The sequence below is a fragment of the Mesorhizobium sp. M1406 genome (genome assembly GCF_040317555.1).
GTDB lineage: Bacteria > Pseudomonadota > Alphaproteobacteria > Rhizobiales > Rhizobiaceae > Mesorhizobium.
This window is the reverse complement of record NZ_JAMYKW010000008.1, coordinates 1-55,984: the sequence shown is the minus strand read 5'-3', so window position 1 is coordinate 55,984 and position 55,984 is coordinate 1. Positions and strand designations below refer to the sequence as shown.

Sequence of the window (55,984 nt, the reverse complement as noted above, 5' to 3'; positions counted from 1 at the left end):
GATGCGCGGCCGGAAATGCGGGTCAGCACCAGGCTTTGCGCGACCTCGGGAATGGTCAGCTCACGGCGAAGTGCGGCGGCGGCGGCGGCGAAGGACGGCACACCCGGCGTCAGCGTGTAGGGAATACCATGCTTTTCCAGCCGGCGGATCTGCTCGGCCACGGCGCTCCATACCGACAGGTCGCCGGAATGCAGGCGGGCGACATCATGGCCGGCGTTATGAGCGTCCAGAAATGCGGCCTCGATCTCGTCGAGCGACATCGGCGCGGTGTCGATCAGTTTTGTCCCCGGCGCGCAGTGCTGCAAAAGCTCGGGCGCGACGATCGAACCGGCATGAAGGCAGACCGGGCAGCTTGCCAGCAGCCTTGCGCCGCGCAGCGTGATGAGGTCGGCGGCGCCAGGACCGGCGCCTATGAAATGGACGGTCATGGCGCGTCTCCGCTGATGGCGATGGCGCAAGTGACCGGGCCGAGCACCGTGCGGGGGCCGAGCAGTTTTGCACCGGCGCCGGCGACGGCAAGGGCTGATGCCTCGGAAACCGATGGCGTGCCGGCCAGATCCTGCGAGAGGTCGGAATGGCTGAGCGTGTCCGGCGAGGCGGCCTGGAGCGCTGAGTCATCGACGACGATGACCGGAAGACGCAGCGCGCGGCCAGCGGAAGGGATGGCTTCTTCATCCTTCTTCAGCGCGGCAGTCGCCAGCGCCGAAAGCGCCGTCATCGCCAGCCCATGCGCTTCCAGAGCGGTTTCTATCGCCGCAAGCACGTCCTCGACACTCACGCCCTTTCGGCTGCCGATGCCCGCGACCATCATGGCTTCAGCCAGCTCCATTGGGTGACAGGCATGGCCGGCCGCCAGGCCTGCATCGAGCCGACGGGCGAAGCGCGGGATATGGCGATCCGGGTAAGGTCACCGCCGAGCGAGACATGGCGGGCGAGAAGCAGGGTTTCCATCTCCAGCGTCACCGCATTGGCCACAAGACGGCCACCGGCGCGCAGGGCCTTGATGGCGGCGTTCAACACGCCGGCATCGCTGCCGCCGCCGCCGATGAAGATCGCGTCAGGCATGTCGAGCCTGGCAAGCGCCTTGGGCGCGCTGCCTACCACCACGACAAGGCCGGGAACGCCACAGGCGGTGGCGTTGCGGCCAATGCGGGCGGCGCGGATCGGATCGGCCTCAATGGCGATTGCGCGCATCAAGGGGTGGGCCAGCATCCATTCGATGCCGATGGAACCGGAGCCGGCGCCGATGTCCCACAGCAATTCGCCACGCCTCGGCGCCAGAGCCGACAGGGTGACGGCACGGATTTCGCGCTTAGTGATCTGGCCGTCATGGTCGAACAGATGATCGGCAAGGCCTGATGTGAGTGGCAGCACGCGCGCTTGCGGGCTAGAATCAATCTCGATGGCCAGCACGTTGAGTGGATTGATGTTTTCGAGGTCGAAGGCGTCGGCGCGGGCCGTGCGCCGATTCTCGTTTGGCCCGCCCAGCGCCTCGAGGACAGTCAGCCGCGACGCGCCGAAGTCGAGTTCGGTGAGCAGGCGAGCGATTGCCGCGGGTGCTTCGGCATCCGAGGTCAGCGCCAGGATGCGCGCGTTCGGCTGCAACAGCGGGCGGATCAGGTCGAGCGGCCGGCCATGCAGCGAGACGGTATCGATATCCTGCAGCGCCCAGCCAAGCCGCGCGGCCGCCAGCGAAACGGCCGATGGCGCCGGGATGACATGCATCTCCCGGGGCTTGACCTTGCGGGCGAGGGTGGCGCCGACGCCATGGAAGAAAGGGTCGCCGGAGGCGAGCACGCAGACGTTCTTGCCGGCAAGCGCCAGCACGTCGGCCATCTCGGCATCGAATGGAACCGGCCAAGGGCGCGCCTCGCCCTTGGCGAAGGAAGCGACAAGCGCCAGGTGCCGCTTGCCGCCGAAGATGACTTCCGCTTGGGCAATCCGCTGCTTGGCCTCGTCGCCGAGACCGGCTAAACCGTCCTCGCCGATACCGACGATGGTGAGCCATTTGGGTGTTTGCTGCTCGTTTTTTGACATGCCGCGCCGCCCCTCATCCGCCTGCCGGCACCTTCTCCCCGTATAGTGACGGGGAGAAGGGGGAAGCTCCGACGCTGACGCCTCCCTCTCCCCGTTCTTCACGGGGAGAGGATAAGGGTGAGGGGCAGCGCCGACGCGATTCAATGTGGTGCCTATGAAGAAAGTTCTGATCCTTGGCGGCACCACCGAAGCCCGGCAGTTGGCCGGAAAACTGGCCGCGCGCGCCGATTGCTCGGTCACGCTGTCGCTGGCTGGGCGCACCGAGAGCCCGGTTGCGCAGGGCGTGCCTGTACGAAGCGGAGGCTTTGGCGGTGCCGATGGGCTGGCCGCCTATCTCCGGGAGACGGGCGTCGACCTGATGATCGACGCCACGCATCCCTATGCGGCGCAAATCTCCGCCAATGCCGCGCAAGCCGCGCGCGCGGCCGGGGTGCCGATCCTTGCCCTGCGGCGCCCGGGCTGGGAGATTGTCGAGGGCGACCGCTGGACGCAGGTCGATACGGTCGGCGACGCCGTGCAAGCGCTGGGTCCCGCGCCGCGCCGCGTTTTCCTGGCGCTCGGCCGGCAAGAGGTCGCCGCCTTCGAAGCAGCGTCCCAGCACCACTATCTCGTTCGCAGCGTCGACCCGGTCGAGCCGAGGCTGGCGGTGCCGGATGCGCGCTATCTTCTGGCCCGAGGGCCGTTTCGCGAGCCCGACGAACGCGCTCTGCTCGAAGAGCATCGCATCGATGTCATCGTGTCCAAGAACAGCGGCGGTGAGGCGACCTATGGCAAGATCGCCGCGGCGCGGGCGCTTGGCATCGAGGTGATCATGATCCGACGACCTGATCTGCCGGATGTGCCTTCGGCTCAAACCGTCGAAGCGCTGGCCGCCATTGTTGATCAATTTGGGGTCGATCATTTTGTCGAGCCCGCTGCCGAACGGGGCGTGTAGACCAGCGCCGGTTTCTCCGCGCGCTTGATGATCCTGGTTTCCGGCGAGCCGATGATGATGCAGGTGGCCATGTCGGCCTTTTGCGCGTCGACGTCCGCCAGCAGATAGACCTCGATGCGCTCGTCCGGGCGGCCGGCGGCGCGGCCGAAAATCACCGGCGTGGTGCCAGGCAGGATCGCGGTCAGGCATTCAAAGGCGCGGCCGAGCTGCCAGGGGCGCGCCTTGCTGATCGGATTGTAGAGCGCGATGACGAAGCCGGCGCCGGCCGCCGCCAGCAGGCGCAGCTCGATCAGTTCCCACGGCTTCAGATTATCGGACAGCGAGATGGCACAGAAATCATGGCCGAGCGGCGCCCCGATGCGGGCGGCAACGGCAAGCATGGCGGTGATGCCGGGCACGACGGCGACATCGACCGTGCGCCATTCGGCCGGGCCGGCCTCGATCGCCTCGCAGACGGCTGCCGCCATGGCGAACACGCCGGGATCGCCGCCGGAAACTACGGCTACATCATGGCCCTCGGCCGCTTTCATCAGCGCGTCCTTGGAGCGGGCAAGTTCCTCGCGATTGTCGGAAGCGACGCGGGTCTGGTCCTGGCGCAGTTCCAGCCGATCGAGATAGGGTTTGTAGCCATAAAAGAATTTGGCCTCGGCGACGGCACGGCTGGCTTCCGGCGTGACCTGATCGGCATTGCCAGGCCCGAGGCCGATGACGGTGAGACGGCCGCTCATGCCTGGGCTCCCAGGACGCCGGGCCGGCCGGACCAGCCGGCGACCAGCACGATGGCGAAATAGGGGGCCTTGTCGTCCTGTTTGTCGGCAAGCTTCATCGAGACGCTGCCGGCCATGGTGCCACGCTCGATATAGACGGCGCGCGCCAGCTTGCCGGTGGCTTCCAGCGCCCGCCTGATCTTGGGCAGGTTGCGGCCGACCTTCATGATGACGGCGGCATCGGTGTCGGCCAGCCGGCGCGTCAGCTCGAACTCGCTCATCGTGCCCGGCAGCACGGTCAGAACGTCATCGCCCTGGACGATCGGAACACCAGTCTGCGACCAGCAGCCGGACATCGCGGTGATTCCGGGAATGACTTCTGTGGGGAATCGATGGGCGAGCCGCACATGCAGATGCATGTAGGAGCCATAGAACAGCGGGTCGCCTTCCGACAGTACCGCAACCATCCTGCCTGCGTGGAGATGTTCGGCGACCCTCTCGGCGGACTCCTCGTAGAAGGCCGTGATCTGCGACCGGTAGTCGTCGTGATCCTTGTCGATTTCGGTGGTGACAGGGTAGAGCAACGGCAGTTCCGTCATTTCAGGCCGGAACTGGGCCTCGACGATGGCGCGCGCGTTGCTGTTGTTGCCGCGCTTGGCGAAATACGCCACGACATCGGCCTCGGCCAGAGCCCGCGCGGCCTTCAGCGTCAGGAGCTCGGGGTCACCGGGACCGGTGCCGACGCCAACAAGACGACCTTTGACAAGTGCGTTCACAGGCCAGGCCTCGCCAACGAATTGAGCGCGGCGGCGGTCATGGCGCTGCCGCCAAGCCGGCCGCGCACGATGGCATAGGGAACGCCGTAGGAATTCTCTGCCAGCGCGTCCTTGGATTCGGCCGCGCCAACGAAGCCGACCGGCATGCCGATGATGGCCGCCGGCTTCGGCGCGCCGTCGCGCAACTTCTCCAGCAGATAGAACAGCGCGGTCGGCGCATTGCCGATGGCGACCACCGAACCGGCCATGCGCTCGCCCCACAAATCGATCGCGGCGGCCGAACGGGTGTTGCCGATCGCTTTGGCGATGCCGTGCGTGCGCGGGTCGCGCAAGGTGCAGATCACCTCGTTGCCGGCCGGCAGCCTGGCGCGGGTGACGCCATGCGAGACCATTTCCGCGTCGCAGAAAATTGGCGCGCCGGCCGAAAGCGCCGCACGCGCGGCGGCAACGAAATCGGTGGAGAACACGAAATGACTTGATGCTTCGACCTGGCCGCAGGCATGGATCATGCGGATGGCGACATCGGCCTCGGCTTCGGAGAAGCGCGAGAGATCTGCCTCGGCGCGGATGATCGCAAACGAGCGCTCGTAGATCGCCGTGCCGTCATGGATGTAGTCGTAGGCGGCCATGCTCATTCCTGTTGGTAAGTTCGGGCCTGTCGGTAAGCCTCGGCGATACCGTCTGGCCCGAGCCTTGTCAGGCAAGCGGCGGCGGTTTCGCCTTGATATCGTTCGCTGCGGATCATTGCCGCGACGCGGCCGATGCCACGCGCGGCGTCATAGCCCGGCCTGTAGCCGGCAGGAAGAGCCTTTGCCGTCGCGTTCACGACAAGTCCGGCTCCGTTTTCGCCCCCGATAAGGGTGAGGGCTGCTTTGCCTGGGTGGGCACAGCCCTTGGCACAGCCTGAAATGTGCAGCGTGAAGTCGAGAATGTCGGCGTTCTCGGCGGCGATCGTCTCGGCAATGTCGCGCGTGGCGATCCGGCCGGAACCGCAGGCCGGCGTGCCGGGACAAGCGGCAATGCGCGTGCGCGGGTCGGTGGGAGAGGTGACGAAGCCGAGGGTGGCGGCTGTCTGCTGGAGAGATTGGCTGGCGGCCGCCGGTTGGCCCAGGAGAAGCAAGGCGCGGCCGGGGGCGAGGCGGATTTCGGTTGTGCCGAGGGTGAGGGCGCTTCGTGCGAGGCCGATGATCTTGTCCGCCGGCATGCTGCCGTAGGGGAGGCCGATACCGAGGGCGATGGCATGGCCGCTCAAAGGGAAAAGCCCGATGGGTCGGAGATCCTTCACACCCCCCTCTGTCCTGCCGGACATCTCCCCCGCAAGGGGGGAGATCGGCAGTTCCAGCGCCGGCACTCCTTTTGCAGCCTCAGCGATTCGCACAACGTTGGTGATTGGCGAAATCATTGACGACAGCGCAATCTCCCCCCTTGCGGGGGAGATGTCCGGCAGGACAGAGGGGGGTGTGAAGGAATGCCAACCTGCGAGAGAAGCCAACTGCCTCTCCGACAAATCCCTCCCATGAGCCTCACGGCCTTTCTCGGCAACCATCCTCAGCGTAGCCACAGCGATATCGCGCGCAGCATCGTCTTCTACGATGACGAGCGGCTTCGCGTTCTGCCCATCACCCGCGACAGACACCCGCCACCGAACTCCGGCATCGATGCGCACCGCCTTCAGCCTGATATCGGCGGTCACCGAATCCAGCCCAAGCTGCCCAGCGCCATCCACGACAACCGAAACCTTCGGGCCGAGCCGTTCCGTCAGCCCGGCCTCTTCGACCGCTGCCCTGATCCGTTCCGCCAAAGGCCGCGGATCGGCGATCTCCTGCGGATCTATACCGGCAAGTGGTCCGGTCTCGACCGGCATGCCAGTGCGCACCGCAATGCCCAGCGCATCGACCTCCGCCGCCAGCACGGTCGCGCTTTCCGCCGTCAGCCCGCGTATCTGCAGGCTGCCGCGCGCTGTCACTTCCATGATGCCGTTGCCATGACGCAAAGCGGATTGGGCAAGTCCGATCAAAAGCTTCGGCGACAACCCTCCAGAAGATGGGCCTCCAGCGACCGGGTTGAGCCGCACCAGCAGGCCATCGCCGGTCTGCATGGGTGCTGCCAGAGCCGGGCAGGCGCCGCGACGCGAGAAGGCGTTCATGCCGCCACCCCAAGCGCTTCCGCCTCGGCAATCAGGGCCGTGAGATCGTCGTCGATCGAATTGCGCAAGGGATGCCAGAGGCCCCGCCGGCGCGCTGACAGGAAGCGCTCGGCGATGACTTTTGCGGCGGCGGGATTCTCGCGCAGGATGAAGGCGCGAACGGCCGGATCGCCGACATACGCATCATGAACGGCCTCGATCAGCGTTCCCGATATGGCATGCGTGGTTTCGGCAAAGCCGACCAGCCGGTCGACCGTTTCGGCGAATTCGGATGCGCCGCGCGGGCCGTGGCGCATCTGCCCTGCAATGAAGCGTGGATTGACGGCGCGGGCGCGAACCACCCGCGATACGGCCTCGCTGACCGAGCGCGGCTTCGGCTTCTGCGGATCCGTGGTGTCGAGGACGATGACATCGGCGTTCCTGCCGAGCGCCGCAAGGGCGGCCGAAAACCCGCCGATGAAGGCGACATCGGCGGAGCCTTCGAGAATGTCGCGGCCGGGGTCGTCGCCGGTGTGGACGAGAAGATCGGCCTCGGCGATGCGGCCCTCGAAGGCGCCGGGCGCCGAGATGCCTTCGCCCTCGGCGCCGCCATAGGCATGCGATGTGGCGAGGAGATAGGCGCGGCCGATCTCCTCGCGTGCCGCCCAGTCACCGGAGGACAAAAGGTCCTCGACGCCGGCGCCGTACGTGCCGGGCGAGGTGCCGAAGATACGCGGACTGATCTTGCCGTCAGCGCGGGTTCTGGCCGCGAGCGGGTTTTCGGAATCCTCCTCGCCACGGACGGCAACGGCGTTGGCGGCGGCATCGATCAGCGCGATCTGGGTCGGGAACATGTCGCGGAACAGGCCGGAGATACGCCAGGTGACATCGACGCGCGGCCTGCCAAGCGTGGCCGGCGGCAGCACCTCGATGCCGGTAATGCGGCCGGTCGCCGAGTCCCATTGCGGCCGGCAGCCCATCAGTGCCAGGCCTTGCGCGATCTCTTCGCCGCCGGTGCGCAGCGATGCCGAGCCCCAGAGGTCGATGACCAGCGAGCGCGGCCAGTCGCCATGCGATTGCACATAGCCGCGCACCACCTCTTCCGCCGCCGCCTTGCCCAGATCATAGGCGGTCGGGGTCGGCATGGTGCGCGGATCCGACGTGAACAAATTACGGCCGGTGGGCAGCACATCGGAGCGCCCCCGCGCGGGCGCCCCGGCCGGACCGGCCTTGACGTGGCGGCCATCGAGCGCCGCTAGCAGCGCCATCTTCTCGGCTTGCGCACTTTGGCGGCGCATGGCGTCGGGCTCGTCCTCGGGGGCGCGGCCATAGATATGCAGCCCGTCCTTGATGGCGAAATCCTTGAGGTCGCAGAGCCAGGCGTCGATGCGGCGCAGCGCCTCGTCGGGCGCGTCGGTCCTGGCGACGCCGGCTTCGGAGGCGAGGCCGGTCTTTTGCGCGGTGTCGACGATCAGCTTGGCCAGACGGTCGCGGCGGCGACGGTCGAGCCCGTCGGCCTGGGCGTATTCGTCGACCAGCCGCTCGAGCTTGTGCTGATCCTCATCCAACCCGGCACCAGTCAGCGGCGGCGGCAAATGGCCAAGGGTGACGGCGGCGATGCGCCGCTTGGCCTGAGCCGCTTCGCCGGGGTTGGAGACGATGAACGGATAGATCACGGGCAGGGAACCGGTGACGATCTCGGGAAAACAGTTTTCCGAGAGCGCAACGGTTTTGCCCGGCAGCCATTCCAGCGTGCCATGGGCGCCGACATGGACCAGCGCATGAACGCCGAGCGATTTGCGCAGCCAAAGGCCAAAGGCGATCAGTGCATGGCGCGGCGGCAGTGTCGGGTCGTGGTAGTCGGCGCGGCGATCGGCGGCGCGGCCGCGGTCTGGGGCCAGCGCCACGGTGATGTTGCCGAAGGTGGCGGCGCGGAAGGGGAATTTGGCAGAGGTGTGCGCTTGAACACCCCCCTCTGTCCTGCCGGACATCTCCCCCGCAAGGGGGGAGATTGAGCTGTCATTGCTGCTTTCGCCAACTACGAACGTCGCAGAATGAGCGACGGCGGCGGAACTGCCAATCTCCCCCCTTGCGGGGGAGATGTCCGGCAGGACAGAGGGGGGTGCCTCGCGCAAACCTGTCTCGCCTTCAGCCTTGCCCCAAGCGGCTTCTACGGCTGTGATGGCCTCGGCGGGCAACTCTTTTGAGAACCCAACATAGTCTTCCAGCCCCAGCCCTTCGCCGCTCCGCGCCAGCAGCCCCAGCAACCCACGCGGCGTCTCCGGAATCCCCTCAACACCATAACCCTCCTCCCTCAGATCATGCAGCATGGCCAACACGCTGGACGGCACGTCGAGGCCAACGGCATAGCCGGTGCGGCCCGGGGCACTGGGATAGTCCGGAATCAGAATGGCCAGCTTGCGCGTCGCGCGGGGCGTCTCCCGTAGGCGGATAAAGGCCGCTACACGATCAGCCACCTGCGCCACGCGATCCGCTTCCGGCCGGTTGGCGAAGGCGCGGTGGCCGAGTGCCGGGTCGACCTCGCTCTCGCCCTTGAAGGAAATCGCGCCGGCGAGGATGCGGCCGTCGAGCTCGGGCAGCACGACATGCATGGCAAGGTCGGCGGGCGCCAGGCCGCGCTGGTTGTTCTGCCAGATGTCGCGGCGGGTGGTGGCGACGATGACCTGGAAGACAGGCACGCCGGCGCGGTCGAACAGGGTTTCGACGCCAGGTTCGGCACCGGAGGCGAAAGCGGTCGCGGTGATGATTGCCGCGGGCTTCAACGCGGCGAGCGCTGTTTCCACGAAGACAAGCGACGCCGGATCCTTCAGGCTGGAGACGAAGATGGGGACCGGTGCGATGCCGCGCTGGCGGAGCGCCTCAAACAGGGCATCGATGGGCGCGACATCAGCGGCGAGCAGCATCGAGCGGTAGAACAGGATCGGCACGACCTTTCCCTCCCCCTCGAGGGGAGGGTGGCCCGAAGGGCCGGGTGGGGTCGGTTCGACCGGACTCGACGCCTCTTTAAGTCGGCGCGCTGCGGAGAGGACACCACCCCCGGCCTGCGGCCGGACCCTCTCCTCGAGGGGAAGGGGGACGACGCCGCGTTCGGGGTCGTAGTAACCGGCTTTCGGCACTGCGACCGGCTCTGCTACGTCCGCATCGGATCCCGCCAACCTTGCCAGCCTCCGCACCAGCGCGCTCATATTCGCCGGGCCGCCCTCGCGGAAATAGTCGAGCAGGCCGTCGAGTTCTTCGCGCGGCAGCGTCGAGGCTTCGATCAGGCGCAGATCCTCGTCGCGGCATTCGCCGGGCAGCAGCGCCAGTTTTATGCCGCGCTCGCGGGCGGTCGAGGCAAGCTGGTCGCAGCCGTAGCGCCACCAGTCGTAGCCGCCGAGGATGCGGACGAGGATGATTTTGGCGTGGCGGGCGACGCTATCGACCCAGAGGTCGACGGACATGGGATGGCGCAGATCACGCAGGGCGGCCAGCCGCATCGAGGGCAGGCGGCCGGCATCGGCCTTCCACGCGGCCGCAAGGCCTGCGAGATCGCTGTCGGTGAAGGACAGGGCCACGATATCCGCCGGCATCTGCCGCAGATCGACCGGCTCGGCGAGGTCGTCGAGCGAGGCGGATGTCGTGGTTAGGATGTGCATCGCGACCCGTGTCCGAAATCAGCCGGCGAGTATACGCTCGATAGCCGGGCGGTTCAGCCCCTTGAGGCCGATGACGACGAGGCGCGAGCGGCGGTCGTCCGTGGCGGTCCAGGCGCGGTCATAGTAGTGGTTGACGCGCGGTCCGACGGCCTGCAGCAGCAGCCGCATCGGCTTGCCGCCGACCTCGACGAAGCCCTTTACGCGCAGCACGTTTTCTTCCTCGGCGGCGGTGGCGACGCGCTTTGCCAGTTCATCGGGATTGGCGATCGAGGCAATGTCGACGATGAACGTGTCGAAGTCGTCATGCTCATGGTCGAATGCGCCGTCATGATGGGACTTGCGGTTTTCGATGTCATCCTCGACGGCCAGACCCAGGCCGAGCAGCACCGAGGGATCGACCTTGCCGTGCGACGTCGGCACGATCTTCACCGCGCGAGCGGAGTGTTCGTTGATGATGGCATTGGCGCGGGCGGTGCCGGCTGCGTCCATCAGGTCGCTCTTCGACAGGATGATCAGGTCGGCGCAGGCGATCTGGTCCTCGAACACCTCCTCGACCGGATCGTCGTGATCGAGCGTCTCATCCTGGGTGCGCTGCGCCTGCAAGGCATCCATGTCGTTGGCGACGCGGCCGTCGGCCAGCGCCGGGCCGTCGACCACGGCGATCACACCATCGACGGTGACGCGGCTCTTCACGCTTGGCCACTGGAAAGCCTGGACCAGCGGCTTGGGCAGCGCCAGGCCCGAGGTCTCGATCAGGATATGGTCGACCCTCGGCGTCAACGCCAGGATCTGGTCGAGCGCCGGGACGAAGTCGTCGGCGACGGTGCAGCAGATGCAGCCATTGGCCAGTTCGACGATGTTTTCCTCCGGGCAGGTATCGATGCCGCAGCCTTTCAGGATCTCGCCATCGATGCCGATGTCGCCGAATTCATTGACGATGATGGCAATACGCTTGCCGCCGGCGTTTTCCAGGAGATGGCGGACCAGCGTCGTCTTGCCGGCGCCGAGAAAGCCGGTGACGACGGTGCACGGAACACGGGAGACGGAAACTGTCATTTCAAGTCCTTCAGCATGTCGAGGGGAGGGATGCGGGCAACGAGGCCGCGCTTCAGGCTGTCGGGACGGCCGCGCCACGGGATCAGGCCGTCGGTCGAGGTGGCGAAGAGCTTGGCGCCGGTAACGAGGTCGGCGCCGCTGGTCGCGGTCAGGTCACCGAAGACATAGCTCCAGCAGCCGTCGCGCAGGATGGCGGCGCTGAGACGTCGCTTGCAATTGCCGAGGCATTCAACGCCGCGGACACGAATGTTGTCGCCAGATGCGGCGCGGCGCGTGTCGTCCGCCAGCAGTTCGCCGGCGCGAGGATGGGCGTCGGAGCCGGTCTCGTCGCGACAGGAGGCGCAGACGATCACGGTGACGCCGGCCAACGCATCATCATGCCCGGACGAAACATCCGCTGTGCCAGCCGAAAAACTGCTGTCGTGGTCCAAAGATCGGCTCCTTGCCCGGAAACCCGCCGGGCGATCGGATTCTATAGTCGCGGACGGCAGGTCTCCTGGCTCGCGGGTCATCGCCTTGGTAGCCGCCTTCCCGGGACCATCCCAGTGGCTTTCGGCCTTGGCTCTTCGCTTACAGTTGCGGGGACAGCCGCGGATTTGGGACAGATATCCCTCACCGCATTCCCTCTTGGCTCCTCTCGTTGAAGAGAAGAGACCGTCTCGACCGGGATTTAGGCTTTTGCGGGTAGCGGTGTCAACGCGAGCTTACGACACGGTTAGGTCGGCCAACGCCGGACCCAAGTCACCGGCGGACGTCACTTCGATGTGTTCGAGGCCGAGCCAGCCCTGCATCTGCTTCAATTCCTCGAACAGTTCGACGGCGGTCCGCGGCGGCGCGTTGGGCTCGGCGTAGGCGGCGTGGACGCGCAGGACGCCGGCCGGCCGGTCGGCCTTGAGATCGACGCGCGCCACGATCCTGTCGCCGAGCAGGAACGGCAGGACGTAATAACCGTATTGCCGCTTGTCGGCCGGCGTGTAGATCTCGATGCGGTAGTGGAAGTCGAACAGGCGCTCGGTGCGCGACCGCTCGAAGACGACCGGATCGAACGGCGCCAGCAAGGCTCGGGCCTCGACCTTGCGCGGCAGGCGGGCGTCCCGGTGAAGATAAGCCGGCTTGTCCCAGCCTTCGACACGCACCGGCAAAAGCTCGCCTGTTTCGACCAGTTCCTCCAGCCGGCCCTTCATGTCCGCCGGCGACAGCCGAAAGTAGTCGCGCAAATCGCCTGATGTCGCGATGCCGTGGGCGCGGGCCGAAATGCGCAGCAATTCGCGGTGCGCGTCCTCGGCGGCCGGCACCGGCAGATCGAGGATCGCCTGCGGCAGCACACGCTCGGGCAGATCATAGAAGCGTTCGAAACCGCGACGGTGCGCAGTGGTGATGCGCCCGGCCCAGAACAGCCATTCGAAGGCATGCTTGGAGTGGCTCCAGCCCCACCAGCCGCCCGAGCCCTTCTGGCCTTCGAGCGCGGAAGCGGCGATCGGGCCGCGATCGGCGACATGGCGGTAGATCTCTTCGATATAGGCGGCGTGTTCGCGGCCCCATTTGGCGAGGCCCAGATACATCTCATCGCCGCGCTCGGCCCGTTCCATGCGCCAGCGCATCAGCGGGTATGTCTCGACCGGCAGGAAGGAAGCCTCGTGCGCCCAGTATTCGAACACCGTGCGCTTGCGCGTCACGGCCGCGTTGTCGAGCAGAGCGAGCGGGTAGGGGCCAAGGCGCGAATAGAGCGGCATATAATGGGCGCGCACCACCGCGCTGACGGAATCGATCTGCAGCAGGCCGGTGCGGGCCAGTACCCGGGCGAAGTGCCGGCGGTTCGGCGTGCCGATTGGGCGGGGATCGAGAAACCCTTGGGCGGCAAGCGCGATGCGCCGGGCCATGGGGAGCGAAATCTTTTCCTTCATGCAGGCGTCACTCTGAGGGCGATTTGAGGGGGTGATTCCGGCCGATGCTAGCAGGGTTTTGGCGGCAACCATGTCAGGAGAGAAAAGTGGAGTAAAAAGCGAAGGAAATCAAACAAGAGCGGATCGGACCAGTTTGCCGCGATATGCCGTCCAGGTCGGTCTTTTGAACAAGGTTTGACTTGCTTCGCTGGAAGTGCTGCGCTAACCCTCGCCGCGTTGCAGCATAGGCCCTTAAAACGGTTCAGCGGTTAAACTGTCACGCTTCCGCATTAGGGTCCGGTGCTGTAATCAACGTGGATTGGCGCCAACGGAAAGCCGAGCATGAACGCACTCTTGAGCTCATACCTGCCCATCGTCCTATTCATCGGCGTGGCGCTGGTTGTCGGCCTGGCGCTGCTGGCCGCGCCCTTCCTGGTGGCCTACCGCAATCCCGATCCCGAAAAGCTCTCCGCCTACGAGTGCGGTTTCAACTCGTTCGATGACGCCCGCATGAAATTCGACATCCGCTTCTACCTGGTGTCGATCCTGTTCATCATCTTCGACCTGGAAGTGGCCTTCCTGTTTCCGTGGGCTGTGTCGTTCTCGAAGATCGGCATGCTCGGCTTCTGGTCGATGATGGTGTTTTTGGCGGTGCTGACCATCGGCTTTGCCTATGAATGGAAAAAAGGAGCGCTGGAATGGGATTGAACGATAGTTCAGGCACCCTCGTCGCGCCGAAGCCCAAAGGTATCATCGATCCCAATACCGGCCAGCCGGTAGGGGCGGACGATCCCTTCTTCCTCGAGATCAACAATGAGCTGGCCGACAAGGGCTTTCTCGTCACCTCGACCGAGGCACTGATCACGTGGGCGCGCAGCGGTTCGCTGATGTTCATGACCTTCGGTCTTGCCTGCTGCGCGGTCGAGATGATCCACACTTCGATGCCGCGCTATGACAGCGAGCGCTTCGGTGTCGCGCCGCGCGCGTCTCCGCGCCAGTCCGACATCATGATCGTTGCCGGCACACTGACCAACAAGATGGCGCCGGCGCTGCGCAAGGTCTACGACCAGATGCCCGAGCCGCGCTACGTCATCTCGATGGGCTCCTGCGCCAATGGCGGCGGCTACTACCACTATTCCTATTCGGTGGTGCGCGGCTGCGACCGCATCGTGCCGGTCGACATTTATGTGCCCGGCTGCCCGCCGAGCGCCGAAGCGCTGCTTTACGGCATTCTTCTCTTGCAGAAGAAGATCCGCCGCACCGGCACGATCGAACGGTAAATCCATGACCGCATCCCTGAGTGAACTGTCGACCTATCTCGGCGAGAAGCTGATCGACCGCGTGAATGACGCTGATATCGCCTATGGCGAGCTTACCATTCACGTCGAGCCGCGCGATCTGGTCGAGGTGATAACCTTCCTGCGCGACGATGCGCGCTGCCAGTTCATCTCGATCATCGACGTCTGCGGCGCCGACTATCCGTCGCGGGCCAAGCGCTTCGACGTCGTCTACCATCTCCTGTCGCCGAAGCAGAACGTACGCATCCGCGTCAAGGTGCAGGCCGACGAGGAAACCATGGTGCCGTCGATCACCGGCGTGTTCCCCGGCGCCGACTGGTTCGAGCGCGAGGCCTACGATCTCTACGGCGTGCTATTCTCCGGCCATCCCGATCTGCGCCGCCTGTTGACCGATTATGGTTTCGAAGGCCATCCGCTGCGCAAGGATTTCCCGCTGACCGGCTTTGTCGAAGTGCGCTATGACGACGAAGCCAAGCGCGTCATCTACGAGCCTGTGGAACTGAAGCAGGAATTCCGCAATTTCGATTTTTTGTCCCCGTGGGAAGGTACTGATTACGTCCTGCCGGGTGACGAAAAAGCGAAGCAGTGAATGGTGAATAGTGAATGGTGAATGGACAAGACGCCGGAAGCTATACGCGATTATCGCGATCTCATCGTCTGGAAAGAAGCGATGGATATCGCCGAGGAAATCTATGTTTTGACGCGCGGGTTTCCGCGCGAGGAATTGTATGGAATCACATCCCAGATGCGACGTTGCGCAGTCTCAATCCCGGCGAATATAGCGGAAGGGTTTGGTCGCGCACAGCGACGAACGTTCATTCAGTTTCTTCGCATCGCACAAGGTTCCTTGAAGGAACTGGAAACACATACCATGCTTTGCATACGGATCGGGTTGTTGTCCCAGGAGCAGGCAGCGAAGCTGGAACCGAGCTACACAAAGCTCGGCAAGAGGCTGGTTTCGTTCGTTCGGTCGCTGGACCAGGATGGGGCACGCGCATGACCATTCACCATTCACCATTCACCATTCACTCATCGCCAAGGGCGATCCATGGCTGAGACCTCCGTCCGCAATTTTAACATCAACTTTGGACCTCAACACCCTGCAGCGCATGGTGTTTTGAGGTTGGTTCTCGAACTTGACGGCGAAGTCGTCGACCGCGTCGATCCGCATATCGGGCTCTTGCATCGCGGCACGGAAAAGCTGATCGAGGCCAAGACCTATCTGCAGGCGATCCCCTATCTGGACCGGCTCGACTATTGCGCGCCGATGAACCAGGAGCACGCCTTCGCGCTGGCCGCCGAGCGGCTGCTCGGCATCGACGTGCCGAAGCGCGGGCAGTTGATCCGCGTGCTCTACTGCGAAATCGGCCGCATCATGTCGCACATCCTCAATGTGACGACGCAGGCGATGGATGTCGGTGCGCTGACGCCGCCGCTGTGGGGCTTTGTCGAGCGCGAAAAGCTGATGGTGTTCTATGAGCGCGCCTCCGGCTCGCGCATGCATGCCGCCTATTTCCGTCCCGGCGGTGTCCACCAGGACCTGCCGCAAAAGCTGGTCGAGGATATCGGCAAGTGGATCGACCCGTTCCTGAAGTCGATCGACGACCTCGATCAGTTGCTGACCGGCAACCGCATCTTCAAGCAGCGCAATGTCGATATCGGCATCGTCACATTGGCCGACGCCTGGGCCTGGGGCTTTTCCGGCGTCATGGTGCGCGGCTCGGGCGCGCCCTGGGACCTGCGCAAGTCGCAACCCTATGAATGCTATTCGGAAATGGATTTCGACATTCCGATCGGCAAGAACGGCGACTGCTTCGACCGTTACCTCGTACGCATGGAAGAAATGCGTCAGTCGGCGAAGATCATGCGCCAGTGCGTCGACCTCTTGCTCGGCAAGGAAAGCACCGGCCCGGTGTCGAACCTCGACGGCAAGGTGGTGCCGCCCAAGCGCCAGGCGATGAAGCGCTCGATGGAAGCGCTGATCCATCACTTCAAGCTCTACACCGAGGGTTATCGCGTGCCGGCCGGCGAGGTCTATGCGGCGGTCGAGGCGCCGAAGGGCGAATTCGGCGTCTATCTGGTCTCCGACGGCTCCAACAAGCCCTACCGCTGCAAGCTGCGCGCGCCTGGTTTTGCGCATCTGCAAGCGATGGATTTCCTCTGTCGTGGCCACATGCTGGCCGACGTCACCGCCGTTCTCGGCTCCCTCGACATCGTGTTTGGTGAGGTCGATCGCTAATGTCAGTCCGCCGTCTCGCAGAAGCCAGCGTCCAGCCAGCCTCCTTCGCCTTCAACCGGGCGAACGCGGCAGCGGCGAAGCAATGGATCAAGAAGTACCCGAAGGGCCGCGAACAGTCGGCCATCATTCCATTGCTGATGATAGCACAGGAGCAGGAAGGCTGGGTGACCAAGGCGGCGATCGAGACGATTTCCGACATGCTCGGCATGCCCCGGATCCGCGGGCTCGAGGTCGCGACCTTCTACACGCAGTACCAGCTGAATCCGGTCGGTACGCGCGCGCATATCCAGGTCTGCGGCACAACGCCCTGCATGCTGCGCGGCTCGGAAGCGCTGATGGATGTCTGCCGGTCGAAGATCCACCACGACCAGTTCCACACCAACGACAAGGGCACCTTGTCGTGGGAAGAGGTCGAATGCCTCGGCGCCTGCGTCAACGCGCCGATGGTGATGATCTTCAAGGACACTTTCGAAGACCTCACTCCGGAACGGCTGGCCGAGATCATCGATCTCTACGGCGCCGGCAAGGGCGCCTCGGTGCCAACGGGGCCGCAGAACGGCCGCACCGGCTCGGAGCCGGCCTCCGGCCTCACAACCTTGAAGAGTGAAAAGGCGATCCTCAAGTCGACCCGCGACAGGGAAGCCAAGGCCGCGACCAAGGCCGCCCAGGCGGCGCCTGATGCGATCATCGCCACGGTCGCACCAATAGCGGCTGCCGCTCCGGTTGGGCCTTCGAAGGCCAGCAAGCCGAAAACCGATGCGCCGGAGACCAGCCCGGCGCTGAAATCGCCTTCGCCGGTCAAGGTGGCGCCGGCCGTTGAAAAGGCGGCGAGCGTTTCGGCACCGTTGCATTCGGCCGCCAATGCCAACAAGGCGGACCCCGAGGTCGAGCAGGTTTCCAAGCAGCGCAGTGGCCCCAAGAACAAGGCCGAGCCGGCTTCTGCCTTCAAATCGCCGGAGGTCAAGGTGCCAGCCGCGAAGGCGGCCAAGCCGGCCAAACCGTCGCTCGAGGACAAGAACCGTCCGGCCGGTATCGACAGGCCGGCGCTGGTCGATGACCTCAAGCTGATTTCCGGCGTCGGGCCGAAGATCGAAGGCATCCTGCATTCGCTGGGCATCTTCACCTTCGCCCAGGTCGCTTCGTGGAAGAAAGCGGAGCGCGAGTGGGTGGACGGCTATCTCTCCTTCCAGGGCCGCATCGACCGCGACGACTGGGTCAAGCAGGCCAAGGCGCTCGCCAAGGGCGGCGTCGCCGAATACATCCGCGTCTTCGGCAAGAAGCCGGTCTGAGGGACGAAAAATGCTTCAGGACAAAGACCGCATCTTCACCAACATCTACGGCCTGTTCGACAAGTCGCTGGCCGGCGCGATGGCGCGCGGCGCTTGGGACAACACGCCCGGCATCGTCGCCAAGGGACGCGACTGGATCGTCAACGAGATGAAGGCGTCGGGCCTGCGCGGCCGCGGCGGCGCCGGTTTCCCGACGGGCCTCAAATGGTCGTTCATGCCCAAGCAGAGCGACGGCCGGCCGAGCTATCTGGTCATCAACGCCGATGAATCCGAGCCCGGCACCTGCAAGGACCGCGACATCCTGCGCAATGACCCGCACACGCTGGTCGAGGGCGCATTCCTCGCCGGCTTCGCCATGGGCGCGATCGCCGCCTACATCTATGTACGCGGCGAGTTCGTCCGTGAGCGCGAGGCGCTGCAGCGGGCGATCGACGAGGCCTATGAGGCCAAGCTGATCGGCAAGAACAACACCTCCGGCTATGATTTCGAAATCTACATGCACCATGGCGCCGGCGCCTATATCTGCGGCGAGGAGACAGCACTCCTCGAAAGCCTCGAGGGCAAGAAGGGCCAGCCCAGGCTGAAGCCGCCATTCCCCGCCAATGTCGGCCTCTATGGCTGCCCGACCACTGTCAACAATGTCGAATCGATCGCCGTTGCGCCGACCATCCTGCGCCGCGGTGCAGCCTGGTTCTCGTCCTTCGGGCGGCCCAACAATGTCGGCACCAAGCTGTTTTGCATCTCCGGCCACGTCAACAATCCGTGCACGGTCGAAGAGGCGATGTCGATCCCGTTCCGCGAACTGATCGAGACGCATTGCGGCGGTATTCGCGGCGGCTGGGACAATCTTTTGGCGGTCATCCCGGGCGGTGCTTCGGTGCCGCTGGTGCCGGCAGCGCAGATCATCGACACACCGATGGACTTCGACGCATTGCGCGACCTTAAATCCGGCCTCGGCACGGCGGCTGTCATCGTCATGGACAAGTCGACCGATATCGTGAAGGCGATCGCGCGGCTTTCCTATTTCTACAAGCATGAGAGCTGCGGCCAGTGCACGCCGTGCCGCGAAGGCACCGGCTGGATGTGGCGGGTGATGGAGCGACTGGTGCGCGGCGAGGCGCAGAAGCGCGAGATCGACATGCTGCTCGACGTGACCAAGCAGGTCGAGGGCCACACGATCTGCGCGCTGGGCGACGCGGCGGCATGGCCGATCCAGGGCCTGATGCGGCATTTCCGCGGCGAGGTGGAGCGGCGCATCGACGAGTTTTCCCGCAACGCGCACCGGGCAGAACCTGTGATGGTAGCGGCCGAATAGAAGATTTTGAATGCGGGCGAAGGCCCGATTTGAGACAACCGGGGCGGGCGAACGAAAAACGACCAGGAGAACTCTATGGCGCCGTATTCGACACCCAATCCAATGCCCAATTTGGACCAGCTCGAGAAAATGAACCAGGATCTGACCAGGATGATGCCGAAAGAGATGGCCAGCGCCGTCAACCTTCTCGTGCATCCCGTGGCGGGTGCGGCGGCGATGTCGGCGCTTGGCCTCGGGTTCGCCAATCACGCGTTCGGCGTCTGGCTGGGCGCGCTTTCGGGAGCGGCCGAGGCGTCGCAACGGCTGCTGCAGCCGATCGTCGATGATTTCGAGGCGCGCGTCGCGCGGTTCGACGATCCGAGCCCGTCCTCCACCAAGGCGCGCGCGACGGCGAAAACCATGATCGCCGAGGCGCAGTCCTTTGCCCAGGAAGTCACCGACATTGCCGCGAAGGAAGCCGCCACCGCAGTGCCGGCGGCGAATGCCGTCCCGGCGGCCGGCGACGCCGCCGATGTGCTGATGCCAGAGGATTTCAGGCAGCCCAGGGCGATGGAAAAGCCGGCGAAACCGGCGGATCTCAAGGCCATATCGGGTATCGGTCCCAAGCTGGAAAAGGTTCTCAACGGCCTGGGCATCTGGACGTATGACCAGATCGCGGCATGGACGCCGCAAGAGGTTGCCTGGGTCGAGGACTATCTGTCGCTCGGCGGCCGTATCGGCCGCGACGACTGGACGGCCCAAGCGGCGGCGCTCGCCGTCAAGAATTGAATGAAATGCCCGGTGTGGTCTCGACCATGTCCGGAAAAAGAGATTGCGGGCACTCCGCAGAGGTTTGAGGCGAATGGCAAAGCTCAAGGTCGACGGGAAAGAGATCACTGTACCCGACCACTACACGCTGCTGCAGGCGGCGGAAGACGCTGGCGCGGAAGTGCCGCGCTTCTGCTTCCATGAGCGGCTGTCGATCGCTGGCAATTGCCGGATGTGCCTGATCGAGGTGAAGGGCGGACCGCCCAAGCCGCAGGCTTCCTGTGCCATGGGCGTGCGCGACCTGCGCCCCGGCCCGAATGGCGAGCCGCCGGAAATCTTCACCAACACGCCGATGGTCAAGAAGGCCAGGGAAGGCGTGATGGAGTTCCTGCTGATCAACCATCCGCTGGATTGCCCGATCTGCGACCAGGGAGGCGAATGCGACCTGCAGGACCAGGCGATGGCTTTCGGCGTCGATTCCTCGCGCTATCACGAGAACAAGCGCGCGGTCGAAGACAAGTATATCGGACCGCTGGTCAAGACGGTGATGAACCGCTGCATCCATTGCACGCGCTGCGTCCGCTTCACCACGGAAGTCGCCGGCATTTCCGAACTCGGCCTGATCGGCCGTGGCGAGGATGCCGAGATCACCACCTATCTCGAAAGCGCGATGACCTCCGAGCTGCAGGGCAATGTCATCGATCTTTGCCCGGTTGGCGCGCTGACCTCAAAACCCTTCGCCTTCCAGGCGCGGCCGTGGGAGCTGACCAAGACCGAATCCATCGACGTGATGGACGCGGTCGGCTCGGCGATCCGCGTCGACAGCCGGGGCCGCGAAGTGATGCGCATCCTGCCGCGCGTCAACGAAGCGGTGAACGAGGAGTGGATTTCCGACAAGACCCGCTTCATCTGGGACGGCCTGCGCACGCAGCGCCTCGACCGCCCCTATGTGCGCAAGGACGGCAAGCTGGTTACGGCAAGCTGGGCCGAGGCGTTCGCCGCGATCAAGGACGAGGTGTCGAAGACCGCTCCAGAGAAGATCGGCGCCATTTCAGGCGATCTCGCCGCGGTCGAGGAAATCTACGCACTGAAGCTGCTGATGGCCTCGCTCGGCTCAAAAAATGTCGATTGCCGCCAGGATGGTGCCGCACTCGATCCGGCGCTTGGCCGTGCGAGCTATATCTTCAACCCGACCATTGAAGGCATCGAGCAGGCGGATGCGGTGCTGATCATCGGCGCCAACCCGCGCTATGAAGCCTCGGTGCTCAACACCCGCATCCGCAAGCGCTGGCGGATCGGCAATCTGCCGGTCGGTGTCATCGGCGATGTCGGCGACACGCGCTACGATTACGAACAGCTGGGCGCCGGACCGGATTCGCTGAAGGATTTGGCGGACGGCAACGGCAAGTTCTTCCAGGTGCTGAAGAAGGCTACACATCCGCTTGTTATCGTCGGCCAGGGCGCGCTGGCGCGATCCGACGGCGCGGCCGTGCTCGGCCAGGCGGCAAAACTGGCCACCGCCGTGAACGCTGCTCGCGCGGACTGGAACGGCTTTGCCGTACTGCATAATGCGGCCGGACGCGTCGGCGGTCTCGATCTCGGATTCGTGCCGGGCGAGGGCGGCAAGAATGTCGCCGGCATGCTGGGCGACATGGAGCTGCTGTTCCTGCTCGGCGCCGACGAGATCGACATGGCCAAGACCGGCGGCGCCTTCGTCGTCTATATCGGCACGCATGGCGACCAGGGCGCGCACCGCGCCAATGTCATCCTTCCGGCGGCGGCCTACACGGAAAAGTCGGCCACCTATGTCAACACCGAAGGCCGCGTGCAGCAGACCAACCGCGCCGGCTTCGCGCCGGGCGATGCCCGCGAGGACTGGGCTATCCTGCGGGCACTATCGGATGTGCTGGGCAAGAAACTGCCGTTCGATTCGCTGCCGCAGCTGCGTGCCAAGCTCTATGGCGAATACCCGCATCTGGCCCGCATCGATCAGGTCGCGGCCGGCAATGCCGAGGACATCGGCAAACTGGCGAAGCTCGGCGGGCGCCTGAACAAGGGCACCTTCACCTCGCCGGTCAAGGATTTCTACCTGACCAACCCGATCGCGCGGGCATCGGCCGTGATGGCGGAATGCTCGGCGCTGGCCAAGAGCGGCTTCAAGCAGGCGGCGGAATAAGCATGGACACTTTTTTCTCCTTCTACGTGCTGCCGGCGCTGCTGATCCTCTTGAAGTCGGTCGTGCTGATCGTCGTGCTGTTGATCTTCGTCGCCTACATCCTCTACGCCGACCGCAAGATCTGGGCGGCGGTGCAACTGCGCCGCGGCCCGAATGTCGTCGGTCCCTGGGGCACGCTGCAGGCTTTCGCCGATCTGCTGAAATTCGTCTTCAAGGAACCGGTGATCCCGTCAGGCGCCAACAAGGGCGTCTTCCTGCTGGCGCCGCTGGTCTCGGCCGTGCTGGCGATCTCGGCCTGGGCGGTCATTCCGGTCAGCCAGGGCTGGGCGATCGCCAACGTCAATGTCGGCATCCTCTATGTCTTCGCCATTTCCTCGCTCGAGGTCTATGGCGTGATCATGGGCGGCTGGGCGTCGAACTCGAAATATCCGTTCCTCGGCGCGTTGCGCTCGGCTGCGCAGATGGTGTCCTACGAAGTCTCGATCGGCTTCGTCATCGTCACCGTGCTGCTCACCGCCGGCTCGCTCAACCTGTCCGAAATCGTGCTGTCGCAGCATGACGGGCTTGGTACGCGGCTTGGCCTGCCCAACACCTTCCTCGATTGGAACTGGCTGGCACTGTTCCCGATGTTCATCATCTTCTTCATCTCGGCACTGGCCGAGACGAATCGTCCGCCCTTCGATCTGGTGGAAGCCGAATCGGAGCTGGTCGCCGGCCACATGGTCGAGTACTCGTCGACGCCGTTCCTGCTGTTCTTCCTCGGCGAGTATGTCGCCATCGTGCTGATGTGCGCGTTGGCCACCATCCTGTTTCTCGGCGGCTGGCTGCCGCCCTTCGACTTCGCGCCGTTCACCTGGGTACCGGGCGTCATCTGGTTCGTGCTGAAGGTCTGCTTCGTGTTCTTCGGCATCTCCATGGTGAAGGCCTTCGTGCCGCGCTATCGCTACGACCAGCTGATGCGGCTTGGCTGGAAGGTGTTCCTGCCGATCTCGCTGTTCATGGTGGTCGCCACAGCCGCCTTCCTCAAGATCACGGGGTTTGCGTGATGTCCGCTCTTTCCCAAGCCGCAAAATCGCTGCTGCTGCAGGATTTCGTCAGCGCGTTCTTCCTGTCGATGCGCCAGTTCTTCGCGCCGAAGGAGACGATCAACTATCCGCACGAGAAGGGGCCGACCAGCCCGCGCTTCCGGGGCGAGCATGCGTTGCGCCGCTATCCCAATGGCGAGGAACGCTGCATCGCCTGTAAATTGTGCGAGGCGATCTGCCCGGCGCAGGCCATCACCATCGAGGCCGGTCCGCGCCGCAATGACGGCACACGCCGCACCGTGCGTTACGACATCGACATGGTGAAGTGCATCTATTGCGGCTTCTGCCAGGAAGCCTGCCCGGTCGACGCCATCGTCGAGGGGCCGAATTTCGAATTCGCGACGGAAACGCGCGAAGAACTCTACTACGACAAGGACAAGCTGCTGGCGAATGGCGACCGGTGGGAGCGCGAACTGGCGCGCAACATCTCGCTGGACTCGCCTTACCGCTGATATTTGACGCATGGACGGGGCGAGGGGCCTCGTCCAGAGGATGATCCCGAGAAGTTGCAGACTTTTCGGACCAGATCGTCCTCCGGAATCCAGAGTGGCCCATGTTTCTTTCGATCGGGTCTTTCAACCCGATCGGAACATGGGCTAGGAACACGCAACTTGCCGACCGGAGGCGGTGGCAAAAAATCGAAACAGGACGAGCGTCCTGTTTTGACAGGAACCTTGGGGAACCCCAATGCTGAGTGGACTAGAGGCGGCCTTTTTCTACCTCTTCGCCTTTGTCGCGGTGGCGTCGGCGTTCATGGTCATTTCGTCGCGCAACCCCGTGCATTCGGTGCTGTTCCTGATCCTGACCTTCTTCAACGCCGCCGGCCTTTTCATGCTGACCGGGGCCGAATTCCTGGCGATGATCCTGCTCGTCGTCTATGTCGGCGCGGTCATGGTGCTGTTCCTGTTCGTCGTCATGATGCTCGACGTCGATTTCGCCGAGATGAAGGAAGGCGCTCTTCAGTATGCGCCGATCGGCGCGATGGTCGGGCTGATCCTGGCGGCGGAGCTGATCGTCGTGCTCGGCGGCTATACATTCGCGCCGCAGCTCGCCTCGACGGTCTCGAAACCCATCCCGGATCTCGCCGCGCGGACAAATACGGCCGCACTCGGCGACATCCTCTATACCGACTACCTCTACTACTTCCAGATTTCGGGCCTCATCCTGCTCGTCGCCATGATCGGCGCCATCGTGCTGACGCTGCGCCATAAACCAGGCATCAAGCGGCAGTCGATCGCGGCCCAGGTCGGCCGTACGCCGGCGACGGGCATGGAAATCCGCAAGGTCAAGACAGGCGAAGGGCTCTGAGATGGTTGTCGGCATCGCACATTACCTGACCGTATCGGCGATCCTGTTCACGCTCGGCGTGTTCGGCATCTTCCTGAACCGCAAGAACGTCATCGTCATCCTGATGTCGGTCGAGCTGATCCTGCTTGCGGTCAACATCAATTTCGTCGCCTTTTCGGCAGCACTTGGTGATCTGGTCGGCCAGGTGTTTGCGCTGTTCGTGCTGACAGTCGCGGCGGCCGAGGCCGCCATCGGACTTGCCATTCTCGTCGTCTTCTTCCGCAACCGCGGCTCGATCGCGGTCGAAGACGTGAACATGATGAAGGGTTGACGGAACCACCATGTATCAGGCCATCGTCTTCCTTCCCCTGCTCGGCTTCCTGATCGTCGGCCTGTTCGGCACGTCGCTCGGCGCCAAGGCGTCCGAATACATCACCTCCGGCTTCCTGGTGATCGCGGCCGTGCTGTCGTGGGTCGCCTTCTTCACCGTCGGTTTCGGCCATGGCGAGGTGTTCACCGTGCCGGTGCTGCGCTGGATCCAGTCGGGTGGGCTGGAAGCGTCCTGGGCGCTGCGCATCGACACGCTGACGGTGGTGATGCTGGTGGTGGTCAACACGGTGTCGGCGCTGGTCCACATCTATTCGATCGGCTACATGCACCACGATCCGAACCGGCCACGTTTCTTCGCATATCTGTCGCTGTTCACCTTCGCCATGCTGATGCTGGTGACGGCGGACAATCTGGTGCAGATGTTCTTCGGCTGGGAAGGGGTCGGCCTCGCATCCTACCTGCTGATCGGTTTCTGGTACAAGAAGCCGTCGGCCAATGCCGCGGCGATCAAGGCCTTCGTCGTCAACCGCGTCGGCGATTTCGGCTTCGCGCTCGGCATCTTCGGCTTGTTCGTGCTGTTCGGCTCGGTCAATCTCGGCACCATCTTCGCCAATGCGCCGACGTTCATTCCGGCCGAAGGCGCGCCACAGGGCGCCGCCGTGCTGACCTTCCTTGGCTATGCGCTGGACAAGCAGGCGGCCATGACGGTCGTCTGCCTGCTGTTGTTCATGGGCGCCATGGGCAAGTCGGCGCAGGTGCCGCTGCACACCTGGCTGCCGGATGCCATGGAAGGCCCGACGCCGGTTTCCGCACTTATCCATGCCGCCACCATGGTGACGGCCGGCGTGTTCATGCTGGCGCGTCTGTCGCCGCTGTTCGAACTGTCGCATTCGGCGCTGATGGTCGTCACCTTCATCGGCGCCTTCACCGCCTTTTTCGCGGCGACGGTCGGCCTCGTGCAGAACGACATCAAGCGCGTCATCGCCTATTCGACCTGTTCGCAGCTCGGCTACATGTTCGTGGCGCTCGGCGTCGGCGCCTATGGCGCGGCGATCTTCCATCTGTTCACGCATGCCTTCTTCAAGGCGCTGCTGTTCCTCGGCTCGGGCTCGGTCATCCATGCCGTCTCCGACGAGCAGGACATGCGCAAGATGGGCGGCTTGCGGCAGCTGATCCCGACCACTTACTGGATGATGGTGATCGGCACGCTGGCGCTGACCGGCGTCGGCATCCCGGTGACGGTCATCGGCACCGCCGGCTTCTTCTCCAAGGACGCCATCATCGAGAGCGCGTTTGCCAGCCACAATCCGGTTGCCGGCATGGCGTTCGTGCTTTTGGTCATCGCCGCCTGCTTCACCTCCTTCTACTCCTGGCGGCTGATCTTCATGACGTTCCACGGCCAGCCGCGGGCGAGCCATGAGGTGATGCACCACGTCCATGAATCGCCGCCGGTGATGCTGGTGCCGCTGTTCATCCTGGCCGCGGGAGCGCTGTTTGCCGGCATCATCTTCCACGGGGCCTTCATAGGCGAGGGCTATGCCGAGTTCTGGAAGGCGTCGCTGTTCACGCTGCCGGACAACCACATATTGCACGAGATCCACGAATTGCCGCTGTGGGTCGAACTATCGCCGTTCATCGCCATGCTGATCGGCTTCGCTGTGGCCTGGAAGTTCTACATCCGCTCGCCGGAAATGCCCGTCAATCTGGCGGCCCATCATCGCGGGCTCTACGCCTTCCTGCTCAACAAGTGGTATTTCGACGAGCTCTACGATTTCCTGTTCGTGCGACCCGCCAAGCGCCTTGGCCATTTCCTGTGGAAGACCGGCGACGGCACCGTCATTGACGGCCTTGGTCCGGATGGCATCTCGGCGCGCGTCGTCGATGTCACCAACCGCGTCGTCAAGCTGCAGACCGGCTACCTCTACCACTATGCCTTCGCCATGCTGATCGGCGTTGCCGCACTCGTCACCTGGATGATGCTCTGATGACCGCCTGGCCAATCCTCTCGCTGGTCACCTTCCTCCCGCTGGTTGGTGTGCTGCTCATCCTGTTCATCAACGATGACAGTGAAAACGCGCGCCGCAACATCCGCGCCATCGCGCTGTTGACGACGACGTTCACGTTCGTCGTCTCGCTGTTCATCTGGACCGGCTTCGACAATTCGCAGTCCGGCTTCCAGTTCGTCGAGAAGGTCGCCTGGCTCGACTCCGGCATTTCCTACCATATGGGCGTCGACGGCATCTCGATGCTGTTCGTCATCCTGACGACCTTCCTGATGCCGCTCTGCATCCTGGCGTCCTGGGAATCGATCGAGAAGCGCGTCAAGGCCTACATGATCGCCTTCCTGCTGCTCGAAACATTGATGATCGGCGTGTTCTGCGCGCTCGATATCGTGCTGTTCTACGTTTTCTTCGAAGCCGGCCTGATCCCGATGTTCATCATCATCGGCGTCTGGGGCGGCAAGCGGCGCGTCTACGCCTCGTTCAAGTTCTTCCTCTACACGCTGGCCGGCTCGGTGCTGATGCTGCTCGCCATCATGGCGATGTTCTATCAGTCCGGCACGACCGACATCCCGACGCTGTTGACGCACAATTTCCCCGCCAACATGCAGACATGGCTATGGCTCGCCTTCTTCGCATCCTTCGCGGTGAAGATGCCGATGTGGCCGGTGCACACCTGGCTGCCGGACGCGCACGTCGAGGCACCAACCGCGGGCTCGGTCATCCTTGCCGCCATCCTCTTGAAGATGGGCGGGTACGGCTTCCTGCGTTTCTCCTTGCCGATGTTCCCGCTGGCGTCCGAGATGTTCGCGCCGCTGGTGTTCACACTCTCCGTCGTCGCCATCATCTACACCTCGCTGGTGGCGCTGATGCAGGAGGACATGAAGAAGCTGATCGCTTATTCGTCGGTCGCCCATATGGGCTTCGTCACCATGGGCATCTTCGCCATGAACCAGGAAGGCGTGCAGGGCGCCATCTTCCAGATGCTCAGCCACGGCCTCGTCTCCGGCGCGCTGTTCCTGTGCGTCGGCGTCATCTATGACCGCATGCACACGCGTGAGATCGACGCCTATGGCGGCCTGGTCAACAACATGCCGAAATACGCCACCGTGTTCATGATCTTCACCATGGCCAATGTCGGCCTGCCCGGTACCAGCGGCTTCGTCGGTGAATTCCTGACCATGCTCGGCGTGTTCCGGGTCAACACCTGGGTGGCGTTCTTCGCCGCCACCGGCGTCATCCTGTCGGCCGCCTACGCACTCTGGCTCTATCGCCGGGTGATCTTCGGCGCGCTGACCAAGGACAGCCTGAAAAACCTGCTGGATCTGTCGCCGCGCGAGAGGGTGATCATCTACCCGCTGGTCGTGCTGGTCATCTTCTTCGGCGTCTATCCCGCGCCCGTCTTCGACGCGACGGCCGAATCGGTCAAGTCGCTCGTCACCAATGTCACTGCATCCATCGGCGCCGCGCAGACCGCGGCGGCGAACTGACCAGAGGTTTTGCGAAACATGACGCCGGACCTTCTTTCCAGCCTGTCGCTCTCGACGCCAGAGTTGATCCTTGCCGTCGGCGCGCTGGCGCTGCTGATGGTCGGGGCCTATTCGCGCGCCAACACCGCCAACACGGTGACCGGCCTTGCGGTCGCCGTGCTGGTGATATCAGGCGCCTGGCTGATCTTCCATACCGTGCAGGGCAGCGCCTACGGCAATGCCTTCATCCAGGATACCTTCGCCCGCTTCATGAAAGTGCTGGCGCTGGTCGGCTCGGCGGTGACGCTGGTTATGTCGATGCGCTTTGCCAAGGCGGAACGGTTCGACAAGTTCGAATATCCGGTACTGATCCTGCTCTGCACGCTCGGCATGATGCTTATGATCTCCGCCAACGGCATGATCGGCCTCTATCTCGGCCTCGAGCTGCAGTCGTTGGCGATCTATGTGCTGTGCGCGATCAATCGTGACAATCTGCGCTCGACCGAGGCCGGCCTCAAATATTTCGTCCTCGGCGCGCTGTCGTCGGGCATGCTGCTCTATGGCATCAGCCTGGTCTACGGCTACACCGGCAACACCGGCTTTCAGGAGATCGCAACGGCACTGGGCGGCGGCGAGCGCCAGCTTGGCCTTGTCTTCGGTCTCGTCTTCGTGCTGGCCGGCCTTGCCTTCAAGATCTCGGCGGTGCCGTTCCACATGTGGACGCCCGACGTCTACGAGGGCGCCCCGACGCCGGTGACGGCCTTCCTGGCGGCGGCACCGAAGATGGCGGCGATGGCGCTGATCGTGCGCGTCACCATGGGCGCGTTCAAGCCGATCGCCGCCGACTGGCAGCAGATCATCGTCTTCATTTCGATCGCTTCGATGGCGCTCGGCGCTTTCGCCGCGATCGGCCAGACCAACATCAAGCGGCTGATGGCTTACTCCTCGATCGGCCATATGGGCTACGCGCTGGTCGGCCTTGCCGCCAACAGCCAGGCCGGCGTGCGCGGCGTTGCCATCTACATGCTGATCTATCTGGTGATGACGCTCGGCACCTTCGCCTTCATTCTCGCCATGCGGCGCAAGGAAGGCAATGTCGAGCAGATCAGCGACCTGGCCGGCCTGTCGTCGACCAATCCGATCATGGCGACGATCCTGACCATCCTGATGTTCTCGCTTGCCGGCATCCCGCCGCTCGCCGGCTTCTGGGGGAAATGGTACGTCTTCCTCGCCGCCATCAATGCCAATCTCTACGCGCTGGCGATCATCGGTGTGCTGGCCTCTGTCGTGGGCGCCTATTATTACCTGCGCATCATCAAGATCATGTGGTTCGACGAACCGGTTGGCGGCTTCGTGCCGATGGCGAGCGAATTGCGTGTCGTCCTCGGCGTCTCCGGCGCCTTCGTGCTGTTCTATGTGCTGATCGGCGGACCGATCGGCACCTATGCCGAAGCCGCCGCCAAGACGTTTTTCTAGACGGCATGGTATTTCGGCTGGCTCCAACCTCGGCGTCGGAAGGGTTCCGGCTCGAAGCGCATGACAGCGTCGGCTCAACCAATGCGCTGGCGCTGGACCATGCAAGGGCGGGCGATCCGGGCAGGCTGTGGGTCGTTTCCAAAAGACAGGAAAGCGGGCGCGGACGACGTGGCCGCGTCTGGGCGACGCCGGAAGGCAATCTGGCGGCGACACTGCTCGTCATCACCAGTGCCGAGCTTCGCCTTGCCGCAACGCTGGGCTTCGTCGCCGGGCTGGCGCTGGCCGATGCGCTCGATGCCGTGGTGCCGAAGGGGCGGATCGCCATCGGCCTCGACGGCGGCAGTGAGGGAAAGAATCGTTTCGAGCTGAAATGGCCGAACGACGTGCTTGCCTCGGGCGCCAAGCTGGCCGGCATCCTGCTGGAATCGGCGATCCTGGACGGCGGCCGTTTCGCGGTGGCGGTCGGCATCGGCGTGAATGCGGTGGCATACCCCGAGGATTTGCCTTATCCGGCAACATCACTCAACGCGCTGGGCGCGACATGCGATGCGGAAACACTGTTCCTGGCGCTGTCGGATGCCTGGAGCGAGAATGCCAGGTTGTGGGACGAAGGCCGCGGACTTGCGGCCGTCAGGCGACGCTGGTTGGCTCGCGCGGCGGGGCTCGGCGAGCAGGTTGCTGTCAGAATTGACGGTAATGTGCTGCGTGGGGTGTTTGAAACCATTGACGAGGACTGCCGTTTCGTGATCCGCGACGATGAAGGTTCTGTTCTGACGATCGCCGCCGGCGACGTGCATTTCGGCGCGGTCGCGTCTGCCCGCGTTTAGAGCCGTTCGCTAACGGCTCTAAGTGTTTGTTTTCATGCAATTCCTGTGGGAAAACCGTTAGACACTTTTCCTGGAATTGCTTTATGGACTTGGTCTGAGGACCAGGAAGGGAAAAATCATGGCGAAAGCGGAAAACGCCGAACTCGTCTTCGTGCCGCTCGGCGGCGTTGGCGAGATCGGTATGAACTTCGCTCTTTACGGCTACGGTCCGCCCAGTGCGCGCGAGTGGATCATCATCGATGTCGGTGTGACCTTCCCCGATGCCGCGCATCCGGGCGTCGATCTGATCTTGCCCGATACGCGCTTCATCGAGGAGAACCTCGCCAATCTGCGCGGCATCGTCATCACCCATGCGCATGAAGACCACTATGGCGCGCTGCTCGACACATGGCCGAAGCTGAAGGCGCCGGTCTGGATGACGCCATTCAGCGCCGGCTTGCTCGAAGCCAAGCGGCAAGGCGAGCAGGGCGCACCGAAAATACCGGTGACGATCTACAGAGCAGGCGAGAAATTCACCGTCGGTCCGTTCGAGATCGAAGCCATTCCGGTCGCGCACTCCATTCCCGAGCCAATGTCGCTGGCAATCACCTCGCCGGTCGGCACCGTCATCCACACCGGTGACTGGAAGATCGATCCGGAGCCGACGATCGGGCCGAAGACCGATGAGGCGCGTTTCCGCGCCTATGGCGACAAGGGCGTTCTGGCGCTGATCTGCGATTCGACCAACGCGCTGCGGGAAGGCGAGTCGCCGTCGGAGGTCGCGGTCGGCGAAGGACTGAAAGGCGTCATCCAGGCCGCCAAGGGCCGTGTCGCCGTCACCACGTTTTCCTCCAATGTCGGACGCATCGTCTCCATCGCCAGGGCGGCTCGGGATGCCGGCCGCCAGTGCCTGGTGCTCGGCCGCTCGCTGAAGCGGGTGATCGATGTGGCTGGCGAACTCGGCTACATGGATGGGCTGCCGGAGTTCATCGCCGAGGAGGATTTTGGTTTCATCCCGCGCGAGAACCTCGTCATCATCTGCACCGGCAGCCAGGGTGAGCCACTTGCCGCATTGGCCAAGCTGTCGCGCGACGAGATGAAATCGGTATCATTTACGGCCGGCGACACGGTGGTGTTTTCCTCGCGCACCATTCCGGGCAACGAGAAGGCGATCCTCGAGATCAAGAACCGCCTCATCGACCTCGGCATCAAGATCATCGAGGACGGCGACGCGCTGGTGCATGTCTCCGGCCATCCGCGGCGCAGCGAATTGCGCAAGATGTATGAATGGGTGCGCCCACAGATCGGCGTTCCCGTGCATGGCGAGGCGGCGCATTTGGTGGCGCAGGGATCGCTGATGTCGACGTCTGGCATCGGCCAGGTGGCGCAGGTGCGCGACGGCGACATGCTCAGGCTTGCTCCCGGCCCCGCCACCATTATCGACCAGGTGCCGTTCGGCCGCGTCTACAAGGACGGCAGATTGATCGGCACCGATCAGGCGATGGGCATCCGCGACCGGCGCAAACTGTCCTTTGCCGGCCATGTCGCGGTCAATGTCGTGCTCGACGACAAATATGAACTGGCCGGTGATCCCGACCTGGTCGCCATCGGCGTCGCCGAGGCCGATGGGCGTGGTGAGACGCTCGAGGACCTGATGATCGATGCGGCAATCGGCGCGGTGGACTCGATCCCCCGTCAGCGCCGAAAAGACCTCGATCTTGTGCAGGAAGCAGTCCGGCGCGCCGTGCGCGGCGCCGCCAACGAAGCCTGGGGCAAGAAGCCGCTGGTGACGGTGTTTGTGACTAGGTAGTGAATAGTGAATAGTGAATAGTGAATAGTGCTCGACGTCCTGTGGTGATCGAGATTGGGTTCACCATTCACCATTCACCATTCACCATTCACCATTCACCATTCACCATTCACCATTCCCACGGAGCACCCTATGCTCGGACGTCTGAACCATGTCGCGCTTGCCGTGCCGGATCTGGCTGCCGCCGTCGCCGTCTATCGCAATACGCTCGGCGCGGACGTGACGGAGCCGCGGGCGCTGCCGGAGCATGGCGTCACCGTGGTGTTCGTCAATGTCGGCAACACCAAGATCGAACTTCTGGAGCCCTTGGGCGAGGGGTCGCCGATCGCCGCCTTCCTGGAGAAGAACCCTTCCGGCGGCATGCATCATCTTTGCTATGAGGTCGACGACATCCTCGCCGCGCGCGACCGGCTCAAGGCTGCCGGCGCCCGCGTGCTGGGCGACGGCAACCCGAAAACCGGCGCGCACGGCAAGCCGGTGCTGTTCCTGCATCCGAAGGATTTCTTCGGCACGCTGATCGAACTGGAGCAATCATGAGCTGGGTTTCGTTCACCGCCCTGTTTTTCGCGACCTGGTGGGTGGTGCTGTTTGCCGTGCTGCCGTTCAGCGTGAAGACGCAGGATGACGACCATGATGTGACGCTGGGCACGGTTCCGAGCGCGCCGCGCGGGCCCCATATGCTGCGCGCCGTGATCCGCACCACCATCGCCACGGGCGTCCTCATGGGCATTTTTTATGGCCTGACGCATGGGCTGGGATACAGCCTCGACGACATCCCGCACATCGTGCCGGAATTCAACCAAACCCCAACCAAATAGACCGTCCCGCAAGGGCGTTTTTATCAGTCGGAATCGTGCGCGTTCAGAACAGGAATGCCGTGCCGTTTGCGGCTGCGCGAGTGCTGCCGCCAGGTAAGGTAGTTTGGCAACTCGTTGCGCTAAGCGGATGATTGCACAAAAAAAATGCAAGGCACAAGGCCTTGCAATTTAAACGCGTCCGATCTGTTTCCGGTTTCCGGCGGCAGCGAGTAACCGCGCCTAGATCGCATCCTCCCAAGACTTTGACCGCGTAGGAGAGCGGATTTTTTTCCACCCTCTCGGTTATCAGGGCACATTAGCCTAACGCGAATGAAAATGTCACGAAGAATTTTGCCTTGAAACGGGCATTCTCGTGCTGCACTGCACAATAGTGCGGCAGGCGTTGCTTGGGAAACGACCACTAAGGCGCGCGGGGCAAATGCGGCGCCTTGGAACGCCGCGCGTTTGCCGGACGCGCGAGGTACACTGCAATAGTTTTACTCCCAGCACCGCGGTATTTTTGAAAATCAATTTCCGATTTTCGGGCCAGTGCGTCCGGGTTTCCATTCCGCCATGAAATGGCTATGAAGCCGGGGCAAGCAAGCCCGTGCCGCGCCGATTCCCGCGCGGCCATTCTCACTCACGGACCAGTCCATGCGTTTGTCGCGCTATTTCCTGCCCATTCTCAAAGAAAATCCGCGCGAGGCCGAGATCGTCTCGCACCGGCTGATGCTGCGCGCCGGCATGATCCGCCAGCAGGGGCAGGGCAGTTTCTCATGGCTGCCGCTCGGCAAGCGGGTGCTGGACAAGGTCTGCCGCATCATCCGCGAGGAGCAGGATCGCGCCGGTGCGCTGGAAATCCTGATGCCGACCATCCAGTCGGCCGATCTGTGGCGCGAAAGCGGCCGCTACGACGACTATGGCAAGGAGATGCTGCGCATCAAGGACCGGCAGGACCGCGACATGCTCTACGGCCCGACCAATGAGGAAGTGGTCACCGAGATCGTCCGCGCCTATGTCAAATCCTACAAGGACCTGCCGCTCAATCTCTACCACATCCAGTGGAAGTTCCGCGACGAAGTGCGGCCGCGCTTCGGCGTCATGCGCAGCAGGGAATTCCTGATGAAGGACGCGTATTCCTTCGACCTCGACTTCGAAGGCGCCAAGGCGGCCTACAACAGGATGTTCGTGTCCTATCTCAGGACCTTCACCCGCATGGGCCTGCAGGCTATCCCGATGCGAGCCGACACCGGGCCGATCGGCGGCGATCTCAGCCATGAATTCATCATCCTCGCCGACACCGGCGAGAGCCAGGTCTACTGCCACCGCGACTATCTTTCGCTTGATGTGCCCGGAGAGAAGACCGACTTCGCCAACGACGCCGAGATCGGCGACATCGTCAAGACGTGGACGACGCCTTACGCCGCCACCGACGAGATGCATGACGAGGCGGCGTGGGAAAAGATCGGGGAAACCGACAAGGTTTCGGCTCGCGGCATCGAGGTCGGCCACATCTTCCATTTCGGTGACAAATATTCCAAGCCGATGGGCGCCAAGGTGACCGGGCCCGACGGCAAGGATCATTTCGTCTCCGGCGGCTCCTACGGCATCGGTCCGTCGCGCCTTGTCGCGGCGATCATCGAAGCGAGCCACGATGACAACGGCATCATCTGGCCGGAGGCGGTGGCGCCGTTCGACATCGGGCTAATCAACATGAAGGCGGGCGATGCCGAGTGCGACCGCGTCTGCGACGAGCTGCATGCCGCTTTCGTGGCTGCCGGCAAGGACGTGCTCCATGACGACACCGACCAGCGGCCCGGCGGCAAGTTCGCCACCGCCGATCTGATCGGCCTGCCGTGGCAAGTGATCGTTGGACCGCGCGGCGTGGCTGCCGGCGAGATCGAGATCAAGAATCGCAAGACCGGCGAGCGTGAGACGCTGCCGGTCGCGGACGTGAAGAAGCGCTTCGGTGTCGCCGCATGATCGAGGCGGTGGCGGCAAGATCGGCAGGCGCCGGGCCTTTTTCCATCTTCGAGCGCATGGTCGCGTGGCGCTATTTGCGCTCGCGGCGCAAGGAGACGGTGATCTCGGTGATCGCTTCGATCTCCTTCCTCGGCATCATGCTGGGGGTCGCCACGCTGATCGTGGTGATGGCGGTGATGAACGGCTTCCGCGCGGAGCTGCTGACGCGCATCCTCGGCGTCAACGGCCATCTCATCGTGCAGCCGCTCGATTCGCCGCTTGAGGACTATGCGCAGGTCGCCGGCCGCATCAACGGTGTATCAGGCGTCAAATACGCCATCCCGCTGATCGATGGCCAGGTGCTGGCGCAAGGCAATGTCGGCGGCGGAACCGGCGCGCTGGTGCGCGGCATCCGCGGCGAGGATCTCAGCAAGATCTCGATCGTTGCCAGCAACATCAAGCAGGGCTCGATCGCCGATTTCGACTCCGGCGAGGGCGTGGCCATCGGCAAGCGCATGGCCGAGAATCTCGGCTTGACGCTTGGTGACACCGTCACCTTGATCTCGCCGGACGGCGACGTGACCCCGATTGGCACGACGCCACGCATGAAGGGCTACAAGATCGCCGCGATCTTCGAAGTCGGCATGTCGGAATATGACACTTCCATCGTCTACATGCCGTTCTCCGAGGCGCAGCTCTATTTCAATATGGACGGCCGGGCGCAGACGATCGAGATCTATGTCGACAATCCCGACGATGTCGACGCGCTGAAACCGAAGGTGGAGGCGGCGGCGCAGCGGCCGATCGACATGGTCGACTGGCGCCAGCGCAACGAGACGTTCTTCTCCGCCCTGCAGGTCGAGCGCAATGTCATGTTCATGATCCTGACGCTGATCGTGCTGGTGGCGGCGTTGAACATCATCTCAGGCCTGATCATGCTGGTGAAGGACAAGGGACATGACATTGCCATCCTGCGCACCATGGGGGCCTCACGTGGCGCCATCCTGCGCATCTTCCTGATGACGGGTGCGGCGATCGGCGTGACGGGCACACTCGCCGGCGTGCTGCTCGGCGTGCTGATCTGCACCAACATCGAATCGATCCGCCAGTTCTTCTCGTGGATGACCGGCAAGGTTCTGTTCAACCCGGAACTCTATTTCCTCAGCCAGTTGCCGGCGAAGATGGATCCGCGCGAGACGACCTATGTAATCCTGATGGCGCTCGGCCTGTCGTTCCTGGCAACGGTGTTTCCGGCATGGCGGGCCGCGCGCCTCGATCCCGTCGAAGCCTTGAGGTACGAGTGATGGCCGAGGCCATTATCGAGCTGAAGAGCGTCGAGCGGCACTATGTCCAGGGGCCGCGCAAGCTCACTATCTTGAACGGTGCCGATTTCTCGCTGAAGCGCGGTGAGATGGTGGCGCTGGTGGCGCCGTCGGGCACCGGCAAGTCGACGCTGTTGCACACTGCCGGCCTGCTGGAGCGTCCCGACGCCGGCGACGTCATCCTCGCCGGCCGTGCCTGCGGGCGGCTCTCCGACGACGAGCGCACGGCGATCCGCCGCAACGATGTCGGCTTCGTCTATCAGTTCCATCATTTGCTGCCGGAATTCTCGGCGCTGGAAAACATCATGATGCCGCAGCTCATCAAAGGGCTGAGCCGCAAGGACGCGGCCGAGCGCGCGGCACAGCTGCTCGATTACATGCAGATCGGCAAGCGCGCGTCGCACCGGCCGTCCGAGCTTTCCGGCGGCGAGCAGCAGCGCGTCGCCATAGCCCGCGCCGTTGCCAACGCGCCGCTGGTGCTGCTGGCGGATGAGCCGACCGGCAATCTCGACCCGGTCACCGCCTCCTACGTGTTCGAGGCGCTGGCGGCGCTGGTCAAGCAATCGGGCCTCGCGGCGCTGATCGCCACCCACAATCACGAGCTGGCATCGCGCATGGACCGGCGGGTGACGCTCGCCGACGGCAAAGTGGTGCCGCTCTAGGGCACGGCGATACTCAGGTGAGGCCGGCCTGCGAAAGGCGGCTTCCTGCGCTTCCGGTGCTCACGTACCCAAAAGTACGCTCCGCTCCGGCTCTCGGAATCCACCATTCTCGGCTCGGCCTGACCTGAGTCTCGACGTGCTCTGGTCGGTACTGGGCAACTGTCGTGCGCCGATCAACCTTTTCTTAACCCTGCCGATTTGATCGCCCGGAAATTCCGGACGCGGCCGGATTGTGCGCGTTGACATTTGAACAAAATTAGAACAAAATACGAACATATCAACAACAGGAGAGAGTTATGACCGATCTGGTTCAGGATGTCATCTCACTGGTTTGCATGAGCACCTTTCTCGTTTCCATGGCGATCTGGATCGGAGCCATGTGATTTGGCGGCGTTCGCCGCCGCTGTTCCGGAAGGGACAGGGCCGCTCCGCCGTTAAGCTTTTCTTGCCGCCGCGACGTTAGGGTGCCCTGAAAGACAGGGAGCAACGTCAGGTGTCGCCCATCGTCACGGCCATTCTCGTGGCCAGCAATCTCGGGCTGATCTTTCTCTTGATGACCGTGCCGCTTGGTCTGCGCACAGTCCGGCTCAGCCGCGTGATAGCAGCGGACCGGCAGCGCCTCTGGCAGGCGCTGTGGCCGCATGGCAGCGATGCCGGCTGGTCCGGCGAGATCCTTTCCGCCGAGGCGCCGGACGGCGAGGGCGTGGCCCGCATCACGCTGTCCTGGGAAGGACGCGACGGCAGGCCGATCGAGCGCAGGTCGCGGTTTGAAGACGTCGTCGAGGGCAGCCGGTTCTCGATGCGCGTCATCGAGGACACCGCGCTCGACGCTTCGTTCTGGAAGGACTATCGCGAAACCGCTGAACTCGTTTCCGAGGGCAACGGCACGCGGGTGACGCTCAGCCAGACCGATCGTTATCGCGGTGTTGCCTTCCTGGTGTTCCGCTATTTCGCCATGCGCCGCGAACTCGGCAAACTGCGGCGCTGGACGCGGACCGGGCAGTATCGCAAGGGCGGCTGGTTCGAGCATCCGCTCAGCCAGATCGGGTTCGCCGGTCTTTCGGCGTTGATCCTGTGGCCGTTCTTCGGCCTTCACTTCGGCGGGCTGGCACTGGCCGCGATCCTGACATCGGTCGTGGCCTTGCACGAGCTCGGGCACATGGCCGCATTTCGGCTGATGGGTCACAACAGGGCACGGATGATCTTCATTCCATTGCTCGGTGGCATCGCCATTGGCGGGCGGCCCTATGACAGCCGCTTCGAGGTCGCCTTCGTGGCATTGATGGGCGCCGGCTTCTCCGCCTTCCTGGTGCCGATCGCAATCGCCGCCAGCACCTTTGCCGGCGCGGAAGGGCATCACTTGGCGGCTGGGCTGCTGGCGACGCTGGCGGGCTTCGCCGCCCTGTTCAACATCGCCAATCTGGTGCCGGTGTGGAAGTTCGACGGCGGCCAAGTGCTGCGCCAGATCTGTCCGGAGCCGGTCGCGCTGGCGCTGGCCTCGTTCTTCCTGCTCTCGGCCTTTCTGGCGGTGGGTTGGCAGGCCGGCTTTTCCTCCAACTTCCTGCTCGCTACAGGAGCGGTGTTTTCGATCCTCAGCCTCCTGACGATGAGCAGCGGGGTCAAGCCACGTCACGAGCTGAAGCCGATCCGCACCATCGACCGCTTCGTCATTGCCGGCGCGCTGCTGGCGGTGTTCGCCATTCATGGCTACGGCGTTCTGTGGGCCTCCGTGCAGCTAATTTGAGCCGTACCGGATCAGGAGAAATCAACCGGCCTTGCGAGCGGCTTCGACAGGCAAAGCCGTGGCGGGGCCGAACACGTCCTCGAAGGCGGATTTCAGCGCCAGGTCGAGGTCGGCCATTGTCAGGGGAAGGCCGAGGTCGACGAGGCTGGTGACGCCGTGGTCCTGTACGCCGCAGGGCACGATGCCGCTGAAATGGTCGAGGTCCGGCTCGACATTGATGGCGATGCCGTGAAAGCTCACCCAGCGCCGCAGCCTGATGCCTATTGCGGCGATCTTGTCTTCGGCCGGCGAGCCGTCCGGCAAGGCAGGGCGATCCGGCCGCACCACCCAGACGCCGACCCGGTCCTCGCGACGCTCGCCTTGCACGTTGAAGGCGGCGAGCGTGCCGATGATCCACTGTTCGAGCGCGGCGACAAAGGCGCGGACATCCTCGCGCCGCCGCTTGAGATCAAGCATGACATAGGCGACCCGCTGGCCCGGCCCATGATAGGTGTATTCGCCGCCGCGTCCCGCCGCGAACACCGGGAAGCGGTTGGCGTCGATCAGATCCTCGCCGCGGGCGCTGGTGCCGGCGGTGTAGAGCGGGGGATGTTCGACCAGCCAGACCATTTCGCCGGCCGCCCCGCTGCGGATCGCCTCGGCGCGCGCCTCCATGAAGGTGATCGCATCGGGGTAGGCGGTGAGGCCGGGCTCGATCAGCCACTCGACCGGTGCCGAGCCGGGCAGGGGCAGGAACGACGTGGCTATCTGGCTGCGTTCTGTCATCACGGCTCTCGTCCACGGCGCGTCATTTCAAATGCGCGACATGCCCCGGGTGTTGTCTTGTTCATGTCGTAGTCCCGAAACCGCTCGGCGCCTTTTGGACGACATGCCTAGTCCTTCATATGACGGCAATCGGGCAAAACGTCCAGTTCGAGGGGCGTTTCAAGCTTCTTGACCGTTATGCCAAAATGGCTGGCGATTATTACGTGTCGCGCACTTGTTTCGCCGGAAACGATTTGCTACACGCCGCGAGCCGGTCGGTTCCGGCTCTACCACGTGCGGTCGTGGCGGAATTGGTAGACGCGCAGCGTTGAGGTCGCTGTGGGGCAACCCGTGGAAGTTCGAGTCTTCTCGACCGCACCATAATTTCCCTAAACAATATTGGTTCTGGAGAGCCGGGGCGGCAAGCGATGACACGTCGCGGCCACAGGGCTTCCCGAGGGTCGAAACGGCAGCGGCGGCGCGTCATTCAGACCACGCCGCCCACTTCGCTTTTTTCAGGTGCCCTGAAAGCCGCCTAGTCGTAGATCAGGCGGCCTTCTTCCGGGCCAGGGTATCGGCCACGACCTCGCCGAAGGACGATGGCGTCGGCACGATGGCGACGCCGGCCTCTTTCAGGATTTCGACCTTTTCCTGCGCCGATTCGCCGAAGGCCGAGATGATGGCGCCGGCATGGCCCATGCGCCGGCCTTTCGGCGCGGAGAGCCCGGCGATGTAGGCGATCAGCGGCTTGCGCATGTTGTCGCGCGCCCAGATCGCTGCTTCCGCTTCCTGCGGTCCGCCGATCTCGCCGATCATCACCACGGCATCGGTTTCGTCGTCCTGCTCGAACAGCTTCAGAATGTCCTTGAAGGACGAGCCGTTGATCGGATCGCCGCCGATGCCGACGCTGGTCGAGACGCCGATGCCAAGCGCCTTCATCTGCGAGGCGGCCTCATAGCCGAGCGTGCCCGAGCGCCCGACGATGCCGACGCGGCCGGGGAGATAGATGCTGCCCGGCATGATGCCCATCAGTGCCTGTCCGGGCGTAATCACCCCGGCGCAGTTAGGCCCGATCAGCCGCATGCGGTCCTCAAAACGGTAGCGGCGCATGTAGCGCTTGACCTGCATCATGTCCTGCGAGGGGATGCCGTCGGTGATACAGACGCAGAGTTTTATCCCGGCATCCGCGGCTTCCATGATGGAGTCGGCGGCGAAAGGCGGCGGCACGAAGACGATGCTGGCCTCGGCGCGGGTTTCGCGAACGGCTCCCTTGACGGTGTTGAAAACGGGCAGGCCGAGATGCGTCTGCCCGCCCTTGCCAGGCGTCACGCCGCCGACGAGCTTGGTGCCATAGCGCTTCATGTCCTCGGCATGGAAGCTGCCGATCTTGCCGGTGAAGCCCTGGACGATGACCCGCGTACCGCGATTGAGCAGGATTGCCATTTGGAACTCCCTCAGCTTGCTTTCTTGAGCGACACCGAGCGCCAGGCGGCGACGGCTTTTTCGGCGGCTTCCGCCAGCGTTTCGGCAACGATCACCGCCTCGCCGGAATCGGCCAGGATGCGGCGCCCTTCCTCGACCTTGGTGCCGGCAAGCCGCACCACCAATGGCACGTTGACGCCGACTTCGCGGATCGCCTTGACGACGCCCTCGGCGACCCAGTCGCAGCGGTTGATGCCGGCGAAGATGTTGACCAGGATGGTCTCGACATTCTTGTCACCAAGCACGGCACGGAACGATTTCGCGACCCGCTCCGGCGAGGCGCCGCCGCCGATGTCCAGGAAGTTCGCCGGCTCGCCGCCGGCGATCTTGATCATGTCCATCGTTGCCATGGCGAGGCCGGCGCCGTTGATGATGCAGCCGATATTGCCATCGAGGCCGACATAGGAAAGGCCGCGGTCGCTAGCGAAGGTTTCACGCGGGTCTTCCTGGCTCTTGTCGCGCAGCTCGGAGATTTCCGGCCGCCGGTACAACGCGTTCTCGTCGAACGACATCTTGGCGTCGAGCGCGACGAGGTTGCCGTCGCGGGTGACCACCAGCGGATTGATCTCCAGCATCGAGGCGTCGTAGTCGCGGAACACCTGGTAGCAGCTGAAGATGGTTTCGGTCGCCTTGCCGATCAGGCTCTGATCCAGGCCAAGCCCGAAGGCGATCTCGCGCGCCTGGAAGCGCTGCATGCCAACGCCGGGATCGACCGTGGTCCGGATGATGGAATCCGGCGCCCTCTCGACGATATCCTCTATCTCCATGCCGCCGGCGGCCGACGCCACGATCATGACGCGCTCCTCTTTCCGGTCGAGAACGAAGCCGACATACAGCTCCTGCGCGATGTCGACGGCTTCCTCGAGATAGAGCCGCGAAATCAGCTTGCCGCGCGGCCCGGTCTGCTGGGTCACCAGCTTGCGGCCGAGCATGGCTTCGGCCGCCTCGGAGATTTCCTCGTCATTGGCGCAGAGCTTGATGCCGCCGGCCTTGCCGCGGGCACCGGAATGGACCTGCGCCTTCAGCACCCATTTGCCGCCGCCGATCTCGCGGGCGCGGTAGGTCGCCTGCTCGGGGCTGTAGGCGAGGCCGCCGCGCGGGACGTGAACCCCGTGGCGGGCGAGCAGTTCCTTGGCCTGATACTCGTGAATGTCCATTTTTCCTCCCTAAGCAGTCAATGCGTGGCGACGCGTGATTGGCTGGCGCGTTCTATTGCTTCGTCGACCACCAATACGTTCCTCGCCATGCGCTCCGACGCGGCATCGATCATCTTGCCGTCGAGCGCGGCCGCTCCCTTACCCAGCGCCTCCGCCTCCTTCAGCACTTCGAGGATGCGCCTGGCCCGCGTGACCTCCTTTTCCGGCGGCGAGAAAACGTCATTGGCGAGCGCGATCTGCGAGGGGTGGATGGCCCATTTGCCTTCGATGCCGAGCGCCGCAGCACGCCTTGCCCCAGCGATGTAACCTTCTGGGTCGGAGAAATCGCCAAATGGTCCGTCGATAGCGCGCAGGCCGTAGGCCCTGCAGGCGACGGTCATCCGCGACAGAGCGAAGTGCCACTGGTCGCCGGGATAGTCCGGGTTGAGGCCGCCGATGTTGACGGTGCGTGCCTTGCAACTCGCGGCATAGTCGGCGACGCCGAAATGCATTGCCTCCAGGCGGCCTGATGTCGCGGCGATCGCCTCGACATTGGCCATGCCGAGTGCCGTCTCGATGAGCGCTTCCAGTCCGACACGGGTCTTGTAGCCCTTGGCCATCTCGATCTGGTTGACCATGGCCTCGACCATGTAGAGGTCTGCCGGCACACCGACTTTCGGCACCAGGATCGTGTCCAGCCGATCGCCGGCCTGTTCCATCACGTCGACCACGTCGCGATACATATAGTGTGTGTCGAGGCCGTTGATGCGCACCGAAACGGTCTTGCCCTTGGCGCGCCAGTCAATGTCGTTGAGCGCCTGAATGATGTTCTTGCGGGCGCGTTCCTTGTCCGGCGGAGCCACTGCGTCCTCGATGTCGAGGAAGACGAAGTCGGCGGCGCTGTTCGCCGCCTTGTCGATCATCTCCGGGCTGGAGCCGGGAACCGCGAGTTCGCTGCGTTGCAGCCGGAGTTTTTTCAGATGGTTGATCGTGTGGCTCATGGTTCGCGTCCTCTCACGCCGCCTCGACGACAGGCACCTCGGCCGAGGCGCGGAAGTGCTGCATGGCGGCGCCGACGCCAGAGCCCGGCGCCAGCCGCACGCCGCAATCAAGGAGCGCCATTTCCGCCGCTGACAGCGAGGCGAGCACCATGACTTCGTTCAGCCAACCGAGATGGCCGATGCGGAAGACCTTTCCGAACACCTTGTTGAGACCGCCGCCGAGCGACGTCCGGTAGGTCTGGTAGGCGCGCTTGACGATTTCGGCGCTGTCGATGCCTTCCGGCACGAGGATGGCGCTGACGGTGTCGGAGTGCCATTTCGGCGCCTTCGCGCAAAGCTTCAGGCCCCAGGCGTCGACCGCCTTGCGCACGCCTTCGGCGAGGCGATGGTGACGGACGAAGATTTTGTCGAGCCCTTCGTCGGCGATCAGATCGAGCGAGGCGCGCAGGCCGCGCAGCAATTGTGTCGCCGGCGTGTAGGGGAAATAGCCGGCGTCGTTGGCGCGGATCATGTCCTCGAAGGAGAAGAAGCAATGCCGGTGCGTTGCGACCCTGGAAGCGACGAGCGCCTTCTTGCTGACTGAGAGGAAGCCAAGGCCGGCCGGCAGCATGAAGCCTTTCTGTGAACCGCTGACAGCGCAATCGACGCCCCATTCCTCCTGGCGGAAATCGATCGAGCCGATCGACGAGACGCCGTCGACGAAGAGGAGTGCAGGGTGATCAGCGGCGTCGAGCGCGGCGCGGCAGCCGGCGACGTCGCTGGTGACGCCGGTCGCGGTCTCGTTCTGCGTGCAGAAGACCGCTTTGATGCGATGCGCCTTGTCCGCCTTCAGCTTTTCAGCATAGAGGTCGAGCGGCACGCCGGTTCCCCATTCGCAGTCGATCACGTCCACCTCGAAACCGAGGCGCTCGGCCATGTCGACCCACAGATGCGAGAACTGGCCGAAGCGCGACATCAGCACGCGGTCGCCGGGGCTGAGAACATTGGTCATCGCCGCTTCCCAGGCACCGGTGCCGGACGACGGGTAGATGAAGACGCGGCCGGTCTCGTTCTTGAAGACCCGTCGGATGTCTTCAAACAGCGGCAACGTGAAATCAGGGAATGATGCGGCGCGCATATCCTCCATCGGGAGGTTCATCGCTTGCCGGACCTGCTCCGGGATGTTGGTGGGTCCTGGAATGAAAAGATGGGTGAACCCAGCCATGCGCGAACTCCTCCTAGTGCCAGAATTCGTGGCGAGTGCCAGAATTTGTGGAGTGAGTGTCGTTTCGGCGGCGCTCGGCAACAACACCTTGCCGGGTAAATTGTCGCCGCGCGCGGGTGGGCTCGACCTACCCGAAAGGCTGCTTGGGACTGCGGCGCCTCTCGCTCGAATAGAGCGCGACGGCCATCGCCCGGTTGCGGACATCAAGCTTGTCGTAAAGATTCTTGAGGTGGTACTTCACGGTATTTTCCGAGATACCGGTCCGTGTCGCGATCTGAAGATTGGTCCAACCGTCGGACAGCACCGCCAGCAGTTCGCGCTCACGAACGGTGAGCTGCGATAGCGGCGTGTCGTTGACCTTGTTGATGTCGATATAGGGGATGCAGATGCGGCCGTGCGCGACGGCCAGGATCGTGTCGAAGATGATCGGCGGATCGTCGAACTGGAAGCAGTAGCCCTGCGCGCCGAGCCGCACGCATTGCTTCAGGATGCCGATGTCGTGGTCATTGGAAAAGACCGTGATGCGCACATCGAACTTGCGGCTCTGGACCTCGGCAAGGACATCGGCGCCATCCATGTCGGCGAGCTTCCAGCCGATGACGGCGACATCGAACTCCGCCTCCGCCGCCAGGTCCAGGAAATGCCTGCCGCTTTGCACGGAGGCCACAAGCTCGAAACGCCCGTCGCATTCCAGCATTTCACGCAGCGCCGATATGACGAGCGGATTGCGTTCGGCGACGACGACGCGGACGCGCCTCGCTTCGATTGCCTTTTTCGTTGTCGCCGGCTTTATCTTCAAGGGCGTCCGGTTGCTCTGGTTGCGGAGTTAGGCGGATCCAAGTGTTCGCCTTGGAGCCGGCACCAGGACAATTCTGACCCAATCGCGCTGGGGTGCTCTTTCCCCAGCGACATGCGCTGTCGCGTGTCCTGAACCGGAACCCGGCCGGTTTTTGACAGTATAGGTATTGTCCGGGTGAACGTACGCGATACCTTTCCTGGTGAAGCAGGCGAGGTGGGAAAGCACCCATTTCGTTTGATATTCCGAGCGTTAGAGCGATAAGTTCTCAAATCGAATCGTGCCGACGTCCATCTCCGTCAGAACACCGGATTTTCCCAAAACCGGTTTCCACTTTTGGGTTCGATGCTCTAGACCTGATTTGCACCTTTTCCAGGATTGCGATGGCGGGAGGCGCTGGTGGAAGGCCAGGACGAACGGACAACCGGCGCCAGGGCCGCCGAAGAGCACCACGCCGACATCTATGGCGAGGACGGCGCCGTCCTTTCGTCCTTCCTTGCCCAGATCGGTGCCGCGATCGCCGATCGCGACACGCTCACGCTGAAGCGTGAAGTCGACGATCTGCATCAATCGGAACTCGGTGATCTGCTCGAGGCGCTGCACCCCGACCAGCGCCGCGCGCTGGTTGAACTGTTGGGCGCCGACTTCGACTTCTCCGCACTGACCGAGGTCGATGAGGCGATCCGCATGGAGATCGTCGACAATCTGCCCAATGCGCGGATCGCCCAGGCGGTGCAGGAGCTCGATTCCGACGACGCGGTCTACATTCTCGAGGATCTCGACCAGGAGGACCAGGACGAGATCCTGTCGCAGCTGCCGTTCACCGAGCGGATCAGGCTGCGCCGCTCGCTCGATTATCCGGAAGAGACGGCCGGCCGCCGCATGCAGACGGAATTCGTCGCGGTGCCGCCGTTTTGGACGATCGGCCAGACCATCGACTACATGCGCGAGGACAACAACCTGCCCGACCGCTTCAGCCAGATCTTCGTCATCGATCCGAGCTTCAAGCTGCTCGGCGCCATCGACCTCGACCAGATCCTGCGCACCAAGCGCTCGGTCAAGGTCGAGGAGGTGATGCATGAGGCGCGGCACGCCATTCCCGCCACCATGGACCAGGAAGAGGCGGCGCGGGAATTCGAGCAGTACGATCTTTTATCGGCCGCCGTCGTCGACGAGAACGAACGGCTGGTCGGCGTGCTGACCATCGACGATGTCGTCGACGTCATCCAGCAGGAGGCCGAGGAAGACCTGATGCGCATGGGCGGCGTCGGCGACGAAGAGCTTTCCGACAGTATCTTTTCGACCTCGCGCTCGCGCGTTCCGTGGTTGCTGATCAACCTTTTGACGGCGTTCCTGGCGGCCTCGGTGATCAGCCTGTTCGACCGCACGATCGAACATATCGTGGCGCTGGCGGTGCTGATGCCGATCGTCGCCGGCATGGGCGGCAATGCCGGCTCGCAGACCATGACCGTCACCGTGCGGGCGCTGGCGACCAGGGATCTCGACATCTACAACGCCAGCCGCATCATTCGCCGCGAGATGGGTGTCGGCTTCATCAACGGCATTATCTTCGCCGTCCTGATCGGTATCGTCGCGGCGGCCTGGTTCCGCGATCCCAATCTGGGCGGCATCATCGCGGCGGCGATGATTATCAACATGTTCGTGGCCGCCTTGGCCGGCATCCTGATCCCGCTGCTGCTCGACCGTTTCAAGGTCGATCCAGCGGTTGCTTCCGCGGTCTTCGTCACCACCGTTACCGATGTCGTCGGCTTCTTTGCGTTTCTGGGCATCGCCACATGGTGGTTCGGCGTGCCTTGACGTGCGCCCTCAATTGACTTTTACGTAAACGCCGTGCGAGGCTGACGCGGGGCGCCATGTCGATTCCGGCATGGCATGGGTTTGGTTCGGGACGGAGGCGACGCCGGATGGCGATCGCCAGAATTCCGGCGTGTGGGAGTGATAATGCGGGAATATTATTCGATCACCGAGTTGACTCGCGAGTTCGACGTATCGACGCGGACGCTGCGCTTCTATGAGGATGAAGGACTGGTGCAGCCGGTGCGGCGTGGCCGCACACGGCTATTTCGCCCGTCCGATCGTCACCTCATCCGGCAAATCATGCGCGGCAAGAGGCTTGGCTTTTCGATCAACGAAATCCGCGAAATCATCCAGATGTACAAGGAGCCTCCCGGCGAGGTCGGTCAACTCAAGCTGATGATCAAGCGCATCGAGGAAAAGCGCGAGGATCTCAGGCAGAAGCGCCGCGACCTCGAGGAAACGCTCGCCGAACTCGACCAGGCCGAGGAATCTTGTGTCGAGCGGCTCGTCGAACTCGGCGTCAATACGTAACGGGTCTTCAAATCCAGCGCCGCACGCGTTTCGCGTAGTCGCGGTATTTCTTGCCGAACTTCGCCGCCAGCACTTTTTCCTCGCGCTCGATCGCCACCTTCTGCGTGGCGTAGGCCGCGATGAACGCCAGCGGCAGGAACCACGCAATGCCCGAGACAAAGGCGACGCCGATCAACAGCAGCGTGTTGGCCAGATACATCGGATTGCGGGTGATGCCGAAGGGGCCTGACGTGACGAGGTGATCGGGCACCGCGTTGGGGTTGAGCGTGGTCTTGGCCCGGATCATGGTGCGGATCGCGGTGAACCAGAGTGCCGCGACGCCGAACAGTGCCACCCAGCCGGCGGCGAAAAGAATATCGCCGAGGAGATCGCCGATCCAGGGCAGGGGATAAAGCAGGCCCAGCGCGATGCTGATGGCGATGGCTGCGATGTAGATCAGCGGCGGCCATGGTATGAGCCCCGGCTTCGGCTGGTTCTCGGTCATTTGGCCCCTTCCTCCATCAATTTGCTGTCGGTTTTGGCGGTGCACATGCCGGCAAGGTCGGACAGGTGCGCCTTCCATTCCGCGGTCTGGTCGTTGTTGTAGAGCCTATCAAGCGTAGCCTCGCCCTCGAGCGTATCGAGCATGCAGACACAATAGCTCGAACAGAACTCGGTGTCGCGCGACTGCTCGCAGGACAACTGGCAGGTTTTCAGGAAATTCACCTGCGGGGTTTCAACCGGTGCCGGCATGATCTGCGAGAACAGCCACACGCAGCCGATCAGCAATGGCTGGTGGATGAGGTAGAAGGCCAGGCTGTGCCGGCCAATGAAGACCAGCGGGTTGGCCCAGCGTCCGGGCGCCAGATCCGCCAGCCGCGTCAAGAAACCCGCGGCCGCGGCAAGCCTGGTGAAGCCGATGCCTATAAGCACGGTGCCGAACCACGGAAACAGCGGGACGTAGTCGTTGGAACGCGGATTGATCGCCGACAGGCCGACCCACCACAGCCACGGATGATCGAAGGCCTCGAAGCGCAGATAGACCGGCGCCGCGATGACCAGCGCGGCAACCACCAGAGTCAGCAAGGCCGGCAGGCGAAGAAACAGCAGACCGAGCAGGCTGGCGAGCGCGATCTCGTGCAGGATGCCGAAGAAGATGAAGCCGTCCGGCGTGGCGATGCGGGTGGCGACAGAAATCGCGATCGCGGCTCCGGCGACCATGGCGAACCGCTTCCAAAAGCCGTTCCAGCGGATTTGTCGGCCATGGGCGAGATACAGGCTGACGCCGACCAGGAACAGGAAGGTCGAGGCGATGCAGCGCGCGTAGATCTTCCACCAGCCAAAGGCGGTCAGGCCGGGATCGGTGTAGCCGAAGAACTCCAGATCCCAGGTGAAATGGTAGCTCGCCATGGCGATCAGCGCGATGCCGCGCACGATGTCGATAGCGACGATGCGCTTTGGTCGATCCTGGACGGGTGCGGTCGGCGTTTGGATGGTCATGGTCTCGCATTCTGATTCAGCCCCGCAAAACGACTATCACGGTTGCACCGGGCAAAAGAAGGCCGGGCACCTGACAACGCGGACAGGATCAGGCGCCGCTTTAGGCCAGTGGCGGAAAGCCTTTGGCCGACTTCGCTTTTTGCCGGGTATGCGTCGGTTTCCTCTTATTGGCGTCGGCATCGCCACGGCAGATTTGGCCCGGCAAATCCGCTTCGGGGAGAGCAATGTCCACTCATGTGCGTCATCCGATCTGGCTTCCGGCCCTCAAGGCCGCGGACGCCCGCACCTTCGCCTCGCTCTATGCGGTCGAATCCTTCGCCCGCGCCACGGTGTCGAGCGTCATCCCGATCCAGGCCTACGAGATACTTCACAACGAGCAGGTCGTCTCGATCCTCTACACCATCGTGGCGATGCTCGGCCTGTCGGTGACGCTGTTCATGCCGATGCTGATCCGCCGCTTTGCCCGCCGCTGGGTCTACACGGCAGGCGCCTGCCTGCTGGCCATCGGCTCGCTGTTCTTCGTCACGCATACGCTTGCCGGGCAACTGGCCGGCATGCTGTGCCGTGTGATGGGCGCCAGCGCGCTGTCGATCACGCTCAACCTCTACATCATGGACCACATCCGTAAGACGGATTTCATGCAGGCCGAATCGCTGCGCATGGCGTGGTCGATGCTGGCCTGGACCGGCGGGCCGACGCTCGGCATCTTCCTTTACACACGCTTCGGCATCTATGCCGCGCATGGCGCCGTGGCGATCTTCGCCCTGGCTTTGCTGGCGCTGTTCTGGACCTACCGGCTCGGCGACAACCCTTCGATTCGTCCGGGCAAGACGCGCCCGGTCAATCCGCTCGCCAATATCGGCCGCTTCGTCGCGCAGCCCAGGCTCAGACTGGCCTGGCTGATTGCTTTCGGCCGCTCCTGTTTCTGGACGACCTTCTTCGTCTATGGGCCACTGTTCATGGTCATCACCGGCGAAGGCAAGCTGGCCGGCGGCATGCTGGTTTCGGCCGGCAACGCGCTGCTGTTCATGGCCATCTTCTGGGGCAAGGCAGGAAAGCGCTTCGGCGGCCGCAGGACGATGACGTTTGCCTATTTCGCCATGTCGGCCATGCTGCTGGCGGCAGGCTTTGTCGGTGAGACCGTGCCGCTGCTTGCCGGCGCCTTCCTGCTTGGCGGCGCCTTCTTCACCATCGCGCTAGACGCACTCGGCTCGACCGCCTTCATGCGCTCGGTACGCTCCTATGAAAGATCGCAGATGGCGGCGGTCTACCGGACCTATCTCGACTTTTCCGAACTGACGCCGCCGCTGGTCTATTCGGTGGTGCTGGCCTTCTTCGGCTTGGGCTCGGTGTTCGTCACGCTCGGCCTGCTGGCGGCGATTTGCGGTTTTGTGACGTGGCGCTACCTGCCGAAATCGCTTTGATCTTCGGGGCTTTGATGGAAGTGCCGCATGCCGAGGTGCCTGCATCCCAACAGGTCGATGACGGCAGCGACGGTTCGGCCCGAGTCGGGCCGTTGTAGGGATCGCGCTCGCCGGCAATGGGCTGCCTGGCTAGCTTCGTGTGAAGGTGTCAGCCGATACAAGGCCAAGAAAATGTCAATTGTGGCACCGGCGGCCCTTGTCTGGCGCGACGCATTCGCGATGATTGCCGGCGGAATTTGGTTTGCCGGAGGCGAGGATTCTGCCTATAGTCGCTCATGTCGTCGGTTCCATTTTGGAGCCAAGAGGGAATGCGGTGAGGGCGGGTTTCGCCCAATGCCGTGGCTGCCCCCGCAACTGTGTGCGGTAGTCCTCTCCATATGCCACTGAAGATTTTTCTTCGGGAAGGTGGGGAAGGGCGCTGATCCGCGAGCCAGGAGACCTGCCGGCGACAGGAAACTGACTTCGATGCCCTCGGGTGGAGGGCGAAAGGACAAGATATGACTACCGCTTCCGTCTCCCTCGGCGCCTCCGTCTCCTCGCAGTCGCGCTTCATGCATCTCGCTCTTGCTGCGTTTCTTGGCATCTTCGTGATGGGCTTTGTCGGCTTCTCGCATATCGATGCGGTCCACAATGCGGCTCACGACTATCGCCATTCGATGGCGTTTCCCTGCCACTGACGAGGATCTGACATCATGAACCTGTTTCGCAACGTCGTGTTCATCGCGGCGATCGCAGGGCTTGTGGCCGGTGTCGTTCTCGCCTGCATGCAGGCCTACGCCACTGTGCCGCTTATCCTGAAGGCGGAAGTCTACGAACAGGCTGGCGGTGGCCACCGCCACGACCATGCCGCCGCACCGGCCGCAACGGATACCACCGCCATGAGCACTGCGGCGCCGGCCCCGGTGGAAGCGATTGCTCCGGCGGGAGACGAGGGTTGGGCGCCGGCGGACGGTTTCGAGCGTTTTGCCTTCAGCGTGCTTGCCAACATCGTCACCGGCATCGGTTTCGCACTGATCCTGGTTGCGGTCTCCGAATTCGCCGGCGGCATCGGTGGTTGGCGTCAAGGCGTATTCTGGGGCTTGGCCGGCTTTGCCGTTTTCACGCTGGCGCCGGGTCTTGGCCTGCCGCCGGAACTGCCGGCCATGCCTGCGGCCGACCTCACCCAGCGCCAGATCTGGTGGACGGCAACCGTGGTGGCGACCGCCATCGGGCTTGGCCTGATCGCCTTCCGCAAGTCGCTGCCGCTGGCGATCCTGGCCGTGGCCTTGATCGTCGCACCGCATATCGTCGGAGCACCGCAGCCCGACAGTTTCGAGACGCTGATCCCGGAAGGCCTGCATCACCAATTCGTGGTGGCGGTGACGCTGACCAATCTGGTGTTCTGGCTGGTGCTCGGCGCGGTGGTCGGCGTGGTGCGCGGACGCTTCTCCGGTACGGCGACCAGCTTGCGCGACAGCTTTGCCTGACAGCAAGCTGACCTTCATCATCGGTGGTGCGCGCTCCGGCAAGAGCGCGCACGCCGAAATCCTGGCGGCGGCCTTGCCCTCGCCATGGGCCTATATCGCCACGGCGCAAGCCTATGATGACGAGATGCGCGAGCGCATCGCGCTGCACCGCTCGCGGCGCGGCGAAGGCTGGACGACCATCGACGCACCGCTCGATCTCGCCGGTGCGCTCAAGGCCTTGCCGGACGACCAGCCGGTGCTTGTCGACTGCCTGACGCTGTGGCTGACCAACCATATGCTGGCCGATCACGATCTCGAGCTTGAATGCCGTCGGCTGGCGGACGTGCTGTCGCGGCCGCGCGGGTCCTGGTTCGTGGTCTCCAATGAAGTTGGCCAGGGTATCGTGCCGGACAATGCATTGGCGCGCCGCTTTCGCGATGCCGCCGGCCGCCTCAACCAGCAGGTGGCCGCTATCGCCGATACGGTGCTGCTGATGGTGGCGGGACTTCCGCTCAAGGTGAAATGACATGACCGACATCGACAATAGGGACGAAGAACGCCACCGCGCCAAAATGGCCAAGCGCAAGGCGGTGCAGGATGCCGAGGTGGCGAGCAAGACGGTCGAGAAGGGGCTGCTGATCGTCAACACCGGCCCGGGCAAGGGCAAGACCACGGCCGCCTTCGGCCTGGCGCTGCGGATGCTCGGCTACGGCAAGCGCGTCGGCGTCGTCCAGTTCATCAAGGGCAAGTGGCATACCGGCGAGAAGGACGCCTTCGCCGTCTTCGGCGATCGCGTCGTCTGGCACGCGATGGGCGAGGGCTTCACCTGGGAAACGCAGGATCTGAAGCGCGACATCGCCGCGGCCGAAGCGGCATGGACCAAGGTGCTCGAACTGATGACCGACCCGTCGATCAGCCTGCTGGTGCTTGACGAACTGAATATCGCGCTGCGCTACGACTATCTCGATCTCGACAAGGTGGTTGCGGCGCTGAAAGCCCGGCGCGAGGGCCTGCACGTCGTCGTCACCGGCCGCAATGCCAAGCCGGCGCTGGTCGAGGCGGCCGATCTCGTCACCGAGATGGGCGTGACCAAGCATCATTTTTCCGCGGGCGTTAAGGCGCAGCAGGGGATTGAGTTCTGAGCGTTTCTTACCCTCCCCACAAGGGGGAGGGTGAGATCACATCACGATGACGATCACCGAGATCACTCCAAACAGCGCGATCAGCAGCGTGTCGGCGACGCGATAGAGTTTCAGCGCCCGCCTTATGTCGGTGCTGTCGGCTTCGCGCCGTCCGCCTCCACCCATGAAGACGTCATCGACCAAGACGCCGCCGTAGCTGCGCGGCCCGGCGAGTGCGAGACCAAGCGCGCCGGCCATCGCCGCCTCCGGCCAGCCGGCATTGGGCGAGCGGTGCTTTTTCGCGTCGCGCCACACCGCGTGCCAGGCACCGCGGGGATCGGCGCCTTTGACCAGGAACGCCGCCAGCACGATCAGCGCTGCCGTCAGCCGTGACGCCGGCAGGTTGATCCAATCGTCGAAGCGCGCCGCCGCCCAGCCGAACGCTTCGTGGCGCGGGGTGCGGTGACCGATCATCGAATCGGCGGTGTTGGCGGCCTTGTAGGCAGCGCCGCCGGCGAGGCCGCCGATTCCGGTCCAGAAGGCGGGAGCGACGATGCCGTCGGAAAAATTCTCGGCCAGACTCTCGATCGCAGCGCGGCTGACACCGGCGCTGTCCAGCGTTTCGGGGTCACGGCCGACGATGCGCGAGACGGCAACGCGGCCCAAAGCGAGGCCGCCGGTATCGAGCGCGTCCGCCACAGTCTCGACATGCTCGTAAAGGCTTTTCTGCGACAGAAGCGACGTTGCCAGAAGGGCCGTGATGATGAGCCCCATGGGAACGAACCAGAGCAGGATCTGCATGCCGAGGCCGATCACCGCCGGCACGAGCACGATGACCAGCAGCGCCTGGACACCACGCTTGCGACGCAGCGCGTCGGGATCAGCAGCGCGGTTGAGCCTGCTGTCGAGAAAGGATATCAGCCTGCCGAACCACGTCACCGGATGGCCGATGGCGCGAAACAGCCAGTCGGGGTAACCGAGGGCGAATTCGACGGCTAATGACAGGAAAGCGATCAGGACTGACATGAAGCTTCTTGAAGGAGCGGTGGACCATGGTGGAAGTCTTGGCCGGGCGAGGGCGCTTTTCCCCAACGCTTCGCGGCCTTTCGTCGACCTCTCGACCGGTATCAATCCGCACTCCTACCCGCTTTTCGACCTGCCCGCCACCTCGCTGTCGCGATTGCCGGAAGCCGCGCGCACGCGTGACTTGGTAGAGATCGCGGCCAGCACCTATGGCGCGCCGTCGCCAGCCAATATCGCGGCGGCACCGGGCACGCAGATCCTGTTGCCGCGCGTCGCATCGCTGATCGCGCCCGGCAAGGCGCTGGTGCTGGGGCCGACCTATGCCGAACATGCCCGCGCTGCGGCGATCACTGGGCACAAGGTGGTGGAGGTCAACGATTTCGAAGCGCTGGCGGACGCCGACCTTGCCATTGTCGTCAATCCGAACAATCCGGATGGGCGCATCATCGAGCGCGACCGTTTGCTGGCGCTGGCCGCCGGACTGCGCGCCAGGGGCGGGCTGCTGGTCGTCGACGAGGCGTTCATGGATGTCGGCCCGCGCGAACATAGCCTTGCCGGCGATGTCGGGCCGGGTGGTATCGTCGTCCTGCGTTCGTTCGGCAAGTTCTTCGGTCTTGCCGGGCTGCGGCTCGGGTTCGCACTTTCCGATTCGGCGACGGTCGAATGGCTGGAGACGCAGTTCGGGCCATGGGCCGTCGCCGGCCCGGCGCTGGAATACGGCATCCGCGCGCTTGCCGATATCGGCTGGCAGGACGCGATGCGGGCATTCCTTGCGGCTGCATCGGCGCGGCTCGATGCACTGTTCGGCCGCTTCGGCATTCCCGTCGCGGGCGGCACCACACTGTACCGTTTCCTCCGCCTGCCGGATGCCGCCGATCTGTTTTCCGCACTTGGCGAGCGCGGCATCCTGCTTCGGCATTTCGCCGACCGGCCGCATGTCCTGCGCGCCGGCCTACCGGGGAGTCAGGATGAATGGCGGCGGCTCGAATCCGCCCTTGCCGATTGGGCGGCGCGGCGCCAGGATCAATTGAAGGATTCAAAACAATGATCCATGTCTGCTCGCTGGCAAAGATCGAGGAAACGGTGGCCAGGACCGGCGCCGACCGCATGCTGTCGCTGCTTGCCGCCGGAACGGAGGTGGTCCGGCCGGCCTCGATCTCTAGGGAAAACCATCTGCATCTGGTCATGCACGACATTGCGGTGGCTCAAGACGGCATGACCATGCCGGGCGAGGATCATGTCCGCAACCTGCTCGATTTCGCGCGCCGATGGGACCGGGCAAGGCCGATGGTCGTGCATTGCTACGCCGGCATCAGCCGCTCGACCGCCTCTGCCTACATTATCGCGGCAGCACTGGCGCCGAAACGCGACGAGGCCGAACTGGCTCGGACGCTGCGGGCGCTATCCCCATCCGCGACACCCAATCCGCGACTGATTGCGGTGGCCGACACGCTGCTTGATCGCAACGGCCGCATGGTCGCGGCGATCGAATCGATCGGGCGTGGTGCGGATGCCTTTGAAGGCACGCCTTTCGCGCTCAAGATAGATGCGTAGTCCCTCGATTCGGTGATTTTGACCGACTCCAACTTGGCCGTCAGGCACCATCCATCGTTCGCTTGAGTGGACTGATACGACCGTTGAAAATTAGCCAAAACCATCCCGCCTTCGTCATCCACGGGCGGAGCAGGAGCGAAGCTCCGTCGCGGAGACCCGAGGATCCTGTGTGTTGTTCCCATGCTATGTTTGAAGTGGGAAGGAGACCGAGAGGATCCTGGTCGTCCTTTCACAGGAC

General features: G+C 63.7%; 54 protein-coding genes, 1 tRNA gene and 2 riboswitches (1 of these 57 cut by a window edge). Of the genes, 35 read left to right on the top strand and 20 right to left on the bottom strand.

From position 1 onward, the window contains the following. The 3 genes in view from cobM to cbiE are tightly spaced (each overlapping or abutting the next) and all read right to left on the bottom strand, a layout consistent with a single transcriptional unit that may run on beyond the window. Positions 1-428, bottom strand: partial view of a precorrin-4 C(11)-methyltransferase gene (gene cobM, locus NKH03_RS10060; protein WP_352881016.1) — the 5' portion only. The gene continues 337 nt to the left of window position 1, outside the view; 428 of the gene's 765 nt are visible here — the first part of the coding sequence; it begins with the start codon at positions 426-428; its stop codon lies off the left edge, out of view. After that, on the bottom strand, positions 425-811 hold the full coding sequence (locus NKH03_RS10055; protein ID WP_352968248.1) for a cobalamin biosynthesis protein: 387 nt from the start codon (positions 809-811) through the stop codon (positions 425-427). Before NKH03_RS10055 ends, cobM begins: the two co-directional genes overlap by 4 nt. Then, positions 808-2,037 carry a precorrin-6y C5,15-methyltransferase (decarboxylating) subunit CbiE gene (cbiE, locus tag NKH03_RS10050; protein ID WP_352968247.1) on the bottom strand — a complete coding sequence of 410 codons (1,230 nt, stop codon included), beginning with the start codon at positions 2,035-2,037 and terminating at the stop codon, positions 808-810. The genes NKH03_RS10055 and cbiE overlap by 4 nt, the downstream gene beginning before the upstream one ends. Before the next feature lie 154 nt (positions 2,038-2,191). Between cbiE and NKH03_RS10045 the strand changes: the two genes are divergently transcribed. Then, positions 2,192-2,971: a cobalt-precorrin-6A reductase gene (locus NKH03_RS10045; RefSeq protein WP_352968246.1), complete on the top strand. Its 780-nt coding sequence runs from the start codon at positions 2,192-2,194 to the stop codon at positions 2,969-2,971. Here the strand turns inward: NKH03_RS10045 and NKH03_RS10040 are convergent. The 8 genes from NKH03_RS10040 to NKH03_RS10005 form a co-directional block, all read right to left on the bottom strand. After that, on the bottom strand, positions 2,935-3,699 hold the full coding sequence (locus tag NKH03_RS10040) for a precorrin-3B C(17)-methyltransferase (protein WP_352870950.1): 765 nt from the start codon (positions 3,697-3,699) through the stop codon (positions 2,935-2,937). The two genes, NKH03_RS10045 and NKH03_RS10040, sit on opposite strands and share 37 nt — an antisense overlap. Then, positions 3,696-4,454 (bottom strand): precorrin-2 C(20)-methyltransferase, encoded by a 759-nt coding sequence (locus NKH03_RS10035; protein WP_352870952.1) that lies wholly within the window; start codon positions 4,452-4,454, stop codon positions 3,696-3,698. Before NKH03_RS10035 ends, NKH03_RS10040 begins: the two co-directional genes overlap by 4 nt. Next, positions 4,451-5,083, bottom strand: a complete 633-nt coding sequence (locus NKH03_RS10030) for a precorrin-8X methylmutase (RefSeq protein ID WP_352968245.1) — start codon at positions 5,081-5,083, stop codon at positions 4,451-4,453. Before NKH03_RS10030 ends, NKH03_RS10035 begins: the two co-directional genes overlap by 4 nt. 2 nt (positions 5,084-5,085) lie before the next feature. Next, a complete protein-coding gene (gene cobG / locus NKH03_RS10025) occupies positions 5,086-6,600 on the bottom strand; it encodes a precorrin-3B synthase (RefSeq protein ID WP_502913499.1) in 1,515 nt (504 codons plus the stop codon). Continuing rightward, positions 6,597-10,235: a cobaltochelatase subunit CobN gene (locus NKH03_RS10020; protein WP_352968244.1), complete on the bottom strand. Its 3,639-nt coding sequence runs from the start codon at positions 10,233-10,235 to the stop codon at positions 6,597-6,599. The genes cobG and NKH03_RS10020 overlap by 4 nt, the downstream gene beginning before the upstream one ends. An 18-nt stretch (positions 10,236-10,253) precedes the next feature. After that, positions 10,254-11,291 (bottom strand): cobalamin biosynthesis protein CobW, encoded by a 1,038-nt coding sequence (gene cobW / locus NKH03_RS10015; protein ID WP_352881003.1) that lies wholly within the window; start codon positions 11,289-11,291, stop codon positions 10,254-10,256. Further along, positions 11,288-11,722, bottom strand: a complete 435-nt coding sequence (locus tag NKH03_RS10010; protein WP_352870958.1) for a DUF1636 family protein — start codon at positions 11,720-11,722, stop codon at positions 11,288-11,290. The genes cobW and NKH03_RS10010 overlap by 4 nt, the downstream gene beginning before the upstream one ends. Before the next feature lie 38 nt (positions 11,723-11,760). Then, a riboswitch (cobalamin riboswitch) is annotated at positions 11,761-11,964 on the bottom strand. A 31-nt stretch (positions 11,965-11,995) separates the two neighbouring features. Next, on the bottom strand, positions 11,996-13,195 hold the full coding sequence (locus tag NKH03_RS10005) for a winged helix-turn-helix domain-containing protein (RefSeq protein ID WP_352968243.1): 1,200 nt from the start codon (positions 13,193-13,195) through the stop codon (positions 11,996-11,998). Positions 13,196-13,516: 321 nt separating this feature from the next. Between NKH03_RS10005 and NKH03_RS10000 the strand changes: the two genes are divergently transcribed. The 24 genes from NKH03_RS10000 to NKH03_RS09885 all read left to right on the top strand — a co-directional run bounded on the left by NKH03_RS10000 (position 13,517) and on the right by NKH03_RS09885 (position 38,988). Further along, the gene (locus NKH03_RS10000) at positions 13,517-13,882 is read left to right on the top strand and encodes an NADH-quinone oxidoreductase subunit A (protein WP_010910112.1); all 366 of its coding nucleotides are present in this window, start codon (positions 13,517-13,519) and stop codon (positions 13,880-13,882) included. After that, entirely contained in the window at positions 13,873-14,454 is a 582-nt protein-coding gene (locus NKH03_RS09995) for a NuoB/complex I 20 kDa subunit family protein (RefSeq protein ID WP_352870961.1), read from the top strand. The genes NKH03_RS10000 and NKH03_RS09995 overlap by 10 nt, the downstream gene beginning before the upstream one ends. Positions 14,455-14,458: 4 nt before the next feature. Continuing rightward, positions 14,459-15,061 (top strand): NADH-quinone oxidoreductase subunit C, encoded by a 603-nt coding sequence (locus tag NKH03_RS09990; protein WP_352880999.1) that lies wholly within the window; start codon positions 14,459-14,461, stop codon positions 15,059-15,061. Between the two features lie 21 nt (positions 15,062-15,082). Further along, positions 15,083-15,472 (top strand): four helix bundle protein, encoded by a 390-nt coding sequence (locus NKH03_RS09985; protein WP_352870963.1) that lies wholly within the window; start codon positions 15,083-15,085, stop codon positions 15,470-15,472. Between the two features lie 48 nt (positions 15,473-15,520). Further along, a complete protein-coding gene (locus NKH03_RS09980; RefSeq protein ID WP_352632484.1) occupies positions 15,521-16,711 on the top strand; it encodes an NADH-quinone oxidoreductase subunit D in 1,191 nt (396 codons plus the stop codon). Beyond that, positions 16,711-18,000: an NADH-quinone oxidoreductase subunit E gene (locus NKH03_RS09975; RefSeq protein WP_352968242.1), complete on the top strand. Its 1,290-nt coding sequence runs from the start codon at positions 16,711-16,713 to the stop codon at positions 17,998-18,000. The genes NKH03_RS09980 and NKH03_RS09975 overlap by 1 nt, the downstream gene beginning before the upstream one ends. A gap of 10 nt (positions 18,001-18,010) precedes the next feature. Next, positions 18,011-19,315, top strand: a complete 1,305-nt coding sequence (gene nuoF / locus NKH03_RS09970) for an NADH-quinone oxidoreductase subunit NuoF (RefSeq protein WP_352968241.1) — start codon at positions 18,011-18,013, stop codon at positions 19,313-19,315. 75 nt (positions 19,316-19,390) lie between these two features. Then, entirely contained in the window at positions 19,391-20,083 is a 693-nt protein-coding gene (locus NKH03_RS09965; RefSeq protein WP_352968240.1) for a helix-hairpin-helix domain-containing protein, read from the top strand. Between the two features lie 73 nt (positions 20,084-20,156). Continuing rightward, the gene (gene nuoG / locus NKH03_RS09960; RefSeq protein WP_352968239.1) at positions 20,157-22,238 is read left to right on the top strand and encodes an NADH-quinone oxidoreductase subunit NuoG; all 2,082 of its coding nucleotides are present in this window, start codon (positions 20,157-20,159) and stop codon (positions 22,236-22,238) included. 2 nt (positions 22,239-22,240) lie between these two features. Beyond that, positions 22,241-23,284 (top strand): NADH-quinone oxidoreductase subunit NuoH, encoded by a 1,044-nt coding sequence (gene nuoH, locus NKH03_RS09955; protein ID WP_352870971.1) that lies wholly within the window; start codon positions 22,241-22,243, stop codon positions 23,282-23,284. After that, entirely contained in the window at positions 23,284-23,775 is a 492-nt protein-coding gene (gene nuoI, locus NKH03_RS09950; protein WP_023812382.1) for an NADH-quinone oxidoreductase subunit NuoI, read from the top strand. The genes nuoH and nuoI overlap by 1 nt, the downstream gene beginning before the upstream one ends. A 235-nt stretch (positions 23,776-24,010) precedes the next feature. After that, positions 24,011-24,631 (top strand): NADH-quinone oxidoreductase subunit J, encoded by a 621-nt coding sequence (locus NKH03_RS09945; protein ID WP_352727724.1) that lies wholly within the window; start codon positions 24,011-24,013, stop codon positions 24,629-24,631. 1 nt (position 24,632) lies between these two features. Then, a complete protein-coding gene (nuoK, locus tag NKH03_RS09940) occupies positions 24,633-24,941 on the top strand; it encodes an NADH-quinone oxidoreductase subunit NuoK (protein WP_019858930.1) in 309 nt (102 codons plus the stop codon). Positions 24,942-24,951: 10 nt separating this feature from the next. Further along, complete coding sequence (gene nuoL / locus NKH03_RS09935; RefSeq protein WP_352968238.1) at positions 24,952-26,925, top strand: NADH-quinone oxidoreductase subunit L; 1,974 nt, start codon at positions 24,952-24,954, stop codon at positions 26,923-26,925. Continuing rightward, complete coding sequence (locus NKH03_RS09930; protein ID WP_352968237.1) at positions 26,925-28,430, top strand: NADH-quinone oxidoreductase subunit M; 1,506 nt, start codon at positions 26,925-26,927, stop codon at positions 28,428-28,430. The genes nuoL and NKH03_RS09930 overlap by 1 nt, the downstream gene beginning before the upstream one ends. A gap of 18 nt (positions 28,431-28,448) precedes the next feature. Next, positions 28,449-29,885 carry an NADH-quinone oxidoreductase subunit NuoN gene (gene nuoN / locus NKH03_RS09925; RefSeq protein ID WP_352968236.1) on the top strand — a complete coding sequence of 479 codons (1,437 nt, stop codon included), beginning with the start codon at positions 28,449-28,451 and terminating at the stop codon, positions 29,883-29,885. Positions 29,886-29,890: 5 nt separating this feature from the next. After that, a complete protein-coding gene (locus NKH03_RS09920; protein WP_352968235.1) occupies positions 29,891-30,712 on the top strand; it encodes a biotin--[acetyl-CoA-carboxylase] ligase in 822 nt (273 codons plus the stop codon). Between the two features lie 118 nt (positions 30,713-30,830). Further along, entirely contained in the window at positions 30,831-32,501 is a 1,671-nt protein-coding gene (locus NKH03_RS09915; RefSeq protein ID WP_352968234.1) for a ribonuclease J, read from the top strand. Positions 32,502-32,633: 132 nt separating this feature from the next. After that, positions 32,634-33,038, top strand: a complete 405-nt coding sequence (gene mce / locus NKH03_RS09910; protein ID WP_352968233.1) for a methylmalonyl-CoA epimerase — start codon at positions 32,634-32,636, stop codon at positions 33,036-33,038. After that, on the top strand, positions 33,035-33,319 hold the full coding sequence (locus NKH03_RS09905; RefSeq protein WP_352870980.1) for a DUF1467 family protein: 285 nt from the start codon (positions 33,035-33,037) through the stop codon (positions 33,317-33,319). The genes mce and NKH03_RS09905 overlap by 4 nt, the downstream gene beginning before the upstream one ends. Positions 33,320-33,952: 633 nt before the next feature. Continuing rightward, positions 33,953-35,281 carry a proline--tRNA ligase gene (proS, locus tag NKH03_RS09900; RefSeq protein ID WP_352968232.1) on the top strand — a complete coding sequence of 443 codons (1,329 nt, stop codon included), beginning with the start codon at positions 33,953-33,955 and terminating at the stop codon, positions 35,279-35,281. Next, positions 35,278-36,564: a lipoprotein-releasing ABC transporter permease subunit gene (locus NKH03_RS09895; protein ID WP_352968231.1), complete on the top strand. Its 1,287-nt coding sequence runs from the start codon at positions 35,278-35,280 to the stop codon at positions 36,562-36,564. The genes proS and NKH03_RS09895 overlap by 4 nt, the downstream gene beginning before the upstream one ends. Next, positions 36,561-37,244 carry an ABC transporter ATP-binding protein gene (locus tag NKH03_RS09890; protein WP_181956525.1) on the top strand — a complete coding sequence of 228 codons (684 nt, stop codon included), beginning with the start codon at positions 36,561-36,563 and terminating at the stop codon, positions 37,242-37,244. The genes NKH03_RS09895 and NKH03_RS09890 overlap by 4 nt, the downstream gene beginning before the upstream one ends. Before the next feature lie 493 nt (positions 37,245-37,737). Continuing rightward, positions 37,738-38,988: a site-2 protease family protein gene (locus NKH03_RS09885; RefSeq protein WP_352968230.1), complete on the top strand. Its 1,251-nt coding sequence runs from the start codon at positions 37,738-37,740 to the stop codon at positions 38,986-38,988. Between the two features lie 21 nt (positions 38,989-39,009). Here NKH03_RS09885 and lipB read toward each other — a convergent pair whose 3' ends face one another. Next, complete coding sequence (lipB, locus tag NKH03_RS09880; protein ID WP_352968229.1) at positions 39,010-39,753, bottom strand: lipoyl(octanoyl) transferase LipB; 744 nt, start codon at positions 39,751-39,753, stop codon at positions 39,010-39,012. Between the two features lie 275 nt (positions 39,754-40,028). Here lipB and NKH03_RS09875 point away from each other — a divergent pair. After that, a tRNA-Leu gene (locus NKH03_RS09875) sits at positions 40,029-40,113 on the top strand. 165 nt (positions 40,114-40,278) lie between these two features. Here the strand turns inward: NKH03_RS09875 and sucD are convergent. From sucD to NKH03_RS09850, 5 genes are all read right to left on the bottom strand, one after another. Then, complete coding sequence (gene sucD / locus NKH03_RS09870) at positions 40,279-41,175, bottom strand: succinate--CoA ligase subunit alpha (protein ID WP_352632446.1); 897 nt, start codon at positions 41,173-41,175, stop codon at positions 40,279-40,281. A gap of 11 nt (positions 41,176-41,186) precedes the next feature. Then, a complete protein-coding gene (locus tag NKH03_RS09865) occupies positions 41,187-42,371 on the bottom strand; it encodes a malate--CoA ligase subunit beta (RefSeq protein ID WP_352968228.1) in 1,185 nt (394 codons plus the stop codon). 17 nt (positions 42,372-42,388) lie between these two features. Then, positions 42,389-43,351, bottom strand: coding sequence for an HpcH/HpaI aldolase/citrate lyase family protein (locus NKH03_RS09860; protein WP_352968227.1), 963 nt, complete (start codon positions 43,349-43,351; stop codon positions 42,389-42,391). 13 nt (positions 43,352-43,364) lie between these two features. Beyond that, the gene (locus NKH03_RS09855) at positions 43,365-44,555 is read right to left on the bottom strand and encodes an aminotransferase class V-fold PLP-dependent enzyme (RefSeq protein ID WP_352968226.1); all 1,191 of its coding nucleotides are present in this window, start codon (positions 44,553-44,555) and stop codon (positions 43,365-43,367) included. A gap of 127 nt (positions 44,556-44,682) precedes the next feature. After that, complete coding sequence (locus NKH03_RS09850) at positions 44,683-45,354, bottom strand: LuxR C-terminal-related transcriptional regulator (protein ID WP_352968225.1); 672 nt, start codon at positions 45,352-45,354, stop codon at positions 44,683-44,685. Positions 45,355-45,750: 396 nt separating this feature from the next. Between NKH03_RS09850 and mgtE the strand changes: the two genes are divergently transcribed. Next, positions 45,751-47,169 carry a magnesium transporter gene (mgtE, locus tag NKH03_RS09845; protein WP_352968224.1) on the top strand — a complete coding sequence of 473 codons (1,419 nt, stop codon included), beginning with the start codon at positions 45,751-45,753 and terminating at the stop codon, positions 47,167-47,169. A 144-nt stretch (positions 47,170-47,313) separates the two neighbouring features. Further along, positions 47,314-47,700 carry a MerR family transcriptional regulator gene (locus tag NKH03_RS09840; protein ID WP_006203215.1) on the top strand — a complete coding sequence of 129 codons (387 nt, stop codon included), beginning with the start codon at positions 47,314-47,316 and terminating at the stop codon, positions 47,698-47,700. Positions 47,701-47,707: 7 nt separating this feature from the next. Here the strand turns inward: NKH03_RS09840 and NKH03_RS09835 are convergent, their stop codons facing one another. Further along, positions 47,708-48,184: a methyltransferase family protein gene (locus NKH03_RS09835; protein WP_352870992.1), complete on the bottom strand. Its 477-nt coding sequence runs from the start codon at positions 48,182-48,184 to the stop codon at positions 47,708-47,710. Further along, on the bottom strand, positions 48,181-49,179 hold the full coding sequence (locus NKH03_RS09830) for a heparan-alpha-glucosaminide N-acetyltransferase (protein WP_352968223.1): 999 nt from the start codon (positions 49,177-49,179) through the stop codon (positions 48,181-48,183). Before NKH03_RS09830 ends, NKH03_RS09835 begins: the two co-directional genes overlap by 4 nt. Positions 49,180-49,403: 224 nt before the next feature. Between NKH03_RS09830 and NKH03_RS09825 the strand changes: the two genes are divergently transcribed. From NKH03_RS09825 to cobO, 5 genes are all read left to right on the top strand, one after another. Then, entirely contained in the window at positions 49,404-50,603 is a 1,200-nt protein-coding gene (locus NKH03_RS09825) for an MFS transporter (protein ID WP_352968222.1), read from the top strand. A 265-nt stretch (positions 50,604-50,868) separates the two neighbouring features. Beyond that, a riboswitch (cobalamin riboswitch) is annotated at positions 50,869-51,064 on the top strand. A gap of 36 nt (positions 51,065-51,100) precedes the next feature. Beyond that, complete coding sequence (locus NKH03_RS09820) at positions 51,101-51,280, top strand: CbtB domain-containing protein (protein ID WP_352968221.1); 180 nt, start codon at positions 51,101-51,103, stop codon at positions 51,278-51,280. 15 nt (positions 51,281-51,295) lie between these two features. After that, positions 51,296-52,069 (top strand): CbtA family protein, encoded by a 774-nt coding sequence (locus tag NKH03_RS09815; RefSeq protein ID WP_352968220.1) that lies wholly within the window; start codon positions 51,296-51,298, stop codon positions 52,067-52,069. After that, complete coding sequence (gene cobU, locus NKH03_RS09810; protein WP_352968219.1) at positions 52,062-52,574, top strand: bifunctional adenosylcobinamide kinase/adenosylcobinamide-phosphate guanylyltransferase; 513 nt, start codon at positions 52,062-52,064, stop codon at positions 52,572-52,574. The genes NKH03_RS09815 and cobU overlap by 8 nt, the downstream gene beginning before the upstream one ends. Before the next feature lies 1 nt (position 52,575). Further along, a complete protein-coding gene (gene cobO, locus NKH03_RS09805; RefSeq protein ID WP_352968218.1) occupies positions 52,576-53,190 on the top strand; it encodes a cob(I)yrinic acid a,c-diamide adenosyltransferase in 615 nt (204 codons plus the stop codon). A gap of 36 nt (positions 53,191-53,226) precedes the next feature. Here cobO and cbiB read toward each other — a convergent pair whose 3' ends face one another. Continuing rightward, entirely contained in the window at positions 53,227-54,195 is a 969-nt protein-coding gene (cbiB, locus tag NKH03_RS09800) for an adenosylcobinamide-phosphate synthase CbiB (RefSeq protein WP_352968217.1), read from the bottom strand. Here cbiB and cobD point away from each other — a divergent pair. Next, positions 54,194-55,240: a threonine-phosphate decarboxylase CobD gene (gene cobD / locus NKH03_RS09795; protein WP_352968216.1), complete on the top strand. Its 1,047-nt coding sequence runs from the start codon at positions 54,194-54,196 to the stop codon at positions 55,238-55,240. The genes cbiB and cobD overlap by 2 nt on opposite strands. Further along, a complete protein-coding gene (locus tag NKH03_RS09790) occupies positions 55,237-55,746 on the top strand; it encodes a tyrosine phosphatase family protein (protein WP_352968215.1) in 510 nt (169 codons plus the stop codon). Before cobD ends, NKH03_RS09790 begins: the two co-directional genes overlap by 4 nt. The last annotated feature ends 238 nt before the right edge of the window (positions 55,747-55,984 follow it).

Excerpts from the sequence above, each read along its gene's own strand:
- nuoN (WP_352968236.1), top strand. The coding sequence starts at position 28,449 with ATGACGCCGGACCTTCTTTCCAGCCTGTCGCTCTCGACGCCAGAGTTG.
- NKH03_RS09825 (WP_352968222.1), top strand. The coding sequence starts at position 49,404 with ATGTCCACTCATGTGCGTCATCCGATCTGGCTTCCGGCCCTCAAGGCC.
- NKH03_RS09820 (WP_352968221.1), top strand. The coding sequence starts at position 51,101 with ATGACTACCGCTTCCGTCTCCCTCGGCGCCTCCGTCTCCTCGCAGTCG.
- NKH03_RS09980 (WP_352632484.1), top strand. The coding sequence starts at position 15,521 with ATGGCTGAGACCTCCGTCCGCAATTTTAACATCAACTTTGGACCTCAA.
- NKH03_RS10030 (WP_352968245.1), bottom strand. The coding sequence starts at position 5,083 with ATGGCCGCCTACGACTACATCCATGACGGCACGGCGATCTACGAGCGC.
- lipB (WP_352968229.1), bottom strand. The coding sequence starts at position 39,753 with ATGACAGAACGCAGCCAGATAGCCACGTCGTTCCTGCCCCTGCCCGGC.
- NKH03_RS09975 (WP_352968242.1), top strand. The coding sequence starts at position 16,711 with ATGTCAGTCCGCCGTCTCGCAGAAGCCAGCGTCCAGCCAGCCTCCTTC.
- NKH03_RS09920 (WP_352968235.1), top strand. The coding sequence starts at position 29,891 with ATGGTATTTCGGCTGGCTCCAACCTCGGCGTCGGAAGGGTTCCGGCTC.
- NKH03_RS09840 (WP_006203215.1), top strand. The coding sequence starts at position 47,314 with ATGCGGGAATATTATTCGATCACCGAGTTGACTCGCGAGTTCGACGTA.
- NKH03_RS09860 (WP_352968227.1), bottom strand. The coding sequence starts at position 43,351 with ATGAGCCACACGATCAACCATCTGAAAAAACTCCGGCTGCAACGCAGC.
- nuoL (WP_352968238.1), top strand. The coding sequence starts at position 24,952 with ATGTATCAGGCCATCGTCTTCCTTCCCCTGCTCGGCTTCCTGATCGTC.
- cbiE (WP_352968247.1), bottom strand. The coding sequence starts at position 2,037 with ATGTCAAAAAACGAGCAGCAAACACCCAAATGGCTCACCATCGTCGGT.
- NKH03_RS09830 (WP_352968223.1), bottom strand. The coding sequence starts at position 49,179 with ATGACCATCCAAACGCCGACCGCACCCGTCCAGGATCGACCAAAGCGC.
- NKH03_RS10055 (WP_352968248.1), bottom strand. The coding sequence starts at position 811 with ATGATGGTCGCGGGCATCGGCAGCCGAAAGGGCGTGAGTGTCGAGGAC.
- nuoF (WP_352968241.1), top strand. The coding sequence starts at position 18,011 with ATGCTTCAGGACAAAGACCGCATCTTCACCAACATCTACGGCCTGTTC.
- NKH03_RS10005 (WP_352968243.1), bottom strand. The coding sequence starts at position 13,195 with ATGAAGGAAAAGATTTCGCTCCCCATGGCCCGGCGCATCGCGCTTGCC.
- cobW (WP_352881003.1), bottom strand. The coding sequence starts at position 11,291 with ATGACAGTTTCCGTCTCCCGTGTTCCGTGCACCGTCGTCACCGGCTTT.
- NKH03_RS09895 (WP_352968231.1), top strand. The coding sequence starts at position 35,278 with ATGATCGAGGCGGTGGCGGCAAGATCGGCAGGCGCCGGGCCTTTTTCC.
- sucD (WP_352632446.1), bottom strand. The coding sequence starts at position 41,175 with ATGGCAATCCTGCTCAATCGCGGTACGCGGGTCATCGTCCAGGGCTTC.
- NKH03_RS09985 (WP_352870963.1), top strand. The coding sequence starts at position 15,083 with ATGGACAAGACGCCGGAAGCTATACGCGATTATCGCGATCTCATCGTC.
- NKH03_RS09995 (WP_352870961.1), top strand. The coding sequence starts at position 13,873 with ATGGGATTGAACGATAGTTCAGGCACCCTCGTCGCGCCGAAGCCCAAA.
- NKH03_RS09835 (WP_352870992.1), bottom strand. The coding sequence starts at position 48,184 with ATGACCGAGAACCAGCCGAAGCCGGGGCTCATACCATGGCCGCCGCTG.
- NKH03_RS09965 (WP_352968240.1), top strand. The coding sequence starts at position 19,391 with ATGGCGCCGTATTCGACACCCAATCCAATGCCCAATTTGGACCAGCTC.
- NKH03_RS09905 (WP_352870980.1), top strand. The coding sequence starts at position 33,035 with ATGAGCTGGGTTTCGTTCACCGCCCTGTTTTTCGCGACCTGGTGGGTG.
- nuoG (WP_352968239.1), top strand. The coding sequence starts at position 20,157 with ATGGCAAAGCTCAAGGTCGACGGGAAAGAGATCACTGTACCCGACCAC.
- NKH03_RS09790 (WP_352968215.1), top strand. The coding sequence starts at position 55,237 with ATGATCCATGTCTGCTCGCTGGCAAAGATCGAGGAAACGGTGGCCAGG.
- mce (WP_352968233.1), top strand. The coding sequence starts at position 32,634 with ATGCTCGGACGTCTGAACCATGTCGCGCTTGCCGTGCCGGATCTGGCT.
- NKH03_RS09915 (WP_352968234.1), top strand. The coding sequence starts at position 30,831 with ATGGCGAAAGCGGAAAACGCCGAACTCGTCTTCGTGCCGCTCGGCGGC.
- NKH03_RS09945 (WP_352727724.1), top strand. The coding sequence starts at position 24,011 with ATGCTGAGTGGACTAGAGGCGGCCTTTTTCTACCTCTTCGCCTTTGTC.
- NKH03_RS10045 (WP_352968246.1), top strand. The coding sequence starts at position 2,192 with ATGAAGAAAGTTCTGATCCTTGGCGGCACCACCGAAGCCCGGCAGTTG.
- NKH03_RS10040 (WP_352870950.1), bottom strand. The coding sequence starts at position 3,699 with ATGAGCGGCCGTCTCACCGTCATCGGCCTCGGGCCTGGCAATGCCGAT.
- proS (WP_352968232.1), top strand. The coding sequence starts at position 33,953 with ATGCGTTTGTCGCGCTATTTCCTGCCCATTCTCAAAGAAAATCCGCGC.
- NKH03_RS09990 (WP_352880999.1), top strand. The coding sequence starts at position 14,459 with ATGACCGCATCCCTGAGTGAACTGTCGACCTATCTCGGCGAGAAGCTG.
- NKH03_RS09865 (WP_352968228.1), bottom strand. The coding sequence starts at position 42,371 with ATGGACATTCACGAGTATCAGGCCAAGGAACTGCTCGCCCGCCACGGG.
- NKH03_RS09855 (WP_352968226.1), bottom strand. The coding sequence starts at position 44,555 with ATGGCTGGGTTCACCCATCTTTTCATTCCAGGACCCACCAACATCCCG.
- cobG (WP_502913499.1), bottom strand. The coding sequence starts at position 6,600 with ATGAACGCCTTCTCGCGTCGCGGCGCCTGCCCGGCTCTGGCAGCACCC.
- NKH03_RS09815 (WP_352968220.1), top strand. The coding sequence starts at position 51,296 with ATGAACCTGTTTCGCAACGTCGTGTTCATCGCGGCGATCGCAGGGCTT.
- NKH03_RS10020 (WP_352968244.1), bottom strand. The coding sequence starts at position 10,235 with ATGCACATCCTAACCACGACATCCGCCTCGCTCGACGACCTCGCCGAG.
- NKH03_RS09930 (WP_352968237.1), top strand. The coding sequence starts at position 26,925 with ATGACCGCCTGGCCAATCCTCTCGCTGGTCACCTTCCTCCCGCTGGTT.
- nuoK (WP_019858930.1), top strand. The coding sequence starts at position 24,633 with ATGGTTGTCGGCATCGCACATTACCTGACCGTATCGGCGATCCTGTTC.
- NKH03_RS10000 (WP_010910112.1), top strand. The coding sequence starts at position 13,517 with ATGAACGCACTCTTGAGCTCATACCTGCCCATCGTCCTATTCATCGGC.
- nuoI (WP_023812382.1), top strand. The coding sequence starts at position 23,284 with ATGTCCGCTCTTTCCCAAGCCGCAAAATCGCTGCTGCTGCAGGATTTC.
- cbiB (WP_352968217.1), bottom strand. The coding sequence starts at position 54,195 with ATGTCAGTCCTGATCGCTTTCCTGTCATTAGCCGTCGAATTCGCCCTC.
- cobD (WP_352968216.1), top strand. The coding sequence starts at position 54,194 with ATGAAGCTTCTTGAAGGAGCGGTGGACCATGGTGGAAGTCTTGGCCGG.
- cobO (WP_352968218.1), top strand. The coding sequence starts at position 52,576 with ATGACCGACATCGACAATAGGGACGAAGAACGCCACCGCGCCAAAATG.
- nuoH (WP_352870971.1), top strand. The coding sequence starts at position 22,241 with ATGGACACTTTTTTCTCCTTCTACGTGCTGCCGGCGCTGCTGATCCTC.